At 57.8% G+C, this 56400-nt stretch carries 59 protein-coding genes and 4 tRNA genes; 31 read left to right on the forward strand and 32 right to left on the reverse strand.

Features of this window, described 5'->3' with window-relative positions; all coding sequences use genetic code 11:
• Positions 1-539 precede the first annotated feature (539 nt).
• Positions 540-3917, forward strand: a complete 3378-nt coding sequence (gene rne, locus AWX27_RS04190; RefSeq protein ID WP_072265401.1) for a ribonuclease E — start codon at positions 540-542, stop codon at positions 3915-3917.
• Between the two features lie 62 nt (positions 3918-3979).
• Here rne and AWX27_RS04195 read toward each other — a convergent pair whose 3' ends face one another.
• The gene (locus AWX27_RS04195; RefSeq protein WP_015377446.1) at positions 3980-4267 is read right to left on the reverse strand and encodes a putative quinol monooxygenase; all 288 of its coding nucleotides are present in this window, start codon (positions 4265-4267) and stop codon (positions 3980-3982) included.
• A 213-nt stretch (positions 4268-4480) separates the two neighbouring features.
• Between AWX27_RS04195 and pyrC the strand changes: the two genes are divergently transcribed.
• The 8 genes from pyrC to AWX27_RS04230 all read left to right on the forward strand — a co-directional run bounded on the left by pyrC (position 4481) and on the right by AWX27_RS04230 (position 10070).
• A complete protein-coding gene (gene pyrC, locus AWX27_RS04200) occupies positions 4481-5527 on the forward strand; it encodes a dihydroorotase (protein ID WP_038875502.1) in 1047 nt (348 codons plus the stop codon).
• 75 nt (positions 5528-5602) lie between these two features.
• Positions 5603-5842 (forward strand): DNA damage-inducible protein I, encoded by a 240-nt coding sequence (gene dinI, locus AWX27_RS04205; protein WP_060419542.1) that lies wholly within the window; start codon positions 5603-5605, stop codon positions 5840-5842.
• 130 nt (positions 5843-5972) lie between these two features.
• On the forward strand, positions 5973-6251 hold the full coding sequence (locus AWX27_RS04210; protein WP_038875495.1) for a hypothetical protein: 279 nt from the start codon (positions 5973-5975) through the stop codon (positions 6249-6251).
• A 201-nt stretch (positions 6252-6452) separates the two neighbouring features.
• Positions 6453-6707, forward strand: coding sequence for a biofilm formation regulator BssS (bssS, locus tag AWX27_RS04215; protein WP_004927812.1), 255 nt, complete (start codon positions 6453-6455; stop codon positions 6705-6707).
• A gap of 142 nt (positions 6708-6849) precedes the next feature.
• Positions 6850-7965, forward strand: a complete 1116-nt coding sequence (gene solA / locus AWX27_RS04220; RefSeq protein WP_060419544.1) for an N-methyl-L-tryptophan oxidase — start codon at positions 6850-6852, stop codon at positions 7963-7965.
• Between the two features lie 216 nt (positions 7966-8181).
• Positions 8182-8808, forward strand: a complete 627-nt coding sequence (locus AWX27_RS04225) for a LuxR C-terminal-related transcriptional regulator (RefSeq protein ID WP_038875489.1) — start codon at positions 8182-8184, stop codon at positions 8806-8808.
• Positions 8809-8930: 122 nt separating this feature from the next.
• Complete coding sequence (locus tag AWX27_RS24360; RefSeq protein ID WP_004927822.1) at positions 8931-9047, forward strand: DUF2770 family protein; 117 nt, start codon at positions 8931-8933, stop codon at positions 9045-9047.
• 3 nt (positions 9048-9050) lie between these two features.
• Positions 9051-10070, forward strand: a complete 1020-nt coding sequence (locus tag AWX27_RS04230; protein WP_060419546.1) for a zinc-dependent alcohol dehydrogenase family protein — start codon at positions 9051-9053, stop codon at positions 10068-10070.
• A 333-nt stretch (positions 10071-10403) separates the two neighbouring features.
• Here the strand turns inward: AWX27_RS04230 and AWX27_RS24365 are convergent, their stop codons facing one another.
• On the reverse strand, positions 10404-10919 hold the full coding sequence (locus tag AWX27_RS24365; RefSeq protein WP_230200972.1) for a DUF2778 domain-containing protein: 516 nt from the start codon (positions 10917-10919) through the stop codon (positions 10404-10406).
• Between the two features lie 592 nt (positions 10920-11511).
• Positions 11512-12561, reverse strand: a complete 1050-nt coding sequence (locus AWX27_RS04240) for an AI-2E family transporter (protein WP_060419548.1) — start codon at positions 12559-12561, stop codon at positions 11512-11514.
• A 442-nt stretch (positions 12562-13003) separates the two neighbouring features.
• Here AWX27_RS04240 and AWX27_RS04245 point away from each other — a divergent pair, with 442 nt between their 5' ends.
• Together AWX27_RS04245 and AWX27_RS04250 are read left to right on the forward strand one after the other, a co-directional pair.
• Positions 13004-13558, forward strand: a complete 555-nt coding sequence (locus AWX27_RS04245; protein WP_060419550.1) for a cytochrome b — start codon at positions 13004-13006, stop codon at positions 13556-13558.
• Positions 13559-13581: 23 nt separating this feature from the next.
• Entirely contained in the window at positions 13582-14160 is a 579-nt protein-coding gene (locus AWX27_RS04250) for a YceI family protein (RefSeq protein WP_016928208.1), read from the forward strand.
• 43 nt (positions 14161-14203) lie between these two features.
• Here the strand turns inward: AWX27_RS04250 and AWX27_RS04255 are convergent, their stop codons facing one another.
• Both AWX27_RS04255 and AWX27_RS24975 read right to left on the reverse strand, forming a co-directional pair.
• Positions 14204-15271, reverse strand: coding sequence for an oxygen-dependent tRNA uridine(34) hydroxylase TrhO (locus tag AWX27_RS04255; protein ID WP_060419552.1), 1068 nt, complete (start codon positions 15269-15271; stop codon positions 14204-14206).
• A 33-nt stretch (positions 15272-15304) separates the two neighbouring features.
• Positions 15305-15601, reverse strand: coding sequence for a hypothetical protein (locus AWX27_RS24975; RefSeq protein WP_139159298.1), 297 nt, complete (start codon positions 15599-15601; stop codon positions 15305-15307).
• 50 nt (positions 15602-15651) lie between these two features.
• Here AWX27_RS24975 and AWX27_RS04260 point away from each other — a divergent pair, with 50 nt between their 5' ends.
• The 4 genes from AWX27_RS04260 to AWX27_RS04275 all read left to right on the forward strand — a co-directional run bounded on the left by AWX27_RS04260 (position 15652) and on the right by AWX27_RS04275 (position 20422).
• The gene (locus tag AWX27_RS04260; protein WP_038875457.1) at positions 15652-16572 is read left to right on the forward strand and encodes a Kdo(2)-lipid IV(A) acyltransferase; all 921 of its coding nucleotides are present in this window, start codon (positions 15652-15654) and stop codon (positions 16570-16572) included.
• A gap of 100 nt (positions 16573-16672) precedes the next feature.
• Positions 16673-16957: a YciI family protein gene (locus AWX27_RS04265; RefSeq protein WP_049199424.1), complete on the forward strand. Its 285-nt coding sequence runs from the start codon at positions 16673-16675 to the stop codon at positions 16955-16957.
• A gap of 199 nt (positions 16958-17156) precedes the next feature.
• Complete coding sequence (mdtG, locus tag AWX27_RS04270; RefSeq protein WP_049271430.1) at positions 17157-18395, forward strand: multidrug efflux MFS transporter MdtG; 1239 nt, start codon at positions 17157-17159, stop codon at positions 18393-18395.
• Between the two features lie 473 nt (positions 18396-18868).
• The gene (locus AWX27_RS04275; RefSeq protein ID WP_046686847.1) at positions 18869-20422 is read left to right on the forward strand and encodes a peptide MFS transporter; all 1554 of its coding nucleotides are present in this window, start codon (positions 18869-18871) and stop codon (positions 20420-20422) included.
• A gap of 51 nt (positions 20423-20473) precedes the next feature.
• Here the strand turns inward: AWX27_RS04275 and AWX27_RS04280 are convergent, their stop codons facing one another.
• From AWX27_RS04280 to AWX27_RS04295, 4 genes are read right to left on the reverse strand one after another with little or no spacing between them, the layout of a single operon-like run.
• A complete protein-coding gene (locus AWX27_RS04280) occupies positions 20474-20872 on the reverse strand; it encodes a VOC family protein (protein ID WP_038875445.1) in 399 nt (132 codons plus the stop codon).
• On the reverse strand, positions 20863-21291 hold the full coding sequence (locus AWX27_RS04285; RefSeq protein WP_060419554.1) for a YeeE/YedE family protein: 429 nt from the start codon (positions 21289-21291) through the stop codon (positions 20863-20865). Before AWX27_RS04285 ends, AWX27_RS04280 begins: the two co-directional genes overlap by 10 nt.
• A gap of 2 nt (positions 21292-21293) precedes the next feature.
• Positions 21294-21728 carry a YeeE/YedE family protein gene (locus AWX27_RS04290; protein ID WP_060419556.1) on the reverse strand — a complete coding sequence of 145 codons (435 nt, stop codon included), beginning with the start codon at positions 21726-21728 and terminating at the stop codon, positions 21294-21296.
• Positions 21718-22035 carry an ArsR/SmtB family transcription factor gene (locus AWX27_RS04295; protein WP_060419558.1) on the reverse strand — a complete coding sequence of 106 codons (318 nt, stop codon included), beginning with the start codon at positions 22033-22035 and terminating at the stop codon, positions 21718-21720. Before AWX27_RS04295 ends, AWX27_RS04290 begins: the two co-directional genes overlap by 11 nt.
• A 137-nt stretch (positions 22036-22172) precedes the next feature.
• On the opposite strand from AWX27_RS04295, the gene AWX27_RS04300 reads away from it, so the two are divergent.
• Entirely contained in the window at positions 22173-22967 is a 795-nt protein-coding gene (locus AWX27_RS04300) for an AraC family transcriptional regulator (protein ID WP_060419560.1), read from the forward strand.
• Here the strand turns inward: AWX27_RS04300 and leuA are convergent.
• Complete coding sequence (gene leuA, locus AWX27_RS04305) at positions 22924-24606, reverse strand: 2-isopropylmalate synthase (RefSeq protein ID WP_060419563.1); 1683 nt, start codon at positions 24604-24606, stop codon at positions 22924-22926. The genes AWX27_RS04300 and leuA overlap by 44 nt on opposite strands.
• 209 nt (positions 24607-24815) lie before the next feature.
• Between leuA and AWX27_RS04310 the strand changes: the two genes are divergently transcribed.
• Both AWX27_RS04310 and AWX27_RS04315 read left to right on the forward strand, forming a co-directional pair.
• Complete coding sequence (locus AWX27_RS04310) at positions 24816-25193, forward strand: MysB family protein (protein WP_033638020.1); 378 nt, start codon at positions 24816-24818, stop codon at positions 25191-25193.
• Positions 25194-25226: 33 nt separating this feature from the next.
• Entirely contained in the window at positions 25227-25772 is a 546-nt protein-coding gene (locus AWX27_RS04315) for a GNAT family N-acetyltransferase (RefSeq protein ID WP_060419564.1), read from the forward strand.
• Between the two features lie 6 nt (positions 25773-25778).
• Here AWX27_RS04315 and AWX27_RS04320 read toward each other — a convergent pair whose 3' ends face one another.
• From AWX27_RS04320 to AWX27_RS04330, 3 genes are all read right to left on the reverse strand, one after another.
• Positions 25779-25976 carry a YceK/YidQ family lipoprotein gene (locus AWX27_RS04320; RefSeq protein ID WP_046688460.1) on the reverse strand — a complete coding sequence of 66 codons (198 nt, stop codon included), beginning with the start codon at positions 25974-25976 and terminating at the stop codon, positions 25779-25781.
• Between the two features lie 211 nt (positions 25977-26187).
• A complete protein-coding gene (gene mdoH, locus AWX27_RS04325) occupies positions 26188-28746 on the reverse strand; it encodes a glucans biosynthesis glucosyltransferase MdoH (RefSeq protein WP_060419566.1) in 2559 nt (852 codons plus the stop codon).
• Positions 28739-30307: a glucan biosynthesis protein G gene (locus tag AWX27_RS04330; RefSeq protein WP_170310507.1), complete on the reverse strand. Its 1569-nt coding sequence runs from the start codon at positions 30305-30307 to the stop codon at positions 28739-28741. The genes mdoH and AWX27_RS04330 overlap by 8 nt, the downstream gene beginning before the upstream one ends.
• Positions 30308-30566: 259 nt before the next feature.
• Between AWX27_RS04330 and mdoC the strand changes: the two genes are divergently transcribed.
• From mdoC to AWX27_RS25415, 4 genes are all read left to right on the forward strand, one after another.
• Positions 30567-31697: a glucans biosynthesis protein MdoC gene (gene mdoC, locus AWX27_RS04335; protein WP_060419569.1), complete on the forward strand. Its 1131-nt coding sequence runs from the start codon at positions 30567-30569 to the stop codon at positions 31695-31697.
• A 304-nt stretch (positions 31698-32001) separates the two neighbouring features.
• Entirely contained in the window at positions 32002-32226 is a 225-nt protein-coding gene (locus AWX27_RS04340) for a hypothetical protein (protein ID WP_038875417.1), read from the forward strand.
• 283 nt (positions 32227-32509) lie between these two features.
• On the forward strand, positions 32510-34231 hold the full coding sequence (locus AWX27_RS04345; RefSeq protein ID WP_038875414.1) for a potassium/proton antiporter: 1722 nt from the start codon (positions 32510-32512) through the stop codon (positions 34229-34231).
• Positions 34232-34483: 252 nt separating this feature from the next.
• Positions 34484-34612, forward strand: a complete 129-nt coding sequence (locus tag AWX27_RS25415; protein WP_019455877.1) for a hypothetical protein — start codon at positions 34484-34486, stop codon at positions 34610-34612.
• Positions 34613-34674: 62 nt separating this feature from the next.
• On the opposite strand, the gene AWX27_RS25420 is transcribed toward AWX27_RS25415, so the two are convergent.
• From AWX27_RS25420 to cho, 5 genes are all read right to left on the reverse strand, one after another.
• The gene (locus AWX27_RS25420; RefSeq protein WP_015377413.1) at positions 34675-34806 is read right to left on the reverse strand and encodes a hypothetical protein; all 132 of its coding nucleotides are present in this window, start codon (positions 34804-34806) and stop codon (positions 34675-34677) included.
• Positions 34807-34875: 69 nt separating this feature from the next.
• Entirely contained in the window at positions 34876-35379 is a 504-nt protein-coding gene (locus tag AWX27_RS04350; protein WP_038875410.1) for a YlaC family protein, read from the reverse strand.
• Between the two features lie 123 nt (positions 35380-35502).
• Positions 35503-35802 (reverse strand): sigma-S stabilization anti-adapter protein IraP, encoded by a 300-nt coding sequence (locus AWX27_RS04355; protein ID WP_060419571.1) that lies wholly within the window; start codon positions 35800-35802, stop codon positions 35503-35505.
• Positions 35803-35987: 185 nt separating this feature from the next.
• Positions 35988-36084, reverse strand: a tRNA-OTHER gene (locus AWX27_RS04360).
• Between the two features lie 112 nt (positions 36085-36196).
• Entirely contained in the window at positions 36197-37045 is an 849-nt protein-coding gene (gene cho / locus AWX27_RS04365) for an excinuclease Cho (RefSeq protein ID WP_060419573.1), read from the reverse strand.
• Positions 37046-37285: 240 nt separating this feature from the next.
• On the opposite strand from cho, the gene AWX27_RS04370 reads away from it, so the two are divergent.
• The 6 genes from AWX27_RS04370 to AWX27_RS04390 all read left to right on the forward strand — a co-directional run bounded on the left by AWX27_RS04370 (position 37286) and on the right by AWX27_RS04390 (position 44328).
• On the forward strand, positions 37286-38467 hold the full coding sequence (locus tag AWX27_RS04370; RefSeq protein WP_060419777.1) for a macrolide efflux RND transporter periplasmic adaptor subunit EtsA: 1182 nt from the start codon (positions 37286-37288) through the stop codon (positions 38465-38467).
• Entirely contained in the window at positions 38464-40401 is a 1938-nt protein-coding gene (locus AWX27_RS04375) for a MacB family efflux pump subunit (protein WP_060419575.1), read from the forward strand. The genes AWX27_RS04370 and AWX27_RS04375 overlap by 4 nt, the downstream gene beginning before the upstream one ends.
• A 3-nt stretch (positions 40402-40404) precedes the next feature.
• Positions 40405-41772: a macrolide efflux RND transporter outer membrane subunit EtsC gene (locus tag AWX27_RS04380; RefSeq protein ID WP_060419577.1), complete on the forward strand. Its 1368-nt coding sequence runs from the start codon at positions 40405-40407 to the stop codon at positions 41770-41772.
• 414 nt (positions 41773-42186) lie between these two features.
• Positions 42187-43689: a glycine betaine/L-proline transporter ProP gene (gene proP / locus AWX27_RS04385; protein ID WP_060419579.1), complete on the forward strand. Its 1503-nt coding sequence runs from the start codon at positions 42187-42189 to the stop codon at positions 43687-43689.
• A 141-nt stretch (positions 43690-43830) separates the two neighbouring features.
• On the forward strand, positions 43831-43968 hold the full coding sequence (locus AWX27_RS25265; protein WP_162215441.1) for a hypothetical protein: 138 nt from the start codon (positions 43831-43833) through the stop codon (positions 43966-43968).
• A gap of 90 nt (positions 43969-44058) precedes the next feature.
• Positions 44059-44328: a hypothetical protein gene (locus AWX27_RS04390; protein WP_033646469.1), complete on the forward strand. Its 270-nt coding sequence runs from the start codon at positions 44059-44061 to the stop codon at positions 44326-44328.
• A 66-nt stretch (positions 44329-44394) separates the two neighbouring features.
• On the opposite strand, the gene AWX27_RS04395 is transcribed toward AWX27_RS04390, so the two are convergent.
• From AWX27_RS04395 to AWX27_RS04405, 3 genes are all read right to left on the reverse strand, one after another.
• The gene (locus AWX27_RS04395) at positions 44395-44946 is read right to left on the reverse strand and encodes a hypothetical protein (protein ID WP_060419581.1); all 552 of its coding nucleotides are present in this window, start codon (positions 44944-44946) and stop codon (positions 44395-44397) included.
• Positions 44912-45199: a hypothetical protein gene (locus tag AWX27_RS04400; RefSeq protein WP_060419583.1), complete on the reverse strand. Its 288-nt coding sequence runs from the start codon at positions 45197-45199 to the stop codon at positions 44912-44914. The genes AWX27_RS04395 and AWX27_RS04400 overlap by 35 nt, the downstream gene beginning before the upstream one ends.
• Positions 45200-45340: 141 nt before the next feature.
• Positions 45341-45793, reverse strand: coding sequence for a PaaI family thioesterase (locus AWX27_RS04405; RefSeq protein WP_060419585.1), 453 nt, complete (start codon positions 45791-45793; stop codon positions 45341-45343).
• 232 nt (positions 45794-46025) lie between these two features.
• On the opposite strand from AWX27_RS04405, the gene AWX27_RS04410 reads away from it, so the two are divergent.
• Positions 46026-47366: an anaerobic C4-dicarboxylate transporter gene (locus AWX27_RS04410; RefSeq protein WP_060419586.1), complete on the forward strand. Its 1341-nt coding sequence runs from the start codon at positions 46026-46028 to the stop codon at positions 47364-47366.
• Between the two features lie 179 nt (positions 47367-47545).
• On the opposite strand, the gene AWX27_RS04415 is transcribed toward AWX27_RS04410, so the two are convergent.
• The 10 genes from AWX27_RS04415 to uvrY form a co-directional block, all read right to left on the reverse strand.
• Positions 47546-47631 (reverse strand) — tRNA-Leu (locus AWX27_RS04415).
• 10 nt (positions 47632-47641) lie between these two features.
• Positions 47642-47715, reverse strand: a tRNA-Cys gene (locus AWX27_RS04420).
• A 361-nt stretch (positions 47716-48076) separates the two neighbouring features.
• Positions 48077-48529 (reverse strand): hypothetical protein, encoded by a 453-nt coding sequence (locus AWX27_RS04425; RefSeq protein ID WP_060419588.1) that lies wholly within the window; start codon positions 48527-48529, stop codon positions 48077-48079.
• Positions 48530-48614: 85 nt separating this feature from the next.
• On the reverse strand, positions 48615-48950 hold the full coding sequence (locus AWX27_RS04430) for a TfoX/Sxy family protein (protein ID WP_060419780.1): 336 nt from the start codon (positions 48948-48950) through the stop codon (positions 48615-48617).
• Between the two features lie 103 nt (positions 48951-49053).
• Positions 49054-49929, reverse strand: coding sequence for an alpha/beta hydrolase family protein (locus AWX27_RS04435; RefSeq protein ID WP_060419590.1), 876 nt, complete (start codon positions 49927-49929; stop codon positions 49054-49056).
• 159 nt (positions 49930-50088) lie between these two features.
• Entirely contained in the window at positions 50089-50859 is a 771-nt protein-coding gene (locus AWX27_RS04440) for a hypothetical protein (RefSeq protein WP_060419592.1), read from the reverse strand.
• Positions 50860-51175: 316 nt separating this feature from the next.
• Positions 51176-51251: transfer RNA gene (locus AWX27_RS04445), tRNA-Gly, on the reverse strand.
• A 144-nt stretch (positions 51252-51395) separates the two neighbouring features.
• On the reverse strand, positions 51396-51944 hold the full coding sequence (gene pgsA, locus AWX27_RS04450) for a CDP-diacylglycerol--glycerol-3-phosphate 3-phosphatidyltransferase (RefSeq protein ID WP_033642639.1): 549 nt from the start codon (positions 51942-51944) through the stop codon (positions 51396-51398).
• A gap of 58 nt (positions 51945-52002) precedes the next feature.
• A complete protein-coding gene (uvrC, locus tag AWX27_RS04455; RefSeq protein WP_072265403.1) occupies positions 52003-53835 on the reverse strand; it encodes an excinuclease ABC subunit UvrC in 1833 nt (610 codons plus the stop codon).
• The gene (gene uvrY, locus AWX27_RS04460) at positions 53828-54484 is read right to left on the reverse strand and encodes a UvrY/SirA/GacA family response regulator transcription factor (RefSeq protein WP_004927947.1); all 657 of its coding nucleotides are present in this window, start codon (positions 54482-54484) and stop codon (positions 53828-53830) included. Before uvrY ends, uvrC begins: the two co-directional genes overlap by 8 nt.
• Before the next feature lie 704 nt (positions 54485-55188).
• On the opposite strand from uvrY, the gene AWX27_RS04465 reads away from it, so the two are divergent.
• Together AWX27_RS04465 and AWX27_RS04470 are read left to right on the forward strand one after the other, a co-directional pair.
• A complete protein-coding gene (locus AWX27_RS04465; protein WP_004927950.1) occupies positions 55189-55413 on the forward strand; it encodes a DUF2594 family protein in 225 nt (74 codons plus the stop codon).
• Positions 55414-55533: 120 nt separating this feature from the next.
• On the forward strand, positions 55534-55875 hold the full coding sequence (locus AWX27_RS04470; protein ID WP_038875376.1) for a GlpM family protein: 342 nt from the start codon (positions 55534-55536) through the stop codon (positions 55873-55875).
• Positions 55876-55894: 19 nt separating this feature from the next.
• On the opposite strand, the gene AWX27_RS04475 is transcribed toward AWX27_RS04470, so the two are convergent.
• A complete protein-coding gene (locus AWX27_RS04475) occupies positions 55895-56326 on the reverse strand; it encodes a hypothetical protein (protein ID WP_038875373.1) in 432 nt (143 codons plus the stop codon).
• Positions 56327-56400 lie beyond the last annotated feature (74 nt).

Genomic DNA, 56400 nt, shown 5'->3' on the forward strand with positions numbered 1-56400 from the left:
AAATAGAGCGCGTGAATAGCGCCACATCTTTTTCTGTGCTTAACTGTCTCTCTGACGGCGGGCGAAACCCCAGCGGACAATAAGGCAGCAAGCCGATTTGAACGTTTGCGATTTCTTCCGCAGTTAAGGAAAAGTCACCTTGCTATAACGGCATCAGCAGTGGAATAATGCAGTCACTTTCCGCGTTGATTCTCGTTAAACAGGGAAAACGGTGGAATTATAAAATTTGTCTGATCGCGCAAAAACGCAGCAATGGCGTAAGACGTAATGCGAAATCAAACAATTAGCGGGCTGCGGGTTGCAGCTTGGCCGGCAAATGGAATCAGATCTGTCGACGTAAATCAGAGGCTATTCCCCTAGTAAAAGTGCTGTCTTTCACAAAGAAAAGCAGGCTTACCGAGATAATGCGCCCCTATGCAGGCGACAACCGTGAGGTTGACGGCTTTGCGAGAAGACACGGGGCTTTCGGTTTAACTCCGGCCATGAGGTTATTTTGCCCGCAGCTTTGTCGATAATGTAAAAATAACGAGTAAGTTAAGATGAAAAGAATGTTGATTAACGCAACTCAGCAGGAAGAGTTGCGTGTTGCCCTCGTAGATGGACAGCGGCTGTATGATTTGGATATCGAAAGTCCGGGTCATGAGCAGAAAAAAGCGAATATTTACAAAGGCAAAATCACCCGCATTGAACCAAGTCTTGAAGCAGCGTTCGTGGACTACGGCGCAGAACGACATGGTTTCCTCCCCCTTAAAGAAATCGCCCGCGAATACTTCCCTAGCAATTACTCTTCCCATGGCCGCCCGAACATCAAAGATGTGCTGCGCGAAGGCCAGGAAGTCATCGTTCAGGTAGACAAAGAAGAACGTGGCAACAAAGGCGCCGCCTTGACCACCTTCATCAGCCTGGCGGGCAGCTATCTGGTTCTGATGCCGAACAACCCGCGTGCCGGTGGCATTTCCCGCCGCATCGAGGGCGACGATCGCACCGAGCTGAAAGAAGCGCTCTCCTCGTTGCAACTGCCGGACGGCATGGGCCTGATCGTTCGCACCGCGGGCGTAGGCAAATCCGCCGACGCGCTGCAGTGGGATCTCTCCTTCCGTCTCAAGCACTGGGAAGCGATTAAAAAAGCCGCCGAAGGCCGCCCTGCGCCGTTCCTGATCCACCAGGAAAGCAACGTTATCGTGCGCGCCTTCCGCGATTACCTGCGCCCGGACATCGGCGAAATCCTGATCGACAACCCGAAAATTCTCGATCTGGCCAAAGAGCACATCGCTGCGCTGGGCCGCCCGGATTTCAGCAGCAAAATCAAACTGTACAGCGGTGAAATCCCTTTGTTCAGCCACTACCAGATCGAATCGCAGATCGAATCCGCCTTCCAGCGCGAAGTGCGCCTGCCGTCCGGCGGCTCGATCGTCATCGACAGCACCGAAGCGCTGACCGCCATCGACATCAACTCCGCCCGCGCAACCCGCGGCGGCGACATCGAAGAGACGGCGTTCAACACCAACCTGGAAGCGGCGGACGAGATCGCTCGCCAGCTGCGCCTGCGTGACCTTGGCGGCCTGATCGTCATCGACTTCATCGACATGACGCCGGTTCGCCACCAGCGCGAAGTGGAAAACCGCCTGCGCGACGCCGTGCGCCAGGACCGCGCGCGCATCCAGATCGGCCGCATTTCCCGTTTCGGCCTGCTGGAAATGTCCCGTCAGCGCCTCAGCCCGTCGCTGGGCGAGTCCAGCCACCACGTGTGCCCACGCTGTAACGGCACCGGCACCATCCGTGACAACGAATCGCTGGCGCTGTCCATCCTGCGCCTGATCGAAGAAGAAGCGCTGAAGGAAAACACCAAAGAAGTTCACGCTATCGTGCCGGTTCAGGTCGCTTCGTACCTGCTGAACGAAAAGCGCGAATCCGTCAGCGCGATCGAAAAACGCCAGGGCGGCGTGAAAGCCGTCATCGTGCCGAACGATCAGATGCAAACCCCGCACTACTCGGTGCTGCGTGTGCGTAAAGGTGAGGAAACCTCTACTCTGAGCTACCTGCTGCCGAAGCTGCATGAAGAAGACATGGAGCGCCCGCTGGAAGATGCGCCGATGGAACGCAAGCGTCCGGAGCAACCGGCCCTGGCTTCCTTCTCCCTGTCCGCCGATGCGCCGCCGCCGGCTGAAGAAGCTGTCGCCGTGGCCAAGCCTGCCGCTGCCGCCGCCAAGGCTCAAGCCGCAGCGCCGGTCGCCGCCAAGCCGGGCTTCCTGGGCCGCCTGTTCGGGGGGCTGAAGAGCCTGTTCGCCGGTGAAGAACAACCTGCCGTCGAAGAAGCCAAACCGGCCGAAACGCCGAAGGCGGAAGGCAACGGTGAAAACCGTCGTCAGGATCGTCGCGGTCAGCGCCGTCAAGGCACCGGCCGTAAAGAGCGCGGTGAGCGTGGCGATCGTCCGGAACGCGGCGAGCGTAAAGAGCGCGGTGAAGGCCGTGACAATCGCGAGCGCGACAACCGTGAACCGCGTGAGAACCGTGAAGGCCGTGAATCGCGTGAATCCCGCGATGAACAGCGCCGTAACCGCCGCAACCAGCAGCAGAACGCACCGGTCGCTGAGGAAACCGCCTCGGAAGAAAGCGCTAAAGCGCCGCGCGAAGATCAGCAGCAGCGTCGTGAGCAACGTGCTGAACGCCAGCGTCGTCGTCAGGAAGAGAAGCGCCAGGCTCAGCAGGAAGTGAAAGCGCTGGAAAGCGTTGAAGCGGTCGAGAGCACCGACGAAGAGCAGGAAGAACGCCAGCAGCAGAACATGCAGCGCCGTCAGCGCCGCCCTCTGTCGCAGAAAGTGCGCATCCTGTCTGCGGAAGAAGAACTGCAGCGTGCAGCGGAAGAGCTGTTGGCACCGAAAGCGCCGGTCGCGAAAGCCGCCGACGCACAGCCGACCGCCGACGACAGCGTCAAGCTGCTGCCGGAAACCGTTGCCGTTCAGCCGGAAGACGATGCCCAGGGCGAAAACCGCGGCAACGGCGAAGGCATGCCGCGTCGCTCCCGTCGTTCACCGCGTCACCTGCGCGTCAGCGGCCAGCGCCGCCGCCGTTACCGTGATGAGCGTTACCCGCTGCAATCCCCAATGCCGCTGGCGGGCGCGTTCGCTTCGCCGGAAATGGCGTCGGGCAAAGTCTGGGTAAGCTACCCGGTTGCTCAGGTTGAAGAAGCCGAAGTGCAGGCCGAAGTCGTAGAACAGGCAGCGGCACCGGTTGTCGCCGCAGCGGTTGAACAACACAGCGCTGCCGTGGAAGAAACTCAGGCTGCGGCCAGCGTCAACGAGCCGGCTCCAGAAGCCGCCGTTGAAACTGCAGCCGTCACCGTAACGGAAGAAGAAGCTGCAGCCGTGGCGCCGGTCGTTGCCACCCCGGCCGAGGAAACCCCGGCGCCGGTGGAAGCCGCACCGGCACCTGCCGCAGTTGAAGAACCGAAAGCGGAAGAGACTGCCCCGGCAGTGGAAGCCGAGCCGGTAGCTGAAGCCGTAACTGCAGAACCTGTGGTTGAAGCCAAGCTGGTGGAAGAGAAGCCTGTGGTCGAAACTGCACCGGCAGAAGCCACGCCAGCGGAAGAAACGCCAGTGGCAGAAGCCGCACCTGCGCCAGCCGCCGTAGAAGCCGCTCCGGTCGAAAAAGTCCCAGCGCCAATCGCCGCGGAACCTGCGCCTGTGGTTGCTCAGCAGCCGGCACCGGTGAAAGCCGTGCAGGACGTGCTGTACAAACACATCGCCACTGCGCCGATGACCAAAGCGCCTGCGCCGGCCTACGTGCCGGAAGAACGCAAGCACAGCGACTGGCAGCGCCCTTCCTTCAACTTTGAAGGCAAAGGCTCGGCAGGCGGCCATTCGGCGGTGAGCCAGGCGACCGCGCCGGCCACCAAGCCACAGCCGGTTAACGAATGAGTTAATCTGCAACCCTAAAAAAAACCCGCCATCGGCGGGTTTTTTCTTGCCTGTAAAAAGGCTCAGGCTATCTTTTTCAGTTTCTTGATGTCCAAAACGTCCAACTTGCCGTCAAGCCGGCTGACGAACTGCTGAAAATGCGCCGTCTCATTATGCTTATCCAGCGCTTCGCTGCTGGCCCAACGCTCAAAGAACACGAAGACGCCCGGCTTTTCCAGATCGCGATGTAAATCATACTGCAGGTTGCCCAACTCCTGGCGGCTCGGCTCGATAATATCGTGCACCGCTTCGCTGACGGCGGCTTCAAATCCCGCTTTCGCTTGCAGGGTGGCGATAACGCGTACTTCCATTGCTTTCTCCCTTTCCACTTGATGAAGGTCGACGGTATTGGCGTCGGCATCGTTGAAATCTCTGCCACTATGCGCCCGCCGCCCTATTGATTTCAACTTGTCGCCAACAAACAGATGCATCTCAGGCACTTTCCGCTTATCCTTACACCCCGGCGTGAATAAACCCATTATTCGCTTTTCATTAGACGTATTTGACCGCCGGAGCCTAGCTAGATGACCGCACAACCTCAAGTTCTGAAAATCCGCCGCCCAGACGACTGGCATATCCACCTGCGTGATGACGAGATGCTGAAAACGGTGGTGCCCTATACCAGCCAGGTATTTGGCCGGGCGATCGTGATGCCGAACCTGGTTCCCCCCGTAACGACCGTGGCCGCCGCGCGCGCCTACCGCGATCGCATTCTGGCGGCGGTCCCGCAGGGCCACAACTTCACTCCGCTGATGACCTGCTACCTCACCAACTCCCTGGCGGCCAGTGAACTGGTCAACGGCTTCGAGCAAGGGGTGTTTACCGCCGCCAAGCTGTATCCGGCCAACGCTACGACCAACTCCAGCCACGGCGTCAGCGACGTGACCGGCATTTACCCGCTGTTCGAACAGATGCAAAAAATCGGCATGCCGCTGCTGATCCACGGCGAAGTGACCGATCCTGCCGTCGATATTTTCGACCGCGAGGCGCGCTTTATCGAACAGGTCATGGAACCTATCCGCCGCCAGTTCCCAGAGTTGAAGATCGTCTTCGAGCACATCACCACCAAAGAAGCGGCGCAATATGTGCAGGCAGGCAATCGTTTCCTCGGCGCCACCATCACGCCACAGCACCTGATGTTCAACCGCAACCACATGCTGGTGGGCGGCATTCGCCCACACCTGTTCTGCCTGCCGATCCTCAAGCGCAATGTCCACCAGGAAGCGCTGCGTCAGGCGGTCGCCAGCGGTTCGGATCGTTTCTTCCTCGGCACCGACTCCGCGCCGCATCTCAAGCACCGCAAAGAATCCAGCTGTGGCTGCGCCGGCTGCTTCAACGCGCCGAATGCCATCCCGGCTTACGCTGCCGTGTTCGAACAACTCGGCGCGTTGGAGCACTTTGAAGCCTTCTGCTCGCTCAACGGTCCACGCTTCTATGGTCTGCCGCTCAACGAAGACTTCATCGAGCTGCAGCGCGTGCCGACCACCCAACCGGAAGAGATCGCCCTGGGCAATGAATCCGTGATCCCCTTCCTGGCCGGTGAAACCCTGAACTGGTCGCTGAAAGACTGATATTTTTGCTTCGCCCTCTTGCTCCCGCACCCGGTTAACTGTATAAATAAACAGTAAATCGCTTCGGGGGCAATTATGCGTGTTGAAGTCACTATAGATAAAACCCGGCCGCTGCCGGCGGGTGCCATTGAGGCGCTGACCGGCGAACTGGGCAAGCGGGTCAATCGCCAGTTTCCAGACGCCGTCGTGCAAGTACGTTATGCCGGCGCCAACGGCCTCTCCGTGCTGGGAGACGCCAAAACCGACCGGGATCTGATCGAGGAAATCCTTCAGGAAACCTGGGAAAGCGCGGACGAGTGGTTCAGCGCAGAATAACACTGCAATGCTGTTTTTGCCGGGGGTCGCTCTCCGGCTTTTTTGTTTCTGGCGCCCTGCCCATTCATCGCTTACCCTTACTTTGGAACAAAATCCGCCTCAGCGCTGTATTTAACGCAAAGGAGTAAGCATGGCCCCGGACAAGGTGAAATCCGAAGACGCGATGACGTTTGGTGAATTGCTGGCGCTGATTGCCGATCAGAAAAGGCGCCTGAACGTATTGGAAGTGGCTTTCTCTTATCTGGCCTTCAGCCTGGATGACAAAGCCAACCAACTGCTGATCCACAGCCTGAAGCTGGAATCGCACAGCCAAAACCGCGACGCCGAAACGCAGAAACATTTCGCCCATTTGGCCGAAGAGCTGGAAAAATGCCTGCACGGTTCACCGCCGCCAGCCGGCGCGGAATAATGCCCTGCGCTTTATTCATCCAAAAATTCGCATACCGGTTTGTAGAATAATTGTTCAAATAAATATTTATTTTGCAAATTTCGGTGACAACCCCCTCCACCGATGAAAGCGGATGCGTATACTGTAATTGCTCTCATGATGATGAGCCGCATTGATCCTCGTTAGTCACTCACGGTAGTTACTACTCAATAAGGGGTCTTTATGGACAGAAATGATGAAGTAATTCAGACGCACCCGCTTGTCGGTTGGGATATCAGTACTGTCGACGTTTACGACGCCATGATGATACGCCTTCATTACCTGTCTTCACTAGACCAAACGCCAGAAGAAGCCCAAGTAGACAGAACGCTTTGGCTGACCACAGATGTCGCCCGTCAATTAATCAATATCTTAGAGGCCGGCATCGCCAAGATTGAAGCTACGGATTACCAGGATCTTGATCGCAGAAAACATTGATTCATCGTCCCCTAACCCCTGAGGCGCCGCGACCCATTCCCGGCGCCTTTTTCTTTGCCTTTCGCCGTTCAATCAGTGCATTGCGCTCGGCAACCTTTTATCATGGGGCGATAAGAAATCGCTATCAGAGAGGGTGGGGCACGTGGAATATGATTTGATTGTGGTGGGCAGCGGTTCAGTCGGCGCGGCGGCAGGGTATTACGCTACCCGGGCCGGCTTGAAAGTGCTGATGATCGACAGCGCCATTCCCCCGCACCGCAACGGCAGCCATCACGGCGATACCCGCATAATCCGTCACGCTTACGGCGAAGGTGAAAAGTACGTGCCGCTGGTGCTGCGCGCACAGGCGTTGTGGAATGCGCTGATTCAACAATCCGGCGAGGAACTGTTCCAGTCGTGCGGCGTGCTCAATTTGGGGCCGCAGCACTCCGAATTCATTCACAATGCTCAGCAGAGCGCGCAGAAATTCCGCCTGAACGCACAAACCCTCAGTGCCGAACAGATCGCTCAACGCTGGCCGGAATTCCGCGCTCCGGAAGGTTACGTCGGCGTTTTCGAACCGGACGCCGGCTTCCTGCGCTCCGAGCTGGCGGTGGCCAGCCTGATCAAGCTGGCGAAAGAGGCCGGCTGCAGCCAGCTGTTCAACTGCCCGGTCAGCGCGGTGGAGCCTATCGATGGTGGCGTTGCAGTCGTCACCGGCGAAGGGCGTTTCACGGCGCGAAAAGCCGTGGTCACCGCCGGCACCTGGGTGAAAGCGCTGTTGCCGCAGCTGCCGATTGCGCCATTGCGCAAGGTTTTCTCCTGGCATCAGGCGGACGGCCGCTACAGCGTGAACAATCGCTTCCCGGCCTTTACCGTCGAAGCGCAGGACGGCACGCACTATTACGGCTTCCCGGCGGATAACGACGGCCTGAAAGTGGGTAAACACGACGGTGGGCAGCCGATGGACGCCCCCGAGCAGCGCAAACCCTTCGGTAGCTACGCCAGTGACGGCACCGAAGTTTTCTCCTTCCTGCGGCAGTTTTTGCCGGGTGTAGGCGTATGTTTACACGGCGAAGCCTGCAGTTATGACATGAGCCCCGACGAAGACTTTATTATCGATACCCTGCCGGAGTGCGATCGCCTGATGGTCATCAGCGGATTGAGCGGCCACGGCTTCAAGTTCGCCAGCGCGCTGGGTGAGATTGCCGCCCTGTTCGCGCAGGACAAAGCGCCGCCGGTCGACGTCGCCAGCTTTGGTCTGAAACGATTTAGCTAAGCGAAGGATTTCTCTGTCCAGGTTGCCGTCGTGCCCTGGACAGCAAAATTTGGCAGTTACAATTTATTAACCTGCTAACTCTTTTAAATACCAAGTAAAAATTCTGATAACGGAAATTTCTTGCATTCAGCATTTGAATTTCCGAATTGAACACTTGCAGTGTAAGTCCTATTTTACAGAAGATATGCTCCATCGGCTTTCAACAAGGACGTCACCATGAAACTACTTGTCGTGGACGAATGCTGCTTCACCCGGGTCGGTATAGCCAGCTACTTTGCTGATAGTGGGATTACAACGATCAAGTGCTGCCACAGCATTGAGTACGCTACGCCGCTGTTGGCCAGCTTTCAGCCGAGCCACATTCTGGTGAACCTCAGCAACCAGTGCCGCTATAACGAAGCGGACGCACAGCTGCTGGCGTTTATGGAAGCCAGTCAGTCTGCCTTGCTGTTTATCTATCTCGATACGCCTTACCCCTACAGCGAAACGCCAATGCGCATCGCCGATAACGCGTTCCTGTTCAATAAAAGCATTCTGCCACTCACCTTGCGCACGCTGCGCGAAAATCCGCTGGCGCTGGCCGATGACGGCGAAGAGCGTTCCCTGTTCAGCCCGCAGGAACTGACGGTGATGAAATATTGGATGGCAGAAATGCCCAACTACCGCATCGCGAAAAAGCTGCAGATCAGCTCGCATACGGTGTATGTGCACAAGCGTCACATCACGGAGAAGATCAACGCGCGCAACCGGCTGGAGTTCTACTCGCTGTATAACGTGCTGCGTTATTTCTACCCGCCCAGCGCACCAACGAATTCGACGCCGCTGGCGCTGCTGGCGGTGTAACATCAAGCCTGCGATAACGCAGGCTTTTTTATCGCCACTCTTCCAGCGCTCACGCGCGCCCCGCTATAAAAGGTGCCGAGAAAAGGACTATAATCAAAGGTCTCTTTCTTCAGGCGGCTGAAATGTTAAACCGAATACTGGCGGCTATCGTCAACAACGTGCGTGAGCACCTGGTGCTGTATCTTTGTCTGTGGCTGGTGCTGCTGGCGCTGGATGTCTATTTTTTCTTCGTGATGTAACCCATGCCGTCGTCATTTCCCCGATTGAGCTTCAGCCGCTTCGGCGATCCCGCCCAGGTGCTGGCGCTGCAGCAGACGAGCAGGCCGCCGCTGCGCCCCGGCCGGCTGCTGCTGCAGATGCGCTATGCCCCGATCAACCCTTCCGACCTGATCCCGATTCACGGCCAATACGCGCACCGCATCGCCCTGCCGCAGGTGCCTGGCTATGAAGGCGTAGGCGTCATCGTCGATCCGCAAAGCGGACGCTCGACCGGCCGACGCGCACTGGCGGTAGCGGGTGACGGCAGCTGGCAAACCTTCGTCACGCTGCCTGAAGAACGGGTGGTCTGGGTACCGGACGACATCGACGACGCCAGCGCGGCGCAAATCTATATCAACCCGCTCACCTGCTGGGTGCTGCTGACGCAATGGCTGCCGCTCAACGCCGGCGACGTGCTGCTGCTCAACGGCGGCGGCTCCGCCGTTAGCCTGCTGCTGGCACAGATGACGGCGCTGCGTGGCATTCGTCTGGCGGTGGTGGTGCGCAACCTCACTCATCGCCCGGCGCTGCTGGCCGCCGGTGCCTGGCGCGTTATTGAGGCGCCGCAGCTGGCGCAAATGACCCACTTTGGTGCCCGCGCCGCTATCGACTGCATCGGCGGAGAAGACGGATTGCAGCTGGCGCGGGCGGTTCGCACCGGCGGCGACTTTGTGGCGCTGGGCCTGCTGGGTGGGCGCCAGGTGGACTGGCGGCGCGTGGTGGACGAATTGAAGCTGCGTGCTTCGCTGTTCCACCTGCGTAAATGGAATGCGCAGGCGGCACCGGCGCAGTGGCAAACGGCGTTTTATCAGCTATTCCAGCTGCTGCGGCGCGGCCAGCTGACGCTGCGCCCGCCCGCGGCTATTTACCCTTTATATCAGTACGCAGCGGCGCTGCAACACGCTGCGCAGCCCGGTGTGAACGGCAAAATCTTTCTTACGCCGACGGCATCGGAGATGGTTACGGCGGATGAACTATTATTCAACGGAGTTCCCAATAAATAAAATGCAATGGAGGAAAAGGCGACTTTCCCGATAATGCAAACTTATTAGTGGTGAGATGCCATTTTATTAACACATCGGACATTCTGTATTTATCTGAATTGTCTTAATGCCATCTTCACCAAACCGAATATAACCAAGGCATAGAGTGCCACAGTGAATATCAGCGTACTGAATGTCAGTGGATCTGCGTCCATTTCATAGAAACCTGTTTGATACCTGCCAAAGAGTTGTTGAGAGGTATCGATGATGAGTGACGTTAAGCCATACAGTGGCATCCCATAGCGAGAGAAACAGAAAGCAGTAATGAAACATGCAATATACAGTACTATATTCTTAACGAGCGATGCATTTTTCAAACTTGCTCTCCCCTTGCACATCAACAAAACCATAGGTCATCAACGTACTGCGTGACCCAGGAACTCTAATAAGCTTCATTCCAAGGATGAAGCGACGGACCTTGTAAAACTCCAGACGACTCACAAACGTAATGCACCCTTCACTATAACCGCGGCCATCGGGTCTGAGCGGATGCAATCTAAAACTACCACGTGCGATCCTATTTACAAACATGCTGTCACTCATTGTTTGAGCACTGAACAGAGCTAACCAGTCGCTATGATCGTTTCCTGTGTACTGGTCAAGCACCCACGAACGAACTTGATTGGCTAGACTACCTCTCGGTCTGTCAACCAACCAATAACGACCAACAGGTATTGCACTGTTCTCAATGTAGGTGCAGTTAGGATCATTTGTGTACGGCTGCCTACCAGAAAAAACGGGGAAAGTACCTAGCCCATAGACGTGGAGCTTCGCTTCTCCTCCGTTTTTTGAAAGATCGTTGTAACTCATCCTCATTATCAACATGCACATATCCTTATGCTTGGTACATTTATGTACTCTACCGCTTTTCTTGGTATGTATAACAGTTATCACTGTTCTCGTAAAAGTATTTCACTAGCTATATCATTCGTAATTCCTGTCATTAATCACTACCGCATCATATATATTGAAAATGATATGGATAAAGATAAATTTTACGAACCCTTGGATGCCGCTAATTTACCGAAGTGATATTCCTGTTGTTACCCATATAGTCTTTAGGAGTAAAATAGAAAATCTTTCTGAACTTTGGGTGCTCACAAAATGAAGTGGTTGATTGAATGGCTGGGTAACTCGTTCGCTTACCTAATCCCTATCGTACTCATTATTATCGGCGGGGTTATTTTCGTTTCAGTGTTCCCAAACTCTGGTTTTTACCTCACCCTCATCTGGGCCATTGTCGTTTGTGTCGCCTATGTAAAGTGGTCTAAGTGGTTGTAGTTTTTACTGAATAGCCAATGTTCACAATATGCATTAGCAGTAGAAGCGTTAAGCCACCGTTGGGTGGCTTATTCAAAACTCATTAACAACGCACGGCTCAACGTGGCTACAAGAAATTACCTCACTCCGGCGGCTGACGCGGCGGGCGACCGTCACCCAAAATGACCGCCAGCCGATAGCCGCCCTCGGTAGTCTCCAGCGCGATGCGCGCCACGATTGTCAGCGGCACCGACAGCAGCATGCCGACCGGGCCGAGCAGCCAGCCCCAAAAGATCAGCGACAGGAATACCACCAGCGTCGACAACCCCAGTCCGCGCCCCATCACCCGCGGCTCGAAGATATTGCCGATCACCATGTTGACAGCGATAAAGCCGCCCGCCACCACCAGCGCATCACCCAATCCGTTGAACAGCAGCGCCTGAATCAGCGGCGGAATGGCGGCCAACACCGAGCCGATATTGGGAATATAGTTGAGCAGAAACGCCAGCAGCCCCCAGATAAAGGCGAAGCGTACGCCGACCGTCGCCAGGAAGATCCAGACGATCACCCCGGTAGCCAGGCTGATGATGGTTTTAATCACCAGATAACGCGTCACGCCGTCCAGCGCCCGCCGCATCGCGGCGAGGCCCTCATTCGGCTTATCCAGCGCCTGCTGCAGCTTATAAGGCAGCAGCTGCACTTCGAACAGCATAAACACCACGGTCATCAGCAGCAGGAAGACGTTGGTCATGGCGCCAGACAGGTGCCCCAGCATGCGGGTAACCAGATTCATCGCCGCGCTGGGATCGACATATTGCAGCATCGCTTCGCTGGAGAGGCTGATATTGAAGCGATCGGCGTAATACTGCAGCTCGCGCAGTTTCTCGATCATCATGCCGCGGTACTGCGGCAGCGAACGGGCGAACTCGTTCAGCGAAGCGCCCAGCATGCCGATGAACAGCATCACGACCACAATCACCGCCGTCACCAGCAGCGTCACCCCAAGGATGCGCGGCACCCGTCTGCGTTCCAGCATCGCCACCAGCGGGTTCAGCACCATGGCGAGGAACACCGCCAGTAGAAACGGCACCACGATGTCGGCGGCGGCTTTCACCCCAGCCAGAATGATCACCAACATCGCCAGCAGGACGGCCAAACGCAAGCTATTGTCGGTTACACGGGTTCGGCCCATGACGTTTCCTTGTTATTTCACTGGGTTAACCGGCCATCAAGAGCCGACGCTTGGCGCTAATGGTAGCAAAGTCCGCCGTTATGCCGCAGAGGATTTCGCGTAACCGTTCGAAAAAATTAATCTTTCCGCCCTGCTCTTCGCCGCGAGAAATAGGCATAACCTTTGCCAACAAATAATCCCACCGAGCAATTTATGGACGGTTTACGTAAAATGACAAAAGCTGACATTAATAGATAATAAGCCTAATTTTCAACAACTAGCATAATCGTTACGTGAAAGAAATAATATCATCTTCAACGATTTATCTGATGAACTCCGAACATCTCAAACAAATTCACTGACTAATATTTCTAAGAAGTAACATAGTTAAATTTATTATTGATTTTATGTTTCCTAAAGTTTAATTATTGCAGCCAGCCAATCGGTAATCGAAGGAAACAGGATGCTCTGGAAAAATACCGCCGAACGTTTCGGCCATGTGTCAGTGTTGATCCACTGGCTGGTGGCGCTGACGGTGTACGGCATGTTCGCACTTGGTCTGTGGATGGTTACGCTGGGCTATTACGACGTCTGGTACCACCAGGCGCCGGAGATCCACAAAAGCATCGGCGCGCTGCTGTTCATCATCATGGTGATCCGCGTGATCTGGCGCTTTGTCTCGCCGCCGCCCAAGCCTCTGGCCAGCTATGGCCGCCTCACTCGCGTCAGCGCCATTCTCGCGCATCTGGCGTTGTACGCCGTGCTGTTCGGCATTCTGATCAGCGGCTATCTGATCTCGACCGCCGACGGCCAACCGATCAGCGTATTCGGCTGGTTCGACGTGCCCGCCACCGTGACCGGCATGGCGGAGCAAGCCGATACCGCCGGCGCCATTCACCTTTACCTGGCCTGGGCCGTGGTAGTGCTCTCGGTACTGCACGGGCTGGCCGCGCTTAAACATCACTTTATCGATCGTGATGTCACTTTGAAACGGATGCTGGGTAGCAGCGCCGATTAACCTTTGGATTTATGGAGATTGCTATGTTGAAAAAGACCGTATTGGGCCTGACCGCAGGCGCCCTGCTGCTGAGCGCCGGTTCCGCACTGGCGGCGGACTACAAGATCGACAAACAGGGCCAGCACGCCTTTATCGAATTCCGCATCCAGCACCTGGGCTACAGCTGGCTGTACGGCAGCTTTAAAGACTTCGACGGCGGCTTCACCTTCGACGAAAAAGATCCGTCCAAGGACAAGGTCAACGTGACCATCAATACCGCCAGCGTCGACACCAACCACGCCGAACGCGACAAGCACCTGCGCAGCGCTGAGTTCCTCAACGTAGAGAAGAACAAGCAGGCCAAGTTTGAATCCACCGAAGTGAAGAAAAGCGGCGACGGTTATGCGGTGGTCGGTAACCTGACGTTGAACGGCGTGACCAAGCCGGTCACGCTGGACGCCAAACTGATTGGCCAGGGCAACGATCCGTGGGGCGGCTACCGCGCCGGCTTTGAAGCCAACGGCAAGATCAAGCTGAAAGACTTCGGCATCACCACCGATCTGGGCCCGGCGTCGCAAGACGTTGAGCTGATCATCTCCGTAGAAGGCGTGCGCGAGAAATAAAAAAAAGCCCGGCTTGGCGGCCGGGCTTCTCATTTCCTCAGGCTCAGCGGGCTGGGCCTTCTTCTTCCGGTGCCGGAATGTGCATCGTAGTCTGCAACAAGCCTTTCGACTTATTGAAGATCTTGACGCCGTTTTCACGGCCGGCACGGCGCGCGCGCTGCTCTTCGCGCGGCAGCTTCAGCTCTTCGCGGCAAATCTCGCTGCAGCACCCTTCAAACTTGGCGGCGCAGCTCGGGCACTGAATGAACAGCAGATGGCAGCCGTCGTTCTTGCAGTTGGTGTGGGTGTCGCACGGCGCACCGCACTGGTGGCAGTTGGCGATCACATCGTCGGAGATGCGCTCGCCCATGCGCTCATCGAACACGAAGTTTTTGCCGATAAACTTCAGCGGCAACCCCTGCTCTTTCGCTTTGCGGGTGTACTCGATGATCCCGCCTTCCACGTGGTAGATGTTTTTAAAGCCGTTGTGCAGCATATAGGCGCTGGCTTTTTCACAGCGAATGCCGCCGGTGCAGTACATGACGATGTTTTTGTCTTTGCTGTCCTGCAGCATCTCCACCGCCATCGGCAGCTGATCGCGGAAGGTATCCGACGGCACCTCGATGGCGTTTTCGAAGTGACCGACTTCGTACTCATAGTGGTTGCGCATATCGACGAACACCGTATTCGGATCGTCGATCATCTGATTGACGCGATCGGCCTGCAGATACTCGCCAACGTTGCTTGGGTCAAAGCTCTCGTCATCGATGCCGTCGGCCACGATGCGCTCGCGCACCTTGAGGCGCAGCACCCAGAAGGATTTGCCGTCGTCTTCCAGCGCGATGTTCAGGCGCACCTGATCCAGCGCCGGGTGCGAGGCGAACAGCGCGGCTTTGAACGCCTCGAAATTATGCTGCGGCACGCTGATCTGCGCGTTGATGCCCTCTTTCGCCACGTAGATGCGGCCGAACACCTTCAGTTTTTCGAACTGAACGTACAGGCTGTCGCGAAACGCTTTGGGATCGTCGATGGAGAAGTATTTGTAAAAAGAAACTGTGGTGCGAGGCTCGGTTTCTGCCAGCATGCGCGCCTTCAGTTCCTCGTTAGAAATTCGGTTATGTAACACTGGCATGGTGTACTTTCCTGTCTTTCGGGAGGTGACTGATTATCGCGCGCAGCCTGCCGGCCCGCGCGCGGCGCACATCATACCCGAAAAACCGCCGCCGCGCAGCCCCGCCATAATACCTACACGGTTGCTCCTGAATAATGCCCGGCCATGATATTGCCGTTGGCCTTTAGCGGGAAATATTGTGGAAAAATCCGGCACCTGATGCATATTTAACGCCGAAAAGGGGATTTTAATGCGTTGTGTTTTCCCGGAGCACGAGAAAAATGCCACAATAGTCGCAAACAAACGGCAGAAACGAACCTTGCGGCCGAACTCACCCGGCTGCCAGACCATGCTATGACTCTGTCATTACACTTAAACAACCGTATTCAAACAGAGAACCCATGACTCAAGTTCCTACTTTCAATCGCTCCTTATTGCACCCACGCTATTGGCTGACCTGGGTCGGCATCGGCTTGCTGTATCTGCTGGTGTTGCTGCCTTACCCCGTCATCTACTGGCTCGGCACCTCGATCGGGCGGTTTGCCATGCGCTTTCTCAAGCGCCGCGTCGCTATCGCCCAACGCAACCTCGAGCTCTGTTTTCCCGACATGCCGCAGGCCGAACGCGATGCGCTGGTGGTAAAGAATTTCGAATCGGTCGGCATGGGGCTGTTTGAAACCGGCATGGCGTGGTTTTGGCCTAACTGGCGCATCGAGCGCTGGTTCAAGGTCAGCGGCCTGGAACACATCCAAAAGGCGCGCGACAACCACCAGGGCGTGCTGCTGATTGGCCTGCACTTTTTGACGCTGGAGCTGGGCGCGCGCATCTTCGGCATTCATAACCCGGGCATCGGCGTTTACCGCCCGCACGACAACAAGCTGATGGACTGGCTGCAAACCTGGGGGCGCATGCGCTCCAACAAGTCGATGCTGGATCGCAAGGACGTCAAAGGCATGATCCGCGCCCTGAAACAGGGCGATATCATCTGGTATGCGCCGGATCACGACTACGGCCCGCGCAGCAGCGTTTTCGTGCCGCTGTTCGCGGTCGACAAGGCCGCTACCACCACCGGCAGCTACGTGCTGGTGCGGATGGGCAAACCGGCGATCATTCCGTTCACCCCGCGCCGCCTGCCGGACGGCAAAGGGTATGAGCTAATCATGCAACCGGCGGTGGAAAACTTCCCGCTGGATAATGAAATCGAGGCCGCCGCCTTTATGAATAAAGTGGTGGAAAAAGAGATCCTGATGGCGCCTGACCAATATATGTGGCTGCATCGTCGCTTCAAGACCCGCCCGGAAGGCGAGCCTTCGCTCTACTGATAAAGCAAACCCGCCACCGGCGGGTTTTTTATTGCGCGCCTCTTGAGAATCGACGGCGAGGGTGGGATGGTAAAGCCTTTGCCGCCAACCTGGAGCCGCTATGTACATTGTCAGCCTGACCTACCATCGCCCGATCGCCGAAGTCGACAGCCACCTTGACGGGCACATCGCCTGGCTTAAGAAATATTTTCAGGACGGCACCTTCGTCGCCTCCGGCCGCAAAAATCCCCGCACCGGCGGCGTGATCCTGGCCAAGGGCATTGAGCGTGCGCGGTTAGACGCCATCCTGGCCGAAGATCCCTTCAACGCCGTGGCCCACTACGAGGTCACCGACTTTAGCGCCACCACCACCGCCGCCGGTTTCGAGGCGCTGGCCGGACTATAAAACGCTGTAAATTCCGCGCGCTAAGCGCGGAATAAGGTTTAAACGTCTTTTTTAAAACTTTATTTCATTTTTTGCCCAATCCTTGTCCCCTCGTTTGCCGTCGCCGCGCTGGCGGCGCATACTTACCAAGCTAACTTTCACGCTTTGCCCCTTCATCTTGCCGCCGGCAAAGCGCGTCACCTTTCGGCAGTGGACATTTATGGCTTCGGCAGCAGAACCCGTTAACTGGAAACGCAACCTTTTCGTCGCCTGGGTAGGGTGTTTCCTCACCGGCGCCGCCTTCAGCCTGGTGATGCCGTTTCTGCCGCTGTATGTAGAGACGCTGGGCGTAACCGGCCATCAGGCGCTCAACATGTGGTCCGGTCTGCTGTTCAGCATCACCTTCCTGTTTTCCGCTATCGCCGCGCCATTCTGGGGCGCCCTGGCCGACCGACGCGGCCGTAAACTGATGCTGCTGCGCTCAGCGTTGGGCATGGCGATCGTCATGGTGCTGATGGGCATGGCGCAAACGGTCTGGCAATTTCTCGCGCTGCGAGCGGTGCTGGGGCTGCTTGGCGGGTTCATACCCAACGCCAACGCGCTGATCGCCACCCAGGTGCCACGCAACCGCAGCGGCTGGGCGCTCGGCACCCTGTCAACCGGCGGTGTCGGCGGTGCGCTGATCGGCCCGCTGATCGGCGGCCTGTTGGCCGACCTCTATGGTCTGCGCCCGGTGTTTTACATCACCGCTGCGGTGCTGTTCGTCTGCTTCGTGCTGACGCTGCTGTATGTCAAAGAGCAATTCACCCCGGTACAAAAACGCGACATGTTGCACGCACGGCAGGTGTTTGCCTCGCTGAAAAACCCGAAGCTGGTGCTCAGCCTGTTCGTGACTACCATGATTATCCAGATTGCCACCGGCTCGATTGCGCCGATCCTGACGCTGTATGTGCGCGATCTGGCCGGCGCCACCCATAACCTGGCGTTTATCAGCGGGCTGATCGCCTCGGTGCCCGGCGTCGCGGCGTTGATGAGCGCTCCACGGCTGGGCAAGCTGGGCGATCGCATCGGCCCGGAGCGCATTCTGATATGTATGCTGATCGTCTCGGTGCTGTTGCTGATCCCGATGGCCTTCGTGCAAACGCCGTGGCAGCTCGGGGTGCTGCGCTTTCTGCTGGGGGCGGCCGACGGCGCGCTGCTGCCGGCGGTACAGACGCTGCTGATTTACAACTGCACCAATCAGGTGGCCGGCCGCATTTTCAGCTATAACCAGTCGTTCCGTGACGTCGGCAACGTCAGCGGCCCATTGCTTGGCGCCGCGGTCTCCGCCGGCTACGGTTTTCGTGCAGTCTTCGGCGTCACCGCTTTGGTGGTGCTGTTCAACGCCGGTTATTCCTGGTGGTGTCTGCGGCGGCGGCCGGGCTACATGCGGGAAGACACGCTGCAGGAAGAACAATAGCTGCATTTATCGCCAATTTACGCCATTGGCCGGATCAACGCCGCGTTTCCCCTACTTTTAATAATGCTTCCTTCGGGCCTGCGAATTTTCGGCCCACTCGGAACATTCTTACCTCAACATCTTGTTTATCAACAATTAATTAACTTTCAGCGCATAAAACCCGCTGTCAATCATATTCCCGCCACAACCAACAGAAAAACCAGAAAAGGAGATGCTTGTCGACTTTTCGTCTAAAAAATGGGATACAGGTACTAGACAAAACCAACGACCAGTTATCAAATGGTTAAATAATATCACGCCAGATGTGAACCATCGGCCAAGTGAAAAAAGGTCAGCACGCTTTCCACGGTTTATCAGCGTTGCAGCCGCGGTTTTGTCGGGTAATCCGCATTGGGCGGATCGCCTTCATTAAATACACATACAACCACAGTACGGGCTGCAGCCATGCAGCGCCTTTTTATTGGGAAATCGTTATGCAATCCTCTGTCAATAAGTCAGAAAGCCGGACCTTCTTCGGCCATCCCTATCCGCTGGGTTCTCTGTTCTTCACCGAAATGTGGGAACGCTTTTCGTTCTACGGCATCCGTCCGCTGCTGATCCTGTTTATGGCCGCCACCGTGTACGACGGCGGCCTGGGTCTGGCGCGTGAGAACGCGTCGGCGATCGTCGGCATTTTCGCCGGCAGCATGTACCTGGCGGCACTGCCGGGCGGCTGGCTGGCGGACAATTGGCTCGGCCAACGCAAGGCCGTCTGGTACGGGTCTATCCTGATCGCCCTCGGTCACCTGTCGATCGCCCTGTCCGCGGTGATGGGCACCAACCTGTTCTTCATCGGCCTGATGTTCATCGTGCTCGGTTCCGGCCTGTTCAAGACCTGTATCTCGGTGATGGTCGGCACGCTGTACAAGAAAGGCGATGCGCGCCGCGACGGCGGTTTCTCGCTGTTCTACATGGGCATCAACATCGGTTCGTTCATCGCCCCGTTGATCTCCGGCTGGCTGATCAAGTCACACGGCTGGCACTGGGGCTTCGGCATCGGCGGTATCGGGATGCTGGTGGCGCTGGTGATTTTCCGGGTGTTCGCCGTACCGGCGATGAAACGCTATGACCGCGAAGTGGGCCTGGATTCCACCTGGAACAGCCCGGTCGCGAAGAAAAAAGGCGTCGGCGCCTGGCTGCTGGCATTGGCGGTCGTCCTGGCTGCGGTCATCGTACTGATCGCTCAGGGCACCATCGTCATCAACCCGGTTGAGGTAGCCAGCGTGCTGGTGTACGTCATCGCCGCGTCGGTCACCCTGTATTTCATCTACCTGTTCGCCTTTGCCGGCCTGAGCCGCAAAGAGCGTGCACGCCTGCTGGTGTGCTTCATTCTGCTGATCTCCGCCGCGTTCTTCTGGTCGGCGTTTGAACAGAAGCCGACCTCGTTCAACCTGTTCGCCAACGATTACACCAATCGCATGGTCGGCGGCTTCGAGATCCCGGCGGTGTGGTTCCAGTCGATCAACGCCCTGTTCATCATCCTGCTGGCGCCGGTGTTCAGCTGGGCCTGGCCTGCGCTGGCGCGCAATAACGTGCGTCCGAGCAGCATCACCAAGTTCGTGATCGGTATCCTGTGCGCCGCCGGTGGTTTCGGCCTGATGATGTTGGCCGCGCAGAATGTGCTCAGCAACGGCGGCGCCGGCGTATCGCCGATGTGGCTGGTGGGCAGTATCCTGATGCTGACGCTGGGTGAGCTGTGCCTGAGCCCGATCGGGCTGGCCACCATGACGCTGCTGGCGCCGGAGAGAATGCGCGGGCAAATGATGGGGCTGTGGTTCTGCGCCAGCGCGCTGGGCAACCTGGCCGCCGGCCTGATCGGCGGCCACGTCAAGGCCGACCAGCTGGATATGCTGCCGGATCTGTTCGCTCGCTGCTCCGTCGCGCTGCTGATCTGCGCCGCCGTGCTGATCGTGCTGATCGTGCCGATTCGCCGCATGCTGGAAAATACCCAGTCCAAGAGCGCGCAAAAACCGGCGACCAACGCCTGACGGATAACCCGTTTTTATCTCGCAAACCGGCGCTCGAGGCGCCGGTTTTTTTTATGCTTGCCAGGCCTGATGTTGCAGGACCACCCGGTAGCCGTCAGGATCTTCAAAGGTTTGCCCCGCCCTATCCCAATAGGGGTTATAGGCGACGACCGCCAAGAATCCCGCCGCCCGCATCCGCTCACACCCGGCTCGCCATTCGTTCTCATCCGGCAGGTAAAACACCAGCAGATGATCCTGCGTCGGCGCCTGCCCGACCCGCACCCCGCGATGCTGCGTGAACTCCAGATGGTAGGCATGCTGCGGATGCCCGATCATAATGCCGTCAAAGCCCTGATGATCGACAAACTCGCCCAGCCTTTCAAACCCCAACCCGCGGCAATACAGCGTGGCAATCTCTTGCAACCGATCGGTCGGGCGCGCAATGCGCAGCACCGCCTTGGCTATCGACATGAACGCCTCCACCTCATGATAATCTCATACAGCGCCATGCCCGCCAGCATCGCCAGCAGGAACGGCCATACCCGTTGTATTTCCGCCCCCGCCAACACCCAGGCCGGGCCAGGGCAAATGCCCGCCATGCTCCAACCGATGCCGAACAGCGCGCTGCCCACCAGCAAACGGCGATCCACACGCCCGGCGGCCGGGATCTGCAGCGGTTCCCCCAACAGGCTCCGCTGGCGTCGGCGCGCCCACATAAAGGCCGGCGCCGCCACTGCAATCGCCCCAACCATCACCAACGCCAGCGAAGGATCCCACTGGCCGGTAATATCGAGAAAAGCCAGTACTTTAGCGGGATTGGCCATGCCGGCGATAATTAACCCCAGGCCGAAAATCACGCCGCTCAGCAGCGCCAACAGAGACTTAAGCATCTTCAGCCTCCCAGCAGATGGCGCATCAGCCACACGGTCGTAAAGCCCAGCAGCATAAACACCGCCGTGGCGGCCAACGATCGCGGTGCCAACCGCGCGACGCCGCACACGCCGTGCCCGCTGGTGCAGCCGCTGCCCAATCGGGTACCCACCCCCACCAACAGCCCCGCGATCGCCAGCCAGCCGCTGCCGGCCGCGATCTCACCAGGAGGCAAAGCCGCCGCCGCCGCATACAGCCAGGGAGAAATCAGCAACCCGCCAAGAAATGCGGCGCGCCAGCCCCGCTCCCGGCCGCCCGCGGTCAATAAGCCGCCGGTAATGCCGCTGATGCCGGCGATGCGGCCGTTGAACAGCAGCAACAGCGCTACCGCACCGCCGATAATGGCCCCGCCCGCGAGCGCGGAATAGGGCGTGAAGTGTTGCCAGTCAATGGTCATCGCGGTTCTCCGGCTGTGGGCAATACAGTTGATACAGGGTCGTTAGCAGCGCCAGCGCTTTGGCATCGGCCACCGCATAGTAAATCTGCTTGCCGGCTCGCCGGGTGGAGACCAGCCCCTCCTCGCGCAGCACGCCAAGCTGTTGGGACAATGTCGGCTGGCGGATAGCCAGCGCCTGCGCCAGCTCGCCCACTGCCATCTCGCCCTGGCTGAGTCGACACAGCAGCAGCAGCCGATCTTCATTGCCCAAGGTGCGCAGCATCGCGCCGGCCTGCGCCGCCGCCTTGCGCATCGCGTCAATATCCATCCCCCCCCCAATCAGTTTATAAAATTATATAATATCATTTTATAAACTATTCATCTGCCGCGTGCCACAGGCTGGTGTGGAACCGCGCCGCATGGCATGCTGTCATCCCCCTTTTTGCCGCGCGGAGGCCGCTAACGATGCTGCTGTTTCATGACGTTCTGCCGGCCGATCAGCCCGTCCGGCCGTTGGCCAAGGATTATCGCCACGGCGACAGCGAGCCGGATCACTACCATAACTGCGCGCAGCTGATTCACAGCCTGAGCGGCGTAGTGCAGGTCACGACCCGGCTCGGCAGTTGGGTGGTGCCACCCGGCCGCGGCGTCTGGGTACCGGCGAAAATGATGCACAGCCTGCGCATCACCGGCCAGGTGGCGGCCAGGACGCTGTTTGTCGATCCGTTGGCGCGCGCCGATCTGCCGGCCCAATGCCAGGTGGTGCAGGTTTCGCCGCTGCTGCGCGAGTTGATTATCTGTGCAATGGAGATTGCGCCCGGCTATCCCAGCGGCGGGCGCGATGAGCGCGTGATGGAACTGATCCTGGATGAGTTGAGAATGCTGCCGATCCTGCCACTGCACCTGCCCGAACCGCGTGAGGCCTCACTGCTTGCCTTGTGCCGCCATATTCAGGCCACGCTGGCGCAGCCCTGGACGCTGGAACAGGCGGCCGCTCAGCTCAGCGTCAGCGGACGCACCCTGTCGCGGCGCTTCCAGCGAGAAACCGGGCTGCATTTTAGTGATTGGGTGCGGCGCGCCCGTTTGCTGGCGGCGTTGAACGCGCTGGCGACCGGCCGCTCGGTGTTGGAAGTGGCGCTGGATCTTGGCTATGACAGCCCCAGCGCGTTCAGCGCCATGTTCCGCCGGTTATTGGGGGTCGCGCCCAGCGACTATTTCAGCCGGACCGCGCCGACGACAGATAGCGCCCGGCAACGTTAAACAGCGCCTGCAGTGAGGCGCTGGCGGAGTCAACGTCGATGCCAACGCCGTAGGTCGCCTCACCTTGCGGCAGCGCACAGCGGATATAGGCCACCGCTCGGCTGTCGCTCTGATGCCCCAGCGTGTGCTCGTGGTAATCCTCAATCGCCAGCGGCAAGCCGAAGCGCTGGCGCAGTGCATCCACCGCGCTGGAAAGCAGACCGTTGCCGGTCCCCTGCAGACGCAGTGGCTCTCCCTCGCAGGCAACTCGCGCGTTGAAGCTGTAGGCCTCTACCCCATGACTTTCCGTCTGGTAGCTCAACAGCTGCAAGCACGGCTGCTCCACCAACCCATAGGTGTCGCGGAATAAGCGCCACAGCTGTGCGCCGCTCATTTCCTTCCCGCTGCCGTCGGTCGCACGCTGCACCACCTGGCTGAAATCAATCTGCAAACCGCGCGGCAACGCCAGCCCATGATTTTGTTCCAGTAGCCAGGCAGCCCCGCTTTTACCGGACTGGCTGTTGACCCGGATCACCGCCTCATAGCTGCAGCCGACATCGGCAGGATCGAGCGGCAGGTAAGGCACTTGCCACCAGCCATCTTGTCGCAGCCGTTGCGCGGCGAAACCTTTTTTGATCGCATCCTGATGCGAACCGGAGAAGGCGGTAAACACCAGCTCACCGGCATAAGGATGGCGAGGATGCACCGGCAGCTGATTGCACTGCTCCACCACTTCCACCACCTGTTTCAGGCGGCTGAAGTCCAGGCCCGGCGCCACGCCCTGGGTATAGAAATTCAACGCCAGCGTGACCAGATCGACGTTGCCGGTACGCTCTCCGTTGCCGAACAGGCAGCCTTCGACCCGATCGGCACCGGCCAGCAGCGCCAGCTCCGCACAGGCCACGCCGGTACCGCGATCGTTATGCGGATGTACGCTGATCGCCACATCGGCGCGACGGCTGAAGTGACGGCAGAACCACTCAATCTGATCGGCATACACATTGGGCGTACTCACCTCCACCGTCGCCGGCAGATTGATGATCATCGGCCGCTGCGGCCCCGGTTGCCACACCTCCGCCACCGCTTCGCAGATCTCCAGCGCGAACTCTAATTCAGTAAAACAGAAGGTTTCCGGCGAATACTCGAAGCACCAGGCGGTATCGAGCTGAGCCTCGCAATGCCGGCGAATGCGCCGCGCGCCGTTCACCGCCAGCGCCACGGTTGCGGCCTTATCCTGACGGAACACGATGTCGCGAAACATCGGCGCCGTGGCGTTGTACAGATGCACGATAGCCCGTGGCGCCCCCAGCAGCGCCTCGAAGGTGCGATCGATCAGATCGTCTCGCGACTGCGTCAGCACCTGAATCGTGACGTCGTGCGGGATCAGTTGCTCGTCGATCAGCGTGCGCACAAAATCGAAATCCGTTTGCGACGCCGAAGGGAAAGCCACCTCAATCTCTTTGAAACCGCACTGCAACAACAAGTGATAGAATTCGCGCTTGCGCGCGTTATCCATCGGCTCCGCCAGCGCCTGGTTGCCGTCGCGCAGATCGCTGGAGCACCAGCGCGGCGCCTGCCGCAGGGTACGCGAAGGCCACTGACGATCCGGTAACGTCACCGGCGGGAACGGTCGGTATTTGCTTGAAGGGTCGATTAACATGGGCTTCTCCTGGCAACTGAGTGAACGATAGCGCCATTATTTCCCGCCATCGCCTCCTCTTCTCCCGCTTTGCGGACAACCGTCGTCGCAAAGCGGACAACAAAAAAATTTGCATCCTGCGCCAGTGAGACAACAATTAGTTTTGACGTTTATCCCACCGCACCGGCAATGCGCCGGGCGCTCTACTCTCATTGTCAACGGAGGCGAACATGAGCCTGTATGCAACCCTGGAAGAAGCCATCGAGGCCGCACGTGAAGAGTTTATCGACACCGCCGAAGGCGGCGGCGATGACGAACCTCCGGTGCCGCAGCAGTTCAATCTGCAAAAGTACGTGATGCAGGATGGCGACACGATGTGGCAGGCCGAGTTCTTCGAAGAAGAAGGCGAAGCGGTGGAATGCCTGCCGCTGCGCAGCGGTGCGGCGGCGCAGGCGATATTCGACGGTGACTACGACGAGGTGGAGATCACCGCCGAGTGGATAGACGAAAATACCCTGTACGAATGGGAGGAAGGCGACTTCCAGCTCGAGCCGCCGCTGGATACCGAAGAAGGCCAAGCCGCGGCCGATGAATGGGATGAACGTTAACCCGCACCACGTTTTTATCGCCAAGGAGGCAGCATGATTATCCGCCGGGCCCGCCCTACCGACTACCCCGCCATTTTGCAGCTGCAGGGGGAAAACGTGCCGGAAGCGCTCGACGAGCGCCACAAACGGCAGGGATTTATCGTATCGTGCATGAATGAGGCGCAGCTGACGGCGATCAACCGCGGCATCGGCATACTCGTGGCCGAACAGGAGGGCCAACTGGCCGGGTTTGTTTGCCTGATGCCCGCCGACGTGCAACCGCGGCCGCCGGTGGTGGATGCGATGCTGGCGACGCTCGCCACGCAGTCCTTCGCCGGGCGGGCGCTGAGTGAGCAGCGGGTGTTTCTCTACGGCCCGGTTTGCCTCGACGCCGCCTGGCGCGGCAAAGGCGTGCTGAAACGCCTCTACGCCGCCGTCAAAGCGCACACCAGTCATGACTACGACGTGGGCGCGCTGTTTATCGACGACGACAATCCGCATTCGTTGGCCGCTCACGTGCAAGGGTTGGGCATGACGGCGCTGGCACCTTTCCATTGCGGGCAGAAAGGCTATCAGCTGGTGGTGTTCGCCACCCGCTGAGCAGGTTTATTCATAGGGGCCATGCTGCGCATCGAACGGCAGCATAAAGGTGTCCACCACCATCGACAGCGGCACGTCTATCACCGTGACGTAACGCCAGGGCGTATCGCGCAAATCCCACTGCACGCCGGGATAGTACTGGTGGCCATGCCCCGCACCGGGCACGGTGCGGCTGATGATGCTGCCGCAACCGGTTAAGACCATCACGCCGGCCGCCACGCAGGCCAGCCGAAGGTAGGAAGAGAGCTTCACGACATTGACTCTGAGCAAAGGGTTGTTTCGCGAGTGAACAACGCATCGGCCGCAGTCTATCACAGTTCCCTTTCTCTTCCGGTACCGGCGCGCGTAAGCAAAAGGTAAAAAAAACGGGGAACGCGCCATGCGCATTCCCCGTCTGAGCGTTACCGTTCAGCGATTAACGTCGGCCCGTTGGGTGTGCCAGCGGGTTGTGCGGCAACTGCTGATAGTGCTCACGCCAGGCAGCGCCTTCCGGCAACAGCCAGACGCGCTGGTGCAGACGAGCCAGCGTGACCGGATCGCTCAGCAGCTCCAGACGTTTGCCCTTCACCAGCTTCTCCGGCCCCAGCTGCAGCGCTTCGTTCACCCGCTCCTCGCGGTTGCGATCGAGGGTAGCGCGCAGATGGTGACGCGCCGTCGCCAACGCCGTCGCCAGCGCGTTGAAGGACGGGTTGACCACCGCATGCATAAAGCCGTTGGTCAGCGCGCGGTTGCGGTTGAGATGCAGGTACTCTTCCGTCGCCAGCAGCTCACGCGGCGGGTTGTACTCTTCCGGGATCAGGAACAGCTTGGCGCGTTTGCTCTTCATGCCCAGCGTCGCGCGGCTCGACAGCACCGACACGAACGGCGACAGGATCAGCGAGAACACGATCGGCGCCAACCACCACAGGAAGCGAAGATCCAGCCACGCCATGCCGCCGGCCCACACCAGGCCCAGCAACATCTGCGAGCCATGGCGGCGGAACGCTTCGCCCCAAGGCGTATCGTCATCGTCGCGCTGCGGCGAATTCCACACCACTTCCCAACCGAGGAAGGCGCTCACCACGAACACGGTATGGAACAGCATGCGCACCGGCGCCAGCAGCACCGAGAACAGCATTTCCATCAGCATCGAAATGAACAGACGGAACGCCCCGCCGTACTCTTTCGCGCCCTTGGCCCAGATCAGCACGATGCTGAGCAGCTTCGGCAGGAACAACAGCACCAGCGTGGTGGAGAACAGCGCTATCGCCAGCTCGGGCCGCCACTGCGGCCAGACCGGGAACAGCTGCCGCGGCTGCAGGAAGTATTGCGGTTCCATCAGGGTGTGCACCACCTGCAATGCGGTGGAGAGCGCCAGGAACATGAACCACAGCGGCGCCGACAGGTAGGACATGACGCCGGTCAGGAACACCGCGCGGTGCACCGGGTGCATGCCTTTCACCAGGAACAGGCGGAAGTTCATCAGGTTGCCGTGGCACCAGCGACGGTCGCGTTTCAGCTCGTCCAGCAGGTTTGGCGGCAGCTCTTCGTAACTGCCCGGCAGATCGTAAGCGATCCACACGCCCCAGCCGGCGCGGCGCATCAGCGCCGCTTCAACGAAGTCGTGCGACAAGATTGAACCGGCGAAGGAACCCTCGCCCGGCAGCGGCGCCAGCGCACAGTGCTCGATAAACGGCTTCACGCGGATGATGGCGTTATGGCCCCAGTAGTGCGACTCGCCCAGCTGCCAGAAATGCAGGCCGGCGGTAAACAGCGGCCCGTAAACGCGGGTAGCGAACTGCTGCACGCGCGCATACAGGGTATCCATACCGGACGCCTTCGGCGCGGACTGGATGATGCCGGCGTTCGGGTTGGCTTCCATCAAACGCACCAGCCCGGTGAGGCATTCGCCGCTCATCACGCTGTCGGCGTCCAGGATCACCATGTAGCTGTACTCACCGCCCCAACGACGGCAGAAGTCGTCGATGTTGCCGCTCTTGCGTTTTACGCGACGGCGGCGGCGGCGATAGAAGATGCGGCCGTGGCCGTCGACATCGCGGCACAGCTCCATCCACGCCTTTTGCTCCGCCACGCAGATGTCCGGATCGTAGCTGTCGCTCAGCACGTAGATATCGAAGTGTTCCAGCTGACCGGTGGCGGCGACGGACTCATAGGTTGCACGCAGGCCGGCGAACACGCGTTCGACGTCTTCGTTACAGATCGGCATGATCAGCGCGGTGCGGTGCGCCGGGTTGATCGGCTCATCGCCCTTGATGGTGGAGGAAATACTGTATTTGTCTTTACCGATCAGCAGCTGCAGGAAGCCCATCAGCGCGGTCCAGAAACCGGCCGAGACCCAGCAGAACAGTACGGCGAACAGGATCAGAATGCCGGTTTGCAGCACATAAGGCAGCAGCTGCAGCACCGACTGCATCAGATCCTGATCCAGCATGGCGATAGGATCGATCAGCGCCCAGCCCTGATAAGGCAAGATGGTTTTCATGTACCAGGTGGCGATGCCGGTCTGCACCAGCATCAGCACCAGCAGCACATAGCGGCGCATGGAACCGACAACGCGCCAGCGGTTCTCGGCCTCGGCCTCCTCTTTGGTGGCGTGCCGATTGTGCGGCGAACGCCCCAGCAGAGAATCCCAGAAGCGCGCCACCGGGTTGGTACGCCAGGCTTCCGGGAACATGGTGGTTCGTTTGATCGGCGGCGTCGCCTTCAGAATGGCGCGCCCTTCGGCGTCGGTGTCGAAATCGTCATCGCTGACCGCATCCGGCCAGGCGCTTTCGATGCGCGGTTTGACCGAGGCCAACGCCACGTCATCCGCCGACAGGCTGTTGACGTTGGCGTCGGCGGCGCCCATCTGCCGATGGAGCGCCTCCAGTGCCTGAGCGTCATCCGCCGTGTGAGGGTTGAGCGCCTCCGACCGCTCGGCGGTCAGAGGCAGCGCCGCAAGATAATCCTGGGCGGGTTGAGTAGACTTATTCATTGGCAGGTAGCTGATAGCTCCAGGTTTCCGACAGAGTCTTATCGCCATTGACCAGCGCTGCGCGCATTTCTACCGGCTTCTTGTCGTCTTTTACTTTCAGACGTACCGTCAGGCGCCAGCCTTTGGTCACTGGGTTATAGCGGACGTTGTTTTCTACCATTTCACCGTTGTCGCCGATGCTGATCTGAGAAGCGACCGGGGTGTTGGCGTCCAGCCCTTTCAGCACCGGGCCGACGAAGTCGACCAGGAAGGCCACGCTGCCGTCAGGCTCGCGAATCAGGTTGGACTGCTTCACGTCACCGGTCGAACGCATGGTCCGCGCCACATAGGCGATGTCTTGCGAATGCAGTTTATCTTCGTCGCGGGTGAAGTTCAGGCGGTAGCTCAGCGTCAGCGGCTTTTTGGCTTCCGGCAGCGTATCCGGCGTCCAGAACGCCACGATATTGTCGTTGGTTTCATCCGCCGTCGGGATCTCCACCAGCTCGACCTTGCCTTTACCCCAGTCGCCCTTCGGTTCGATCCAGGCGCTCGGGCGCAGATCGTAACGATCGTCCAGATCTTCGTAATCCTTGAAGTTGCGGCCGCGCTGCAGCAGACCGAAGCCTTTCGGGTTCTCGACGGTATAGGTGCTGACGGACAGGTGTTTAGGATTGTTCAGCGGGCGCCAGATCCACTCGCCGTTGCCGGCATGGATAGACAGACCGTTGGAGTCGTGCAACGCCGGGCGATAGTTCAGCGTCGGCGACGGCTGGTTCGGCCCGAACAGGTACATGCTGGTCAGCGGCGCCAGGCCCAGCTTGCCCACCTTGTCGCGCAGGAACACTTTAGACTCGACGTCCACGGTGGTGTCGCGGCCCGGGATCACCGTGAAACGATAAGCGCCGGTGGCGCGCGGGGAATCCAGCAACGCGTAGATCACCAGGTGTTTGTCGCCCTGCTTCGGACGCTCAACCCAGAATTCGCGGAAACGCGGGAACTCTTCACCAGATGGCAAAGCGGTATCGATAGCCAGGCCGCGAGCGGAAAGCCCGTAAACCTGCCCTTTACCCACCACGCGGAAATAGCTCGCGCCCAGCAGGCTCATGATCTCATCGTTTTTGTCGGCGCTGTTGATCGGGTAGATCACCTTGAAGCCGGCAAAGCCGAGGTTTTTCACCGATTCAGGGTCGTGTTTGACCGAACCGAAGTTGAAGTAATCCGGGCTGTACTTGATCTGTTTTACGCTGGTGGAGGTGACTTCATTGATTTTCACCGGCGTGTCGAAGTACATCCCCTGATGATAAAACTCAAGCTTGAAAGGGGTTTTCAGCTTGCTCCAATAGGCTTTATCGTGATTGAACTGAATCTGCTGATAGTCTGCGAACTTCATCTCGCGGAACTGAGAAGGAAGGTTGCTCTTCGGGGCTTCGAAACCTTTCGCGGCCAGATCCTGCGCCTGCTTGGCCACATCATCAATAGAAAAGGCCCATGCCGGCGAACTGAACAGCGTGAACAATACGGTAGCACCTAACCAACGAACGCTCGCGGCGCGTGGTTGTCCGGATAATATATTAACTAGCACATCCCCCCCTATTCGTGTGCTCAAATCATTTAAATCCATATTAATGGATTACTCAGCTTTCCGACAACATGATAAATGGATGGTTCATGTTTACGGCTCATTGTTTAAGCAGCTGATGGAACACCAGCGTAGCAAGCCGCGCAACAAGACGCTATGGAAAAATGCGGGGGGCTATAGTAGGGTTTCGGATAACAATTTAACGTTTGACGACTTATTAAGCGTGTTAATGAGCACCCGATTAAATCACCAGCGGTAATCTATGACTAAAGGCAGCAAACAGCGCGAGTTTTTCCTCGATTCGATCCGAGCCTATTTGATGTTGCTTGGGATTCCGTTTCACCTCTCCCTGATTTATTCCAGCCATGCCTGGGCGGTGAACAGCGCGTCCCCCTCCTTCTCGCTCACGGTGCTGAACGACTTCATCCACGCTTTCCGCATGCAGGTGTTCTTCGTGATATCCGGCTACTTCTCCTACATGCTTTACGAGCGCTACGAGCGCCACCAGTGGCTGAAGGTCAGGCTGGAGCGGGTGGCGATCCCGCTGTTAAGCTCCATCCCGCTAATTACGGTGCCGCAGTTTTTCATGCTGAAATATTTCACCGATAAATTAAACGGCTGGGATGAATTTTCTCTCTATCAGAAAATAAATGTAACAGTTTGGGAATTGGTTTCTCATCTGTGGTTCTTATTGACGCTGTCGTTGTTAACCTGTGCCTGCTTTTATCTGTTCCGTAAAATCAAGCGTCAAACTCGTGAGCATATTCCGGCGTTAATAAACAGACTGCGTGGATTAGGAAACATCTCACTGTGTTTCTTTATTTATGCGGTATGCTATTCGGCCGCGCACCGTATTATTTTAATTGTCGCGCCGCAGCTATTATCCAACGGCCTGTTCAATTTCGTGGTGATGGAGACGATGTTCTACCTGCCGTTCTTCATCCTCGGCGCTTATGCGTTTAAGTACGTGTGGCTTAAGGAGATTTTTCTGCGTCGCTCGCCGCTGGCGCTGCTCGGCTCGCTGCTGCTGTTTATCGCATATATGCTGAATCAAAAGCTGTTGGCGCACAGCAGCTATATGTTCGAGCTGGAAGTGGTGATCAAAACCCTAATGGGGATCCTGATGACCAACGTGGTGTTCTCTTTCGGGCATAACCTGCTGAATTATCACTCGCCGCGCATCACCTATCTGGTCAATGCCTCACTGTTTATATATCTGGTGCACCACCCGTTGACCCTGATATATGGCGCTTTCGTGACGCCTTATATCGGCAACAACCTGTTGGGATTCTTGCTGGGCCTGCTGTTTGTGTTCTCGCTGGCCTTCGCTTTATATGAACTGCACAAGCGTATTCCGGTGCTGCGCTTCTTGTTCTCCGGTAAGCCGCAATAACCTTGCGCCCCTGCAAACCCGATCGTTTGCAGGGGTTTCCTGTCATCTTGCCGTCGTGCAAAAAGCCTATACTGGTGGTTTGCATGCAAAGCACACATTGCTCAGCCTGGCGCCGTCCGTTAGGGCAAAGTGATACGGCTGAATACATACCCTAATCGTTATAACTGCGATGCATAAGTAGAAATCCGGATCCCTGCCTTACGGTAGTGATTGGGCTCAACCCCCCCGAAGGGCTGCGCGATCGTTTAATTCATTCGATGGCGTTAGCTGCATCTCCCTTCCGTCACGACAGAGAGGATTTTGAATGACTGATAAGAAGACCCCGGCTCAGGAAGCCGAAGTGGAAAACGCCACCCTGCTGAAGATCCTCGGCAGGCTGCTGTCCGCGCTGGACGCCTCAATCAGCGGCAAAGAACGCAGCGTTTTGGTCACTGAACTCTCCAACTTCAATCTCGACGGCATTTCCGAAACGGAAAGCAAGTTGGCCAGCGAGCTGATCAAACGGGCGCTGGAATCGCTCGACCACTAACCCTACCGCGCCTGCAAACCATTAAGCCTGCCTGCGCGGGCTTAATGGTTTTTCCCTCAGCCACGATCGGCCATTGTTGCCAAAGCCGAAATACAGCAGCCTGATAATGTTGGATAAAAGGCAGGATTCTCTCTCTTCTCCTCACTTTCTTCGGTTAATCACACCAAAGGGCAATAATTGATCGGTTGTTTTCGCAATCAGCCTTGGCGTTTTACCCACTAAACACGCTATCATCGACACACGCGCAGTGCCCCCTATCCCCCAGCCTCAGGAGAACGATATTTTGGATGCCAGCACCATTAACAGTTTGTTCGTCATCGGTGCCGTGCTGGTGGGGGCAAGCATTCTGCTCAGCTCATTTTCTTCCCGGCTCGGCATTCCGATCCTGGTGATCTTCCTGGCGATCGGCATGTTGGCCGGCGTCGACGGCCCCGGCGGCATCGTCTTCAGCAATTATCCGGTCGCTTACCTGGTCAGTAACCTCGCGTTGGCGGTGATCCTGCTCGACGGCGGCATGCGCACCCGGGTCAGCTCTTTCCGCGTCGCCCTGTGGCCGGCGCTGTCTCTTGCCACCGTCGGCGTGGTGATCACCGCCGGCCTGACCGGCATGGCCGCCGCCTGGCTGTTCAATCTCGATCTGCTGCAGGGGCTGTTGATCGGCGCCATTATCGGTTCCACCGACGCCGCCGCGGTCTTCTCGCTGCTGGGCGGCAAAGGCCTGAACGAGCGCGTCAGCGCCACGCTGGAGATCGAGTCCGGCAGCAACGATCCGATGGCGGTGTTTCTCACCATCACGCTGATTGCGATGATCGCCGCCGGGGAAACCGCGCTGAGCTGGACCTTCCCGCTGCATCTGATGCAGCAGTTCGGCATGGGCATCGTCTTCGGTCTGGGCGGCGGCTGGCTGCTGCTGACGCTGATCAACCACATCAAACTGGCGGACGGACTCTATCCGCTGCTGGCGGTGAGCGGCGGCATTCTTATTTTCGCGCTGACCACCGCGCTGGACGGCAGCGGCATTCTGGCGGTGTACCTGTGCGGCCTGCTGCTGGGCAATCGGCCGATCCGCAACCGTCACGGCATCGTACAAACCTTCGACGGCTTGGCCTGGCTCAGCCAGATCGGCATGTTCCTGGTGCTCGGCCTGCTGCTCAACCCGCACGAGCTGCTGCCGATCGCCATCCCTGCCCTGCTGTTGTCGCTTTGGATGATCCTGTTTGCCCGCCCGCTGTCGGTGTTTATCGGCCTGCTGCCGTTCCGAAGCTTTACCCTGCGCGAACGCGGCTTTATTTCCTGGGTCGGCCTGCGCGGCGCGGTGCCGGTGATCCTGGCGGTGTTCCCGATGATGGCCGGGCTGCCCAACGCCCAGCTGTTCTTCAACGTGGCGTTCTTCGTGGTGCTGGTCTCCCTGCTGCTGCAAGGCACCACGCTGTCGTTTGCCGCCAAAAAAGCCAAGGTGATCGTGCCGCCGGCGCTGACGCCTATCTCCCGCGTTGGGTTGGATGTGCACCCGGAGAACCAGTGGGAACAGTTCGTTTATCAGCTTTCGGCGGAAAACTGGTGCGTCGGCGCGGCGCTGCGTGAGCTGAGAATGCCGCCCAACACCCGCATTGCCGCCCTGTTCCGCGGCAAAGAGCTGCTGCACCCTAGCGGCAGTACCCGCCTGCGGGAGAACGATATTCTGTGCGTCATCGGTCATGAGCACGACCTGCCGATCCTCGGCAAGCTGTTCAGCCAGGCGCCGGCCGTGACGCTCGACGAGCGCTTCTTCGGTGACTTTATCCTGCAATCCGACGCCCGTTTAAGCGACATCTCGCAGCTTTATGGCCTCAATCTGCAAGACGACGTGGACGAGCAGCAGACGCTTGGCCAGTTCGTCATTCAGCTGATTGGCGGCGAACCGGTGATCGGCGACCAGGTGGAATGGGACGGCCTGACCTGGACCATCGCCGAAATGGACGGCAATCAAGTCAGCAAGATAGGCGTGCGGATCGTAACCGACTGACGCTGCCGCACCGGCTGCGTTACCAGACGAGGGAACTTCTGGCCTTAAGAACGTTCTTAATCACTATCATGATGCATGAAGTACGGCGTCGCTGAATTATATCCGGTTGATGTAAAAACAATTTAACAGCGGCGCCAACAGGGATTAGGGATGTGAACGGCAAGACTCGATTTCTTTCGGTGATGATGATCATGGCGCTGGGCGTAGCGGCGCTCGATCTCAGCATCGCCGGTTTGGTCCATAGACTTTTAATTGGATAATTTCAACGTGACGCAGCGGGAACAAGAAAAAGACATTCTGGGGAAAATACTGGTGACGGTGTCCGCGCTTTGCCTGATTCTGGTGGCGGCGTTCCTCATCTGGGGATTCGTGCTGGATTGATACCGCGCGACGCTCAGAGATAAAAAAAACCGCCGCGGCGGTTTTTTTTATGGGTCAGGCGATCAGATCTTGCAACCTTCGCAGTCCGCTTCGTCTTCGAGGAACTCAGGGACTTCTTTTACCTTCTGCGCCGCTTTTTCTTCGGCTTTCGCCAGTTCGGCATCGATATCAAAATCGAAAATATCATCACTCATCGCTTGGTCCTCACTCTGCTTCACGTTCAAACGCTGAGTATAATCGACAAGCCGCCGGCCGGAAACCTTTCAGTTTGCCGCCGCCAGCTGCGGTGGCTCATCCTGCGGCTTTTTTCCGTAGGCCATGTCGTACACGTCGTAGAAGTCGATTTCGCCCTTGTTGCCGATGATCACCCGCATCTTCTGTTTCAGCGCGGCGCCGATAGACGGCTCATCCAGCAGCTGCTGCACCGCATAAGGCGACAGCGCGCGGGTAAAGTACCATTCGCCGTTGTAGCAAACCCGCAGATCCAGCACCCCGATGTCCTCGAAGCGGTATACCGGCCGGATCTCTATCAGCAGCATGGCGAACATGAACAGCACGAAAGCGGTGAAGCCCAGGAAGGCATATATCCCCATGTACGGCACCTGGTACATCACGGCGATCACCGCGAAATAACCGGCGAACATGGCAAGGCACAGATAGCGGTGAGTGCGGGCGAATTCGCTGTTGAAGCGCGGCTTGCCGTCACGCCCTTCGCGCCGATTGATCTGTTCAATCTCTTTAACCAAGATGCTTTTAATCGCGTCCATCGTTACAACCTTATGCTGGAAACAGCATTGCCATCAAATCTCACCGCTAAAAGTAACACAAGTACAGTTTCGCCGGGTAGATCAGTTAGCCAACTTAATGGCGGCAACTGTTATAGTTCGGATTCAGCGCGGCTGGGCGGCCTTGCCTTGCGCAAACATGAACATGCGCTGGGCCACATCGTCGGCCTGTTTGATTTTCTGCTTTTGCGGTTCGTTGCTGCGTTGAATGGCGCGGGCGTAAGCGATTTCATGAGCCTGATCGATCATCGCGATGATCCGGTCACGTTCGTTCTTCTCCATATTGCCCAACATGGTGGTGATAATCGCCTGATAAGCGTTGGACGCGGCGCTCAGCGCTTTCTCTCTCGCCTCGAGGGCGGCGACGCGTTGCAAGAGTTCCTGCAGTTGCTCGGAGTGAGACATATCGACCTCCTGTTGCCGGGCAGCAAGCCTGCCTGATTACAGTTTAGCAAAGGATCGAAAGAGAAAGAGGAATGAAAGCCAGCGGTTACGGTAAAGCACACCCGAAAATCCCAACGAGGAGCCGATAGTGCAAATCAACCCGGGTGCGCTTTACGGTAAGCGCGGTGAGATGAAGGGAAGAAAGCTGGCGCGCTATGCAGGACTCGAACCCGCGTCTATCAATTTTCAAGCCAAAACAAGCCATTATAAAACCAATCACTCTGCCAACTGAGTTAATAGCGCGTTCCTTCGCTTCGGGGCGCCATTATCCATAACAACATTATGGACTCAAGCTTTTTTAGCATAATGCCCTGAATTTACAGATAAGTCTTAGATTATCGATAGCGTTATGGCATTACGGCAGCTCAATAATCCGGTAATCGCCGGCGATGAGCGGCTTGCACAAAATCTTGTAGCCATCGCTGTCAAAGTGGCTGGCCGCGCTCTGCAACCGCTGCGCCTGCGCCAGGCTGCTGACCGAGCCCAGATAAAACCAATTGTGAATCACATGATACTGGCGCAGCGTCTCGCCCTGCTCTTCCAACGCCACGCGCCCGGCGAACGGCCAACAGGCGATGCGCAGCTGTTCCAGCGCCGCGCCGAGCCGCCGCGCATGTTCCTGCGCCGGCTCCACGCCGCAGCAGGCGCCGGCGCACTTGCGCAGGCTGTAGCGGAAGCAGGCGCGCCCGGCGGGCAGCTTGTCGATCCCCAGTTTGCCGTAACATAAACGATGCTCGTCGGCGATGGCGCGCAGCTTTTCCAGCGCGGCATGGCGATTGGCAAACAGCCCATAAAGGTGGGGCGTGACGGCGAAATCGATCTCTTTGGCGTGGGCAATCGTCACCGTGTCCGCTTGCAGACGCAGCGCGCACAGCTGTTTCGAGCGCCGCAGGCGTTTGTTGAACAGCGGCTGCTGTTGCTTGATCAACTGCGCCTCCAGCAGCAGTGCCCCCAACTCGCCGGCGGTCTCGATAAAGCTGATGCGCCGGGTTTGCCGCAGCATCTTGGCCTCGTCCTGCGCCCGGAAATGCGCCATTACGCGGCTGCGTACGTTGACGCTTTTACCGATGTAAAGCGGCAGGCTTTCGCTCTGGCCGTGAAACACATAGACGCCCGGCCCTTTGGGCAACGGCGCCAGGCAGGCTCGCAGGTGCTCCGGGTATTGGTAAATGTCGAGTTCCGGCTCGAGGCGGTTTGGCATCATGGCGGCGGCGTTATCCTGCTGATGAATGAATACTGGTTTTTTAGCCAGTATAGCGTGCCACGCAGCCGGTTGCACACCCGGCGGATAATAACTCACCGTGATCTTTAGCGGGAAAGCCTTTACTATCCCCTTTCCAGCGGGAAAGCGCCTCACGTTTAGCGCCAGTTCAGGCTGGCGCTGCCATGATGGCAGACTGGAACCGCCGCTTTTATCGTTATGGAAAACCTGGGCATGCCATCACTGAAACTCACACCCCGTCGTCTGGCGTTGATCGCCGTCATCGTTTTCATCGCCGTCGCCATCGCGCTGGCCCTTTATTGGCAACGCCCGCCGCAGCAGGATTACGTTACCGCACCGGCCCGCCTGGGCGATATCGAGAATGCCGTGCTGGCCACCGGGCGGCTGGATGCCGTCGAACGCGTTAATGTCGGCGCGCGGGTCTCCGGTGAAGTCAAATCGCTGAAGGTCAAACTGGGGGATCGCGTCACCAAAGGACAGCCGATCGCCGACATCGACGATCTGCAACAGCGCAACGATCTGCGCAACGCCGAAGCGGCGCTGAACGTCATCAAAGCCGAACTGCAGGCCAAGCAGGCACAGCTTAAGCAGGCCGAGTCGCGTTTCAAACGCCAGCGGCGCATGCTGAACGACGAAGCCAGCTCGCGTGAAGACTTCGAAACCGCCGAGGCCACGCTCGCCACCACCCGCGCCGAACTGCTTTCGCTCAATGCGCGCCTGGTGCAGGCGCAGATTGAAGTCGATAAGAAAAAGATCGACCTGGGGTATACCCGCGTCGTCGCGCCGATGGACGGTATCGTCATCGCCGTGGTCACGCAGCAGGGGCAAACGGTCAACTCCACCCAAAGTGCGCCGACCATCGTCAAGCTGGCGCGGCTGGATATGATGACCATCAAGGCGCAGATCTCCGAAGCCGACATCACCCGCATTTCGCCGGGGCAAAAGGCTTACTTCACCATTTTCTCCGATCCGGATAAACGCTACGACGCCACGCTGCGCACCATCGAACTGGCGCCGGAATCGGTGATGAAAGACGACTCGCTCGCCGGCACCAGCTCCGCTTCGGGCTCCGGGACCTCGAACGCGTCGGTCTATTACAACGCGCTGCTGGACGTGCCCAACCCGGAAAACCGCCTGCGCATCGCCATGACCGCGCAGGTTTCCTTGCTGCTCGGCGAAGCGAAGAATGCCTTGCTGGTGCCGATCCAGGCGGTGCATAAAACCGAAGCAAAAGTGCAACAGGTGCAGGTGCTGACCCAGGATCAGCGGCTGGAAACGCGTGAAGTGACCACCGGCATCACCAACAACGTCGACATTCAGATCCTCAGCGGCCTGAAAGCCGGTGAAACCGTGGTGCTGTCGCAGCCCGCCGCCAAGTCGGCTGAGGATGGCATTTTCCTGTGAACGCGATCATCGAGCTAAAAGGCATCAGCCGGACCTACACCAACGGCGGTCAGGCGCTGACGGTGTTGAAAGACATCGATTTGACCATCGCCGCCGGCGAGCTGGTGGCGATCATCGGCGCCTCCGGCTCCGGCAAATCGACGCTGATGAACATCATGGGCTGTCTCGACGTGCCGGATCGCGGCGACTACTACATCAGCGGCCAGAACGCCGCCCACCTGTCGCCGGACGAACTGGCCCGCCTGCGCCGCGAGCATATCGGCTTTATCTTCCAGCGTTATCATCTGATGCCCGATCTCAGCGCGCTGGGCAACGTTGAAATTCCGGCCATCTACGCCAACGCCCGGCGCGATCAGCGGCGACAGCGAGCGGCGCAGCTGCTCGCGCGGTTGGGTCTGGAAGGACGCGAAGACCACAAGCCCGGCCAGCTTTCCGGCGGCCAGCAGCAGCGCGTCAGCATCGCGCGCTCGCTGATCAACGGCGGCGAAATTATCCTGGCGGACGAACCGACCGGCGCGCTGGACACCCAATCCGGCCAGGAAGTGCTGGCGATCCTCAGCGAGCTGAATCAGCGCGGCCACACCGTGGTGATCGTCACCCACGATATGAACGTGGCACAACATGCGCAGCGCGTCATCGAGCTGCGGGATGGCGAGATCATCGCTGACAGCGGCCGCCAATCGGCACCCGCCGTCGCGCTGCCGCCACCGAACCGCAGCCGGCAAAGCGGCTGGCAAAGCCTGATCGACCGCACCCGTGAATCGCTGCACATGGCGCTGAAAGCGATGAACGCCCATCGCCTGCGCACCGCGCTGACCATGACCGGCATTATCTTCGGCATCGCCGCCGTCGTTACGGTCGTGGCGCTGGGCGAAGGGGCCAAGCAGCGCACGCTGGAGAATATCAAGGGACTTGGCACCAACGTGGTAAGCATCTATCCGGGGCGTGATTTCTTCGACGACGCCATCGACAGCATCCGCACCCTAGTGCCGGCCGATGCCGACGCGCTGGCGCAGCAAAGCTTCGTCGACAGCGTCAGCCCGGAGGTCAGCGCGTCCGACAGCATTCGTTTTCGCAGTAAATCCGCCACTGCGTCAATCACCGGCGTCGGGCGCGACTATTTCCGCGTCAACGGCATCACGCTGGTGCAAGGCGCCACCTTCCGCGACGATCGCAACGCGCTGCAGGAAGTGATCATCGACGACAACGCGCGCCAGGCGCTGTTCGGCGATTTCGGCGTCGAGCCGCTCGGCCAGATCGTGTTTCTCGGCTCGGTGCCGGCGCGGGTGGTCGGCGTCGCCAAAAGCGAACGCAACTATGCGCCCAACCGCATCAGCGTCTGGATGCCCTACAGCACGGTGATGTACCGCATGGTCGGCAAAACCACGCTCAGCGGCATTACCGTGCGGCTGAAGGATGACATCGCCAGCGAAGCCGCCGTCAGCGCCATTACGCAGTTGCTGACCCAGCGCCATGGCGTCAAGGATTTCATGACGTTCAACCGCGATCAGTTCCGTAAATCGATCGAGCGCACCTCGATGACGCTCAGTTTGCTGATCCTGATGGTGGCCTCGATCTCGCTGGTGATCGGCAGCCTGGGCGTGATGAACATCATGCTGGTCTCGGTGACCGAGCGCACCCATGAGATCGGCGTGCGCATGGCGGTCGGCGCAAGGCGCGGCGATATCATGCAACAGTTCATGATCGAGGCGGTGCTGGTCTGCCTGATCGGCGGCGCATTGGGTATCGCACTGTCGTTCGCCGCCGGGTCGCTGTTCACCTCGCTGGCGGGCGGCATGTTCACCGCCATCTATTCCTGGCAAGCCGCCGCGACGGCGTTTTTCTGTTCAACCTTAATCGGCATGATCTTCGGTTATCTCCCCGCCCGCAAAGCGGCAAGGATGGATCCGGTCGTTTCATTGGCCAGCGAGTAACCCATGAAAATTTTCTCTCCCTTGGCATTAAGCCTCGCCGTCCTGCTCACCGCCGGCTGCGGCAACGCCCTGAAAAGCGACTACCGGGCGCCGCAGGTCAACTACCCGACGAGCTGGCAGCACGCCGCCGAAAACGCCGCGCCGACGCCGTTCGACTGGCGCGATTTCCACGATCCCGAGCTCGATCGCTGGCTGCGACAGGTGATGGCGAGCAACAACGATCTGGCCGTCGCCGTGTTGCGCGTCTACCGCGCGCGCCTCGAGGCTGAACGCGTTGGCATCAGCACCGCGCCCGACGTCAACGCCTCGTTGAACAGCGGCATCAATCGCCCGCTGTCGGAGTCCTCCTCCTGGAATAAAACCAGCGGCGCGACGCTCTCTACGAGCTATGAAGTCGACCTGTGGGGCAAATTGGCGCGCCAGCGCGACGCCGCCGAGTGGGCCAGCCAGGCTTCCGAGCAGGATCTGCAGACGGCGCGCCTGACGCTGCTGGCCAACGCCGCCACGAATTACTGGCGCATCGGCTTCCTCAATCAGCAGATCGGCGTCAGCCAGGCGAGCATCGCCTACGCCAAACAGACGCTGCGGCTGGCCAACGCCCGCTACCGGGCCGGCAGCATCTCGGCGCTGGACGTGGTGAACGCGGAACAAAACGTGCTAACGCAGGAAAGCCGGCTGCTGACGTTGCAACACGAACGTCAACAGGCGTTGAACGAACAGGCGGTGCTGCTGGGCGTACCTTCAGGCCAGACCACCATCGCGCCCGCACGTCTGCCGACGGCGGCAATGCCGCAGATCAGCACCGGCATTCCCGCCAACGTCTTGAGCCGTCGCCCGGATCTCAGCGCCAAAGAGCTGCGGTTGCGCGCCGCTCTGGCCAACGTCGACGAGAAACGTCTGCAATACTACCCCGCTTTCAGCCTGACCGGCTCGCTGGGCGCCAGCAGCAGCGCGCTGCTGGAGTTTCTGCGCAACCCGACGGGCAGCCTCGGCGCCGGCCTGACGTTGCCGTTCCTGCAATGGCGGCAAATGGGCGTGGATATCAAGATCGCCCGTAACGACTACGAACAGCAGGTGCTGGAATTCAGGCAGGCGCTGTACAAGGCGATGGGCGATGTAAATAACGCCCTGTCGCTGCGCGCGCAGCTGCTGGCGCAAGAGGCGCAGTTGCAGGCCTCGCTGGCGCTGGCGCGCAAATCGGAGCGGCTGAACGAGGTGCGTTACCGGCAGGGCGCCGTCACCATTACCGATTGGCTGAATGCTCAGGAGCAGCGTCGTCAGGCGGAGCTGGCGGTGGACGAAAACCGCTTCGCGCAGTACCAGAACCTGGCGAAAATCTATCTGGAATTCGGCGGTTCATCGGCCCTCTGATCCAAACTGCCTGGCCATCCGGCCAGGTGGTTTTTTAGCGGCAAACACATCAATTTTTCCTGTTTTATCTCCCGCACTCTCTATACTTCAAACATGGCCAATCAGACGAAAAACCGTCAAATCGCACAATTATTAGACCATTATCGCACCAAATTAGTGCAAATACTTAAGTTAAACTGCTGGATTTGATCGCCGCAAGATATAACGTTAAGCTATAGATGCAAAATAATTAGTCACCTAAATGACATAACCTTGGCATAAACGACGATATTTTGTGATCCACATCCCAACTTAAATGTGGATAATGAATCGTCTTGAACCGCGATTCGATTAGCCGATTTGATAACTCGAAAACAACAGTGAACGGAGATTACGCTTTCACGAACAACGAATAATTCATTAAGGGATGATTATATGAAGTTAAGAAAAAAACGACATAAACCGATGCACATCAGCGACATCACCATCATCGATGACAGCAAACTCAAGAAAGCGATCACCGCGGCGGCCCTGGGCAACGCGATGGAGTGGTTCGACTTCGGCGTATACGGCTTTGTCGCCTACGCACTTGGCCAGGTCTTCTTCCCCGGCGCCTCGCCCGGCGTACAAATGATCGCCGCGCTGGCAACCTTCTCCGTGCCCTTCCTGGTACGTCCGCTCGGCGGTCTGTTCTTTGGCGCCATGGGTGACAAGTTCGGTCGCCAAAAGGTGCTCTCGGTCACCATTATCATCATGGCGGTCAGCACCTTCTGTATCGGCCTGATCCCGTCCTATGCGTCGATCGGTATCTGGGCACCGATCCTGCTGCTGCTGGCCAAGCTGGCGCAGGGCTTCTCCGTCGGCGGTGAATATTCCGGTGCGGCAATTTTCGTCGCCGAATACTCGCCGGACCGCAAACGCGGCTTTATGGGCAGCTGGCTGGACTTCGGCTCCATCGCCGGCTTTGTGATGGGCGCAGGCGTGGTGGTGCTGATCTCCAGCATCGTCGGCGAAGCCAACTTCCTCGACTGGGGCTGGCGTATCCCGTTCTTCATCGCCGCGCCGTTGGGCTTGATCGGCCTCTATCTGCGCCATGCGCTGGAAGAAACCCCGGCGTTCCAGCAGCACGTGGACAAGATGGAGAAAGAGGATCGCAACGCCATCGAAAATCCGCCAAAAACCTCGTTCAAAGAGATCGCGGCCAAACACTGGAAAAGTCTGCTGGTGTGCGTCGGCATCGTGATTTCCACCAACGTGACCTATTACATGCTGCTGACCTACATGCCGAGCTACCTGTCGCATAACCTGCACTACTCGGAAGATCACGGCGTTCTGATCATCATCGCCATCATGATCGGCATGCTGTTCGTACAGCCGGTAATCGGCCTGACCAGTGACCGCATCGGCCGTAAGCCGTTCATTATCGGCGGCAGCATCGGCCTGTTGGCGCTGGCGATCCCGTGCTTCATTCTGATCAACAGCAACGTGATTGGCCTGATCTTCGTCGGTCTGCTGGTGCTGGCGGTGCTGCTCAACTCCTTCACCGGGGTGATGGCCTCAATTCTGCCGGCGATGTTCCCGACGCACATCCGCTACAGCGCGCTGGCGATTTCGTTCAACATTTCGGTGCTGATCGCCGGTGCGACGCCGACCGCCGCCGCCTGGCTGGTCGAAGCGACCGGCAACCTGTACATGCCGGCCTACTATCTGATGGTCGTGGCGGTGATCGGTCTTATCACAGGTCTGTACATGAAAGAAACCGCCAACAAACCGCTGCGCGGCGCGACGCCGGCTGCGTCTGACCGTTCAGAGGCGAAAGAGCTGCTGCAGGAGACCTACGACAACATCGAACAGAAAGTCGAGGACATCAACGCGCAGATCGCCGAATTGGAAAAGAAAAAGCAGATCCTGATCGACCAGCATCCCAAGCTGGACTGATCGGCGCTGAAAGACAAAAGCCACCCGATTGGGTGGCTTTTTTGCTTTAAATTCAACCGAAATAATACGCAGCGCATTTTATGACAATCGGGTTTGATGGTAGGCTTTACAGCACACTCTTAATTGATGAAGCACACGATCATGAGCAAAATGGACCTTCCCGTCATCATCGGTATCCTTGTTATGCTCACCCTGTGGCTCGGCGCACTCTTCAACATCGGCGATATCACCTTCACCATTTCACGCCTGTTCCACTGGATTGAAAGCCAACGCGGCTAACCCGCACAGGCGGTGGAAAACATCGGCTATGATTGAAAGACCTTACCGCCATTTTCCGCGATTATCGCTCGCGATAAAGGGGACTGTATCATGACCGATTATGCGTTCTACAATCAGATCCTGACCCGGCTGGCCGCCAATCACCCCGGCACGCTGGATGAAAAAACCTACGAACTGTGGAAGCAAGACGCCACCAGCCCGCATGCGTTCGCCGATCCCTTCGCCTATCTCAAAACCAAGGGCCTGATACAGGCCTATGTGATGAGCGACATCGACGAGAACAACTATGATATCGACCCGCATCAAACGCGGATCACCGCTGCCGGTCTCGAATTCATTCGCAACGGCGGGTTCAAATAAGGGCGACGCGCGCCAATAAAAAACCGCCAGACGGCGGTTTTTTACTCTACAAGCATGCGGACCGGCTCAGGCGGGGAAAGGCCGATAAAATATGCGCAGCACTTCGTTGTCGCCCTGGCGTAAAAAACCGCCTTCAGGCTGCCAGCGCAGATCGCGTGCCAGATTGAGATTTTCCCAGCCGACCGCGCCCCCCACGCCGATGCAAAGATTTTTATTGCCTGCGGCAAATCCCGCACCGGTACCGATCATGGCATGCAGCAAACGGGGCGCCGCCGCGTCACGCAGGGAGAATATGCCGATAAAACATCCCTGCGGCGCGCGCAGCATATCGGCCATCGTGCGGATCTCGGTATCGTCCGGGCTAACGAAATGTTTGTATTGCTTATCGAACACCGTCTGCCACAGCTGCTTGTATTTCGCCTTGCTGAGCGCGCCTGAACGGTGGGCACAAAGCACCACCGCATCCCAGCACATCTCCCCGCTCAACGAAAAATACTCTTCCGTATCGGTTTGCGGCTTATCGGCGTAATGCCGTGCAAATTCAGCCGCATTCAAATGCGGTGGCACGGCCTGTCTGGCAACGTCACTCTTGTAGCGCTTGAAATTCAACCAATGCACGGGAAGCCTCCTCTTCACCCGGTAGATTAACAAACCGGCAGCCGTGGATGAGACGCGCCATCAAATCCAGGGCATCGTCGGCAGCGGCGATTTCGTCGTCATTCAGCCCCTGTTCCACCGACCGCTCAATCGCGTTCATCACCCCTGGAGCGCTGGTTTCATCCCCCTGCGCCACCACGTCCAACACCGCTTTGCCAATCGCCAAACAAAGCTCATGATCAAACTCAACCTCTTTATACGGATACGGTTGCATAATCACTCCGATAAATTTTTACCCCAGAATACTAGACCACAATGGCGTATCGCGCCTGCCGCCGTAGCGCAGCGCTGTATGCAACCGAAGAGAAATGCATCAGGCCCCGGGTTGATAGCCCGAAGCCCGATAAAAGGCAGGTTATTGCGGTGCTTGTTCGCTAGGGCGAATGATAAAACAAGTGGCGGTTGCCGAAGCCAGCAGCTTCCCTTGCGCCGTTTTGAGCGTGCCTTCCGCGAAGGCCACGTTTTTGGCCGCATAGACCAGACGCCCTTCGGCGATCAGGTCAGTTTCCTTCGGCACAGGGCGCAACATTTTAACCTGCAGATCGACGGTGCCATACCCAATCCCCGCGCCCAGCGTACTGTGCACCGCGCAACCGGTCACCGAGTCCAAGACCGTGGCGGCAAAGCCGCCATGAACGCCCCCCAGCGGATTCAGGTGGCGCCCGTCAGCCCGCGCCACGATGCGGATATACCCCTCTTCAACCGCCACCGGTTTCATGGGCACGGTTTCAGCGATCGAAGCCGGTGGGATTTTACCGGCCATCGCAGCCTGTAACAGCGCCAGTCCGGTCATTTTTGTCGGGTCCATGGGTTTCTCCTCGGGTCAGTAAACCTCTCATATAGTAGAGGTCAGACCTGTCCGCTTGCTTTTTCGTGCGGATGCCACCTACGCCCTGACTCCTTTGAGTGTGACCAGCATCACCCTTTAGGGTTAATGACCACAAATTTATTAGTGCCTTTAGATTTAAAACAACTTTCTGCAGCCAACACAGCCGGAAACTGAGCGCAGTTAAGTTCAACATTATTAAGGCGTATTTATCATGGATTTCTTTCTGCAATTAGCGGTGATATTGGCATGCCTGCTGTATGGGGCGCGTAAGGGCGGCATTGCGCTGGGGTTACTGGGTGGGATCGGGTTGATGATCCTGGTGTTCGGCTTTCACCTGCAGCCCGGCAAACCGCCGGTAGACGTGATGCTGGTGATCATCGCGGTGGTGGCGGCCTCCGCCACCCTGCAGGCCTCGGGCGGGTTGGACGTCATGCTGCAGATCGCCGAACGGATGCTGCGACGTAACCCGCGCTATGTCTCGATCATCGCGCCGTTCGTGACCTGCATTCTCACTATCCTGTGCGGCACCGGGCACGTGGTGTACACCATCTTGCCGATCATTTATGACGTGGCGATCAAAAATGACATCCGCCCAGAGCGGCCGATGGCGGCCAGCTCGATCGGCGCGCAGATGGGCATTATCGCCAGCCCGGTTTCGGTGGCGGTGGTCTCACTGGTGGCGATGCTCAGCAGTTACACCTTCAATGGTCGCCATCTGGAATTCCTCGACCTGCTCTCTATCACCATACCTTCTACCCTGTGCGGCATTCTGGCGATCGGCATCTTCAGCTGGTTCCGCGGCAAAGACCTGGACAAAGACCCAGAGTTCCAGAAATTCATCTCGGTGCCGGAAAACCATCGCTACGTCTATGGCGATGCCGCCACCTTACTGGATCGGGTGCTCCCACGCAGCAACTGGATCGCCATGTGGATTTTCCTCGCCACCATCGCACTGGTGGCGGTGCTGGGGGCATTTTCCGATCTGCGGCCCAGCTTCGGCGGCAAGCCGCTCTCCATGGTCCTGGTGATCCAGATGTGCATGCTGATGGCCGGGGCGTTGATCGTCATCATTACCCGCACCAACCCGGCGTCTATCTCTAAAAACGAAGTGTTCCGCTCCGGCATGATCGCCATCGTGGCGGTGTATGGCGTCGCCTGGATGGCGGAAACCATGTTCGGCGCGCACCTGGCGCAGATCGAAGCCACGCTGGGCGTGCTGGTGAAAGAATATCCCTGGGCCTATGCGCTGATCCTGCTGCTGGTGTCGAAATTCGTTAACTCGCAGGCCGCCGCACTGGCGGCACTGGTGCCGGTGGCGCTGGCGATCGGCGTCAACCCGGCCTATATCGTCGCTTCGGCGCCGGCCTGTTACGGTTATTATATTCTGCCGACCTACCCCAGCGATCTGGCGGCGATCCAGTTCGACCGCTCCGGCACCACCCGCATCGGCCGCTTCGTGATCAACCACAGCTTTATTCTGCCCGGCCTGATCGGCGTCAGCGTCTCCTGCGTCTTCGGCTGGATCCTCGCCGCGGCGTTCGGTTTCTTATGAGTTGTATTTCGGAGCCCTGCGGGGCTCCTCCGTGCAGGCAGGCTGACAATCAAAGGGTATGAGCATGATAAGAAAGGAAAAAGTGCAGGTGCAATACGAATTTCAGGCACAAAAAAACCGCCTCTCGGCGGTTACGACATTACTACTTATTGCTTTGATTATTCGGTATTTTCATTCCCTGGTACCCGGGGCGGGACTTGAACCCGCACAGCCATAAGCCGAGGGATTTTAAATCCCTTGTGTCTACCGATTTCACCACCCGGGCTCGGGAAAGTTGGAGGCGCGTTCCGGAGTCGAACCGGACTGGACGGATTTGCAATCCGCTACATAACCGCTTTGTTAACGCGCCTTTATTCTGTTTGCCTTTTCAGGCCAAAGCCGGTGATTCACCCACTTCGTTTTGTTCTTTTGGTTGGCGATGTTGAAATCGCTTATCCTAATCATCTGATTCTTAAGTAATTTATTTCGTTACCGCCGAATCGATGGACTGCATTATGGACTAAACCCCCCACCTTGGCAACCCCCCGAAATAGCAAAAAGTTCTCTAACGCTTTCAACTGCTTATTTTATGGGCGCACTGTTCACAATGCCGACGCAAAGGCAAGCGGAATGTTGATTTTATATGCATCGGCTCAGGAATTCACGGGCAAATCGGTTCTTTTTTCTCGGCAGGAATCGCTTACCCGCGCCCTCTCCGGCTTTTCATTTGCTTATGGTGATGGGGTACCGTGCAAAACATCCTCATGGGAGACATCGCGCAATCTCCGGCGCCACCATAAAAACCCAGCGATCGTGCCCGGCAAAACCGCAATCGTACCAAAAATACGCTGATCGGCATTCAGCAAACCAGGAGCAACGGCGGATAGCACCGCGCATAACAGCAGAAACCACCGCAATCGGCGAATGCCGGGATGAGCGATTCCGACGATAGCCCCCACCAAACATGCCGGCAGAAAACCGAGCGCATAGGAAAAAGCCCCAATGAACACCAGCATTCCCAGCACATCGCCGACGTTAAAGTACCCAGGATCCACATAGCCACTGATACCAAACGTCATCAGCAGCAGCATCAGCATGCCCCCCAACGGCGGGGCGACCAGCCCGAAGAACAATATGCATCCTGCCACTCTCCTGACCAGATGCCGTATAGCGCCAGACTTCATACTCCCTCCCGTTCCCGCTTCCTTAATGATACCGGCAGGATTGCAATAATGAGGCCCTACCCGGCGGGCGCCCCAATCCATAGGCTTAAGTGGGTTTCTTCGAGACCTTTTTCTTCGCCGCAGGCAGCTGAGCATAAGTCAGCGCGATTAATTGGGAAAGCCAGGCGCTATCGCCCCACTTCTCTTCCGGAATCACAAAACAAGGCTTTGCACCCGGATAAGGCGGCGCTTCTGAATATTCGTTCAGAAACGCTTTGCCGCCCGGCGTCGGTTTAACAAACAACCGATCATCGCAGACAAGCGCCACCATTTCCTCAGCGCAATAAATACCATACTCACCGAACATCTTCTTCGCCGAAAGCTTACCCGACGCAGAGATATTGCCGATGATAAACTCTACCGTACTCAGTTTTGAAACCATCGGGCTCCCTTCTTCGTATTCGTATTCGCAGTCCATCCGTATCAGGCTGGGCCTATTTCAGCTCCTCACCATAAACGCTCTTTCATCATGCAGACAGACCACTTCACTTTGCCGATATCCCAGCACTCAGCCGCGGCCAAAGCGCAGCGTGGCTGCGCCTGAACATGTTGATATGCCCGATCGCCTGACCATCAACCTCCGCCGGCTGCAGCAAGTGGACGGCATGTCGCGCGTTAGGCAACAGCCGCAGCCAGTCAGCGATACTGCGCGGCGTTACCAGCACGTCATCGGCGGCGGCAACCACGGCGATCGGTGCCTGGAATGCGGCATAGTAATGACGTTGAATTTCCGTACCAAAGGCATTTTCCACGTAGCCCGGCCGCCGACACCAAGCGGCCCATTGCCGGGCGACGCCGGCGGGTAAATCCTCTCCCCACCCCAGCCACTTTGCCGGCCCATAGCCGAGCAGCCGTACCGAGAGCGGAATATAGCCCCACATCAAGCCGATCGCCATCGCCCTGAACGGCCAACGGATATTGCCGATATAGCCAGAAGAAGCGGAAACCGCCGTCAGGCTGCGCACGGCATGGTGGTTCGGCATCAACCCCGCCAGCTGAGCGCCAGCGCTGTGCCCGATCACATGCGCCTGTTGCGCAGCCGTTTTCGCCAGCAGCCAGTTCAGTGCCGCCGGCATATCACACTCTCCCCAGTCCTGTTTACGGGCTTTGGAGTACCGGACATGCGCTTCCGCCAGTGAAACGCCGACGCCCCGATAATCGAATACCATCACCGGATGCCCCTGCTCGCTCAGCCACTGTGCAAAGGCATAGTAGAACCCTTGTTTAACGCCTGTGGCGGGGCAAATCAGCACCGGCGTATTGCTACCGCCCAATGCAGGAAAATAGCTGCCGCCCAACACATAGCCGTCCGCAGCGGTAAAGCGGATGGCGTCGTGCGCCGTCTTATTTTCTTCCTGCATGGCGATCCTCCCGGCCTAGCCAAAATTCTGCCGCTCATTCTTGCATCGTTCAACGGCGGCATCCAGCAGGCGAGCGCTTGCGGGAGACCGCGATCGCGTATCTGCCTCATCGGAACGGCTTTGGCCACAGAAAGAAAACGAGCGTCCAACGGCGCCTTGTTACTCGTTATGCCACAGGTAGCTATTCTCCACCTCAGGCCGCCAGGTTGCGCAGCTCTCCCCCGTTCCATGATTGGCCGAAGTCCAGGGGTTTTCGATAAACGGCCATGGCCTATTTGTGCGTGACGCCTGCTGAACGAGGACCCTCATCGAAAGCACCCCGGAGTGGCTCCAGCTCAACGGGTTCGGGATCTCCGCACAATAGTTCAGCGTGGGCCCAAATTCCCCCGGCGTTTTCGGCAGCGCGAGATTGACAGACACCGAAGCCCCCATGCTCAAAGCATGCCGGTTTTTTGCATACTCAGGTAAGGCAACCTCTGCGCGCTGCAACGCCTGTTGCACACTGGGCTGGCGCCACACAGGTTTCAGAGGCAGCACCAAAGTGACCCCATCCAGCAACGCACCACGGTGGCTGACAGGGAGATTGAAAGTAAGGCGCGTCGGCTGCTGTTCCGACGGGCCAGGTATAATCTGCGGCCGCACGGTCACCGTATGGTCTATTATGTCATCCGCAAAATGCGGTGAGGGGTAACACGTCACGCCGGTCATGCAGCGCGTAAGCTTTAAGCGCCTGCTCTGCTTCCAATAATGCCCGGTCACTCCCGAGCCCTGAATCATCGCGGCCAGCGCGGCTTGATTATCTGTCGGGCTCGCATACGGATAATGCAGCGCGTAAGTTTCAACGGTGAACGCGACGGTGTCGCCGGCTGTCGATTCCGCTGACCAAGACCACCCTATCGTTACCATGACGATCCACAAAATGCGGTGCATACCTACAGCCACCTCCTTGTTATCAGACTCACGGAAATATCCCTTCCTGCAGTCGCTTGTTCATCATCGCCGGGTGGTGACAATGCCTGATCGGTCGCTTAGATATCCAGACTATTTGTCAGGAGAGAAAAAGTACATCATTAGGAAGAGAAATGCGCGATTCTGTTGCTTCGGTATATCGAATCGACGGCCAGAAACATAGCCGCTGATTAAAGAGGGGTGAGGTACAGAAAGCGAGAGGGAGTAAAAAACGAAAAAGGGGCCGAGGCCCCTTTCGCTTACCTGCTGAATCACCGGGATTCAACAGGTTAATGTTTGGAGCGGGAAACGAGGCTCGAACTCGCGACCTCAACCTTGGCAAGGTTGCGCTCTACCAACTGAGCTATTCCCGCATTACCAGAACTGACTGATTTCTTTGCTATCTTTCGGCAATTCATCGTTGTCGTCTGATGCGATGCATTCTACTTACCTGACGTGATGAGTCAATAAAATTGTTGGCTCATCACGATCGTTTGCCGATTTTTGCAGCGCATCGATCACGGTTCCAGCAGATCGTTGCGCGCGGCATTCAAATATTGGAACATCGACCAGAAAGTCAGCACCGCCGCGATATACAGCAAACCGATCGCCACATACTCTACGGAGCGGTCCGGCCGCCACAGCAAGCCCACCAGCGACATCATCTGCGCCATGGTTTTCACTTTGCCGATCCAGGACACCGCCACGCTGCTGCGTTTGCCAATTTCCGCCATCCACTCTCGCAGCGACGAAATGATGATTTCACGGGCGATCATAGTGGCCGCCGGCAGCGTGATCCACCAACTGTGGTAGTGCTCCGCCACCAGCACCAGCGCCACCGCCACCATCACTTTGTCCGCAACCGGATCCAAAAACGCCCCGAAGCGCGTCGTTTGTTTCCAGCGGCGTGCCAGGAAGCCGTCAAACCAGTCGGTGACGGCGGCAAACACAAAGATAACGGCGCAAACCATCGGAGCCCAGCTGAACGGCAGATAAAACGCCAGCACAAAGAATGGGATCAGAACTACGCGAAACAGGGTAAGCCAAGTCGGTATATTCAATTGCATAATGCTACGGTAACTATCTGGCTAGAGTGGAAATTAAGAGTATGTTGCTACATTGCCCTCAGTGTTTCAATGCATTGTAGATCTTTTCTGCCAATGCTTGTGAAATACCCGGCACTTTTGCAATTTCCTCCACGCTGGCGTTCAACAAAGGTTGCAGTCCGCCCATATACTTCAACAGCACCTGGCGCCGTTTCGGCCCTACGCCTTCAATCAGCTCCAGTGCGCTGGTATTTCTGACTTTCGCCCTTCTCTGCCGGTGGCCGGTAATCGCATGATTGTGCGAATCATCGCGGATGTGTTGGATCACATGCAGCGCCGGCGAATCCGGCGGCAGCGAAATCCCCTCGCCTTCCGGCACGAAGAACAGCGTTTCTAACCCGGCCTTGCGATCGGCGCCTTTGGCGATGCCAATCAGCAGCGGCTTGTTCTTGTCCCAGGTAACGTTCAGCGATTTGAACACGTCGATCGCCATGCCGAGCTGCCCTTTGCCGCCGTCGATGAAGATGACATCCGGGATCTTTTTCTCTTCCAGCGCCTTGCCGTAACGGCGCTTCAGCACCTGCGTCATCGCCGCGTAGTCATCGCCGGGGGTGATGCCGCTGATATTGTAGCGCCGATACTCCGCGCGCACCGGGCCGTTACCGTCGAACACCACGCACGAAGCCACGGTTTGTTCGCCCATGGTGTGGCTGATATCGAAGCACTCCATACGGTTGATTTCCGTCAGGTTCAGCACCTTGGCCAGCTCCGCCAGCCGCTGATGGATCGTCGACTGTTGCGAAAGCTTGGTGGTCAACGCCGTTGCCGCGTTGGTACGCGCCAGCTTCAGATAACGGGCGCGGTCACCGCGCGGTTTGCTTTGAATTTGGATCTTGCGCCCCGCCAGCTCGGAGAGCGACTCCGCAAGCAGGTCTTTTTCCGGCAGGCTGAAATCCAACAGGATCTCGCCGGGCAACGTACGCGCCTGGCTGCCTTGCAGGTAGAACTGGCCGACAAAGGTCTGCACCACTTCGCTCATATCCGTGCCGCCCGGCACTTTAGGGAAATAGCTGCGGCTCCCCAGCACCTTGCCCTGACGGATGAACAACACATGCAGGCACGCCATACCGGCGTCGAACGCCACGCCGATCACGTCCAGATCGTCGCTGTCGCCCGACACGAACTGCCGTTCGGTAACGCGGCGCACGGCCTGAATTTGATCGCGAATGCGCGCCGCCTCTTCGAAATTGAGCAGTTTGCTGGCTGCTTCCATGCGCGCAATCAGCTGATGCAACACCTGCTGATCTTTGCCCGAAAGGAACAGCCGCACGTAGTCCACCTGCTGCCGGTACTCTTCTTCACTCACCAGGCCGGCGACACAAGGGCCCAGGCAGCGGCAGATCTGATACTGCAGGCACGGGCGCGAGCGATTACGATACACGCTGTTTTCGCACTGGCGGATCGGGAACAGCTTCTGCAGCAGCGCCAGCGTTTCACGCACGGCGTAAGAGTTGGGAAAAGGCCCGAAATATTCGCCCTTGGCGTGTTTGGCGCCGCGGTGCACCGCCAAACGGGGATGGGTATCCGCGCTGAGAAAAATCAGCGGATAAGATTTATCGTCGCGCAAAAGAACATTATATCGCGGTTGGTACAATTTAATGTAGTTATGTTCCAACAACAGCGCTTCCGTTTCGGTGTGGGTAACCGTTACGTCTATTTGCGCGATATTTTTAACCAGCGTCTCGGTTTTACGGCTGCTGACCTGCTGCCGAAAATAGCTGGCGAGACGTTTTTTCAGGTCTTTGGCTTTACCGACGTAGATCACCGTGCCCGTGGCGTCGTACATACGGTAGACGCCGGGCTGGCTGGTGACGGTACTCAGGAAGGCTTTGGCATCAAAACGGTCATTCACTGCTTAACAACGTCTCCGCATTGAACAATCCATGTCGGATGGCCAGGTGAGTCAGTTCGACGTCGCCGCTGATATTCAGTTTGCTGAACATGCGGTAACGGTAACTGTTCACCGTTTTCGGGCTGAGACTCAACTGCTCCGAGATCTCATTCACTTTTTTGCCTTTGGTGATCATCAGCATGATCTGCAACTCGCGTTCAGACAGGCAGCTGAACGGCGTTTCGGCCTGGGGCTCCAGCTGACTCAGGGCCATCTGCTGGGCGATATCAGACGCGATATAGCGCTGCCCCGCATGCACGGAGCGCAAAGCGTTAATCACTTCCTGCGGCGCGGCGCCCTTGCTCAGGTAACCGGCGGCCCCCGCCTGCATCACCTTCGCGGGCAGCGGGTTTTCAGTATGGATAGTCAACATAATGACTTTGACGTCGGGTGCATAACGCACAATCTTGCGCGTGGCTTCCAGCCCGCCAATGCCCGGCATATTCATGTCCATCAGCACGATATCGACAGCGTTGCCACGGCACCATTTTACGGCGTCTTCACCGCATTGGGCCTCACCGACAACTTTTATACCTTTGATATCTTCAAGAATGCGTCGTATCCCTGCGCGCACCAGTTCGTGGTCATCAACAAGAAGAACGCTAATCAAGGAAAAATCTCCAAAAAAAGGGAGTAACGCAATCAGCCTCTGTTTTCGCCAGAGATATTACTTGTTTTTCAGACAAGAATGAACACAGATTAATACATACTTCCGAATAACTTTGCGGAGCAGAGCTGATTTTTCAATTTTAGCCATCTATGCCGCCAATAAATCGTCACGTCGGAAAAGATCGGGCGACGAAAATAATTTCGTTGCGCCGCGTCAGACACAGGATAGCGCGATAATCATGCAGCGAGGGGGAAATCTGTGTAAGCAATCACGACATGAATAATATTAGCACGGCGGTTGGCCGTTTGTAATCATTTGATATTTAAAGACGTAGCAAAAACCACCGCCATCGCCGGCCGAACACCCGGCGTGCAGAACTATTATTCCCGGCGAACATCGGCAAAATCGGTGCCAGCCGCCTCAAATAATTATAATAACCCCAATGGTTCAACAATAACGTGCCGGACAAATACTTGTTAACCGCCCCGAAATAACTTACCGATAATGGATGATTCAGGCTGGCGGTGAACGGGCGCTGCCCACCGGCGTGAGCGGAGCAAGCCCGGTGCAGATGATGGACGCATGCTATGCTATACTCCGCGCCCAGTTAAATTCGCCGCCGCGCATGGGGCAACGTTTAGCCCGCGCGCGGTGCGCCAAAGCAGCTTGTATCAGGCTACGGCCTCAAAAAATCAGGAGAGAAAATGAGCAACGTTGATTTCACTACGTCTGCAAACCCGGAGATCTTGGCGACCGAGGTTGCCTGCCTCAAAGCCACGCTGACGCTGATCCTGAAGTCGATCGGCCAGGCCGACGCCGGGAAAGTTATCATCAACATGGAACGTTTTATCGCCCAGATTGAAGATCCCACCCAGGCGGAAATCTTCAAGAACAGCATTCAGCAAATCAAGCACGCTTACCGTCAGTAAGCGTTGCGTCTCAGACCCGCGCTTCATGCGGGTCTGCTTTTCCCGCGTTACGCCACACCCCATTGATCTTGCACGTGCTTTCGGGCAGTGTGTTGGCTTTCCCCCACACCCGAGACCATTATGGGCATCCTTGTCAAAGCGCTGATCGGCGCACTGGTCGTGGTTCTGATCGGCCTGCTGGCCAAAACGCGCAACTATTATATCGCCGGTTTAGTTCCGCTTTTCCCCACTTTCGCCCTGATTGCGCACTACATTGTCGGCAACGAGCGTTCCATTGCGGCGCTGAAAACGACGCTGATTTTCGGCATGTGGGCAGTGCTGCCCTATCTAGTGTATTTGATTTCTCTGTATTTCCTGATTAACAGCCTGCGGCTGTCGTTGGCCCTGGGGGCGGCTGTGCTGTGCTGGATTGCGGCGGCGTGGCTATTAATTACGCTATGGGGATGGTGGCAAGGACGTTAACGCCCTTGCCCAGGCGGGGTTACGGTCGCCCCGCCTGCAAAACGAAACCGCGCTGCCGGTCACCGGCGATGCGCAGATAGCGGCTTTCACCGGCGCGCAGCGTCATCGGTATACTGCCTCCGGTATCACGCCAAATGCACAGGTGATTCTCGATCATATCTTGCCCGATACTGACCGAGATATTGCCTGGCGGCACGCGAAACTCTGCTTTTTCTTTCGCCTCCAGCGAAGCGGCAAACTCCCCATTCACATAGACGCCGGTGCGGCAGCTGCCTGCCAGCATTCCGCTGTCGCGAACCACCACCACCGTGGCGTAAGGCGTATCCGGGATATTCTGATAGAGCATCAGACGGCTCGGGGGCGGTAACTGAGCCTGTTGCGGCGGTATGGCTTGAGTCGCACATCCCGTTAACAGCGCAGAGGCAAATAACAACGCGGCGTAATGCTTCATCCTTGGCTCCTGAAGAAAATAATGCTTATCGTAACAAGAGAATAGCTGCCTCCAGTAGCATTCATGTCGCAGAG

The sequence above is a fragment of the Serratia sp. 2880STDY5682894 genome (assembly GCF_001537385.1).
Lineage (GTDB): Bacteria > Pseudomonadota > Gammaproteobacteria > Enterobacterales > Enterobacteriaceae > Serratia > Serratia nevei.

Bases quoted from the DNA above. Each gene is read 5' to 3' on its own strand.
- AWX27_RS24365 (WP_230200972.1), bottom strand. From the start codon at position 10,919: ATGAGTTACAACGATCTTTCAAAAAACGGAGGAGAAGCGAAGCTCCAC.
- AWX27_RS04470 (WP_038875376.1), top strand. From the start codon at position 55,534: ATGGGCATCCTTGTCAAAGCGCTGATCGGCGCACTGGTCGTGGTTCTG.
- AWX27_RS04275 (WP_046686847.1), top strand. From the start codon at position 18,869: ATGCAATCCTCTGTCAATAAGTCAGAAAGCCGGACCTTCTTCGGCCAT.
- AWX27_RS04285 (WP_060419554.1), bottom strand. From the start codon at position 21,291: ATGCTTAAGTCTCTGTTGGCGCTGCTGAGCGGCGTGATTTTCGGCCTG.
- AWX27_RS25265 (WP_162215441.1), top strand. From the start codon at position 43,831: ATGAGCAAAATGGACCTTCCCGTCATCATCGGTATCCTTGTTATGCTC.
- AWX27_RS04350 (WP_038875410.1), bottom strand. From the start codon at position 35,379: ATGGACGCGATTAAAAGCATCTTGGTTAAAGAGATTGAACAGATCAAT.
- AWX27_RS04400 (WP_060419583.1), bottom strand. From the start codon at position 45,199: ATGCAACCGTATCCGTATAAAGAGGTTGAGTTTGATCATGAGCTTTGT.
- AWX27_RS04390 (WP_033646469.1), top strand. From the start codon at position 44,059: ATGACCGATTATGCGTTCTACAATCAGATCCTGACCCGGCTGGCCGCC.
- rne (WP_072265401.1), top strand. From the start codon at position 540: ATGAAAAGAATGTTGATTAACGCAACTCAGCAGGAAGAGTTGCGTGTT.
- cho (WP_060419573.1), bottom strand. From the start codon at position 37,045: ATGATGCCAAACCGCCTCGAGCCGGAACTCGACATTTACCAATACCCG.
- AWX27_RS04340 (WP_038875417.1), top strand. From the start codon at position 32,002: ATGACTGATAAGAAGACCCCGGCTCAGGAAGCCGAAGTGGAAAACGCC.
- bssS (WP_004927812.1), top strand. From the start codon at position 6,453: ATGGACAGAAATGATGAAGTAATTCAGACGCACCCGCTTGTCGGTTGG.
- AWX27_RS04430 (WP_060419780.1), bottom strand. From the start codon at position 48,950: ATGGTTTCAAAACTGAGTACGGTAGAGTTTATCATCGGCAATATCTCT.
- AWX27_RS04195 (WP_015377446.1), bottom strand. From the start codon at position 4,267: ATGGAAGTACGCGTTATCGCCACCCTGCAAGCGAAAGCGGGATTTGAA.
- AWX27_RS04405 (WP_060419585.1), bottom strand. From the start codon at position 45,793: ATGGACCCGACAAAAATGACCGGACTGGCGCTGTTACAGGCTGCGATG.
- AWX27_RS04410 (WP_060419586.1), top strand. From the start codon at position 46,026: ATGGATTTCTTTCTGCAATTAGCGGTGATATTGGCATGCCTGCTGTAT.
- AWX27_RS04300 (WP_060419560.1), top strand. From the start codon at position 22,173: ATGCTGCTGTTTCATGACGTTCTGCCGGCCGATCAGCCCGTCCGGCCG.
- AWX27_RS04380 (WP_060419577.1), top strand. From the start codon at position 40,405: ATGAAAATTTTCTCTCCCTTGGCATTAAGCCTCGCCGTCCTGCTCACC.
- mdoH (WP_060419566.1), bottom strand. From the start codon at position 28,746: ATGAATAAGTCTACTCAACCCGCCCAGGATTATCTTGCGGCGCTGCCT.
- AWX27_RS24360 (WP_004927822.1), top strand. From the start codon at position 8,931: ATGTTAAACCGAATACTGGCGGCTATCGTCAACAACGTGCGTGAGCAC.
- AWX27_RS04210 (WP_038875495.1), top strand. From the start codon at position 5,973: ATGGCCCCGGACAAGGTGAAATCCGAAGACGCGATGACGTTTGGTGAA.
- AWX27_RS04315 (WP_060419564.1), top strand. From the start codon at position 25,227: ATGATTATCCGCCGGGCCCGCCCTACCGACTACCCCGCCATTTTGCAG.
- AWX27_RS04255 (WP_060419552.1), bottom strand. From the start codon at position 15,271: ATGCCAGTGTTACATAACCGAATTTCTAACGAGGAACTGAAGGCGCGC.
- AWX27_RS04435 (WP_060419590.1), bottom strand. From the start codon at position 49,929: ATGCAGGAAGAAAATAAGACGGCGCACGACGCCATCCGCTTTACCGCT.
- mdtG (WP_049271430.1), top strand. From the start codon at position 17,157: ATGGCTTCGGCAGCAGAACCCGTTAACTGGAAACGCAACCTTTTCGTC.
- AWX27_RS04295 (WP_060419558.1), bottom strand. From the start codon at position 22,035: ATGGATATTGACGCGATGCGCAAGGCGGCGGCGCAGGCCGGCGCGATG.
- AWX27_RS04320 (WP_046688460.1), bottom strand. From the start codon at position 25,976: ATGGTCTTAACCGGTTGCGGCAGCATCATCAGCCGCACCGTGCCCGGT.
- AWX27_RS04425 (WP_060419588.1), bottom strand. From the start codon at position 48,529: ATGAAGTCTGGCGCTATACGGCATCTGGTCAGGAGAGTGGCAGGATGC.
- AWX27_RS04260 (WP_038875457.1), top strand. From the start codon at position 15,652: ATGACTCAAGTTCCTACTTTCAATCGCTCCTTATTGCACCCACGCTAT.
- AWX27_RS04265 (WP_049199424.1), top strand. From the start codon at position 16,673: ATGTACATTGTCAGCCTGACCTACCATCGCCCGATCGCCGAAGTCGAC.
- AWX27_RS04465 (WP_004927950.1), top strand. From the start codon at position 55,189: ATGAGCAACGTTGATTTCACTACGTCTGCAAACCCGGAGATCTTGGCG.
- AWX27_RS04280 (WP_038875445.1), bottom strand. From the start codon at position 20,872: ATGTCGATAGCCAAGGCGGTGCTGCGCATTGCGCGCCCGACCGATCGG.
- pgsA (WP_033642639.1), bottom strand. From the start codon at position 51,944: ATGCAATTGAATATACCGACTTGGCTTACCCTGTTTCGCGTAGTTCTG.
- AWX27_RS04245 (WP_060419550.1), top strand. From the start codon at position 13,004: ATGCTCTGGAAAAATACCGCCGAACGTTTCGGCCATGTGTCAGTGTTG.
- AWX27_RS04475 (WP_038875373.1), bottom strand. From the start codon at position 56,326: ATGAAGCATTACGCCGCGTTGTTATTTGCCTCTGCGCTGTTAACGGGA.
- dinI (WP_060419542.1), top strand. From the start codon at position 5,603: ATGCGTGTTGAAGTCACTATAGATAAAACCCGGCCGCTGCCGGCGGGT.
- AWX27_RS04290 (WP_060419556.1), bottom strand. From the start codon at position 21,728: ATGACCATTGACTGGCAACACTTCACGCCCTATTCCGCGCTCGCGGGC.
- AWX27_RS04240 (WP_060419548.1), bottom strand. From the start codon at position 12,561: ATGGGCCGAACCCGTGTAACCGACAATAGCTTGCGTTTGGCCGTCCTG.
- AWX27_RS25420 (WP_015377413.1), bottom strand. From the start codon at position 34,806: ATGAGTGATGATATTTTCGATTTTGATATCGATGCCGAACTGGCGAAA.
- AWX27_RS04230 (WP_060419546.1), top strand. From the start codon at position 9,051: ATGCCGTCGTCATTTCCCCGATTGAGCTTCAGCCGCTTCGGCGATCCC.
- proP (WP_060419579.1), top strand. From the start codon at position 42,187: ATGAAGTTAAGAAAAAAACGACATAAACCGATGCACATCAGCGACATC.
- leuA (WP_060419563.1), bottom strand. From the start codon at position 24,606: ATGTTAATCGACCCTTCAAGCAAATACCGACCGTTCCCGCCGGTGACG.
- AWX27_RS04440 (WP_060419592.1), bottom strand. From the start codon at position 50,859: ATGCACCGCATTTTGTGGATCGTCATGGTAACGATAGGGTGGTCTTGG.
- AWX27_RS04310 (WP_033638020.1), top strand. From the start codon at position 24,816: ATGAGCCTGTATGCAACCCTGGAAGAAGCCATCGAGGCCGCACGTGAA.
- AWX27_RS04250 (WP_016928208.1), top strand. From the start codon at position 13,582: ATGTTGAAAAAGACCGTATTGGGCCTGACCGCAGGCGCCCTGCTGCTG.
- AWX27_RS04225 (WP_038875489.1), top strand. From the start codon at position 8,182: ATGAAACTACTTGTCGTGGACGAATGCTGCTTCACCCGGGTCGGTATA.
- AWX27_RS04355 (WP_060419571.1), bottom strand. From the start codon at position 35,802: ATGTCTCACTCCGAGCAACTGCAGGAACTCTTGCAACGCGTCGCCGCC.
- pyrC (WP_038875502.1), top strand. From the start codon at position 4,481: ATGACCGCACAACCTCAAGTTCTGAAAATCCGCCGCCCAGACGACTGG.
- mdoC (WP_060419569.1), top strand. From the start codon at position 30,567: ATGACTAAAGGCAGCAAACAGCGCGAGTTTTTCCTCGATTCGATCCGA.
- AWX27_RS24975 (WP_139159298.1), bottom strand. From the start codon at position 15,601: ATGGTCTGGCAGCCGGGTGAGTTCGGCCGCAAGGTTCGTTTCTGCCGT.